Origin of the sequence: Klebsiella sp. K-3, from assembly GCF_051207495.1 — a bacterium.
Lineage (GTDB): Bacteria > Pseudomonadota > Gammaproteobacteria > Enterobacterales > Enterobacteriaceae > Klebsiella > Klebsiella aerogenes.
Window position 1 is genome coordinate 113,298 of sequence record NZ_JBPNXF010000001.1, and the last position, 57,671, is coordinate 170,968.

Genomic DNA, 57,671 nt, shown 5'->3' on the forward strand with positions numbered 1-57,671 from the left:
AACTTCCGCGATTAACACGCAAAGCCTGATGTCGATGCCGGAGAAGATTTAAGCCGTTCTCCGGCAACTAAAAATCTTACTACTTAACTCTTCTGACCTGTTTTTTAATCCTTCCTCAAGGCGTTCAGCATATTTGTTTCATTATCAACGCCAGGTTAAATTTTCTGATTATTTTCTCAAATTAAAATTCATGAATATGAATTCATACTGATCGGTTCAAACTTGAGAATGAATAATACCCGCGAGAAGTGGGCATGCAGTATTGATCTCAATCATGAAGTAAAGGAAGTTGCTTCTGTATGGAACGAATTCACTTTTTATTCATTATTTTAATCGGGGAAACTGTAACGGAGTAAGGATATGGGGTTGTGTATGTCATTGTTTACTGTGTGTCGCTAAAACATATTTCGACTTGGTTTAGCAGGCGAGATGAGAAATGATGAGCTACCAGCGTTGAAACGAATTATTACGCTCGATGCGTGGACAGGGAATGTCTCATATTTTGTATGAATTGAATCAGCTTTCTTTGTTCCAGGTAAGTATATGCATTCGGCGTAGGTGGGCGCAGAAATACATTTTTATGTATTTAAAATTAATTTGTTGAATAGAGCTGCATATAACATTTGATGAGTTTACGTGCTTTTCACAGGGATTTTGTACACATGACGCGTACTTAAAATAGTCAGAGTGAGTAACGCTGCATAAGTGCAGGTTATTCATTATGGCTGCACTCAATCAATACTATCTTAGAAAGGTTCATATGAAATACCACGAAAACAAAAAAAGGTCAGTGAAATTAAACCCGATTGCAGCGTCATTATTACTGCTGATGCCCGTAATGGCGCAAGCGGAAATTTCTATTAAAAATGGCAGCGTTACTGAAGCTTCCAATGGGGTGCCGATTGTTAATATCGCGAAACCGAATAGCAATGGCCTTTCGCATAACGTATACGACACGCTGAATGTTGGCGCTGAAGGCGTCATTTTTAATAACGCGACAAGCGCAGCACAGTCCGTACTGGCCGGACAGATTGCAGCCAACCCGAACCTTACGGACGGCAGCGCAATGGTTATTCTTAATGAGGTGACTTCAACGAATGCCAGTACCATTAATGGTATGATGGAAGTTGCCGGTGATTCCGCTCACTTGATCATTGCCAACCCTAATGGCATCACGACTCAGGGAGGCGGGTTCATCAATGCTGAAAAAGGGACATTAACCACGGGTACGCCAAAGATAGGTGACGATGGGTTATTAAATGGCTATTCGGTTAATGGCGGAACGATTACTGTAAGTGGATTTCAGAGCGAATCACCAACCGAAATCCTGGCGCGTAGTATCGTTGTGAATGGCGCGCTTTCTGCCAGTGAGCTTAAGATCGTCGCGGGGAGTAATGCGGTCAACGCCGACGGTGTAGTCACCGACTCCGTAACGCCTACCGGTAACGCAAGTACCTATGGTGTGGATGTTTCTAAGCTCGGTGGTATGTATGCGAATAAAATTAGCCTTGTTAGCACTGAAAGCGGCGTAGGCGTACGTAATCTGGGAACGATTTCTGCCGGGGATAGCGGTATTAATATTACCAGTAACGGTAAACTGCTTAACAACAATGCGGTTATTCAATCCAGCGGTGATATCACCCTGAACACCAACGGTGTTTTAGAAAATAGTGCAGGGAAAATCAACAGCGATAAAATGATCGCTATTGATACTGCGGGTAATAAAGTTAGTAATATCAACGGTGGCAATATTTTAGCAACCACTAATAACTATATTACCAGCGGTAAATTCGATAATAGTAATGGTAAACTGGCTGCCGGACAAACGCTGGCTGTCAATACCAGTGGTAATTCTTTTACCAATACCGGAAAAGCTAAAACGGCGGGTATTGAGGCGGGTGTCGTTGCAATCGAATCAGGTGATTTTAATAATAACGACGGTCAGATTCATGCTGGCTATGTTGGCCTGAAAAATACATCGTTAACCAATAATGGCGGCACTATTGATTCAACGGGCAATGTCGAAGTTGAAAGTACTGGAAACATTGAAAACGTAACTGGTTTGATCCGCTCCAGTGCTGGTGCTGTAAAATTAACGACAACTAAAGCAGTTAAAAACAACGACAACAAATCGGCCGATACCACGGGCGGTGAATCCTTGGGCATCGTCTCAGGTAACGGCATCGAGATTGCTGCTGACTACTTATTCAACTGGGCTGGCGAAATTGCCTCAGATGGTGATGTGAGCATCCAAACCACCAGTGATATTGATAACTATATGGGTAAAATTGAAAGCAGTAAGACTGTTTCAATTACTGGTCGCGACATAAATACCAGCCAATCCGGTATTAACGGCGGAGATGGTGTAAATATCGATCTCGATAATTACTACAGCCGATTGGGAGTGATAACTTCAGTAAACGGTGATGTTACTATCAAAGCCAACACCGTGAGCACAGATAGTTCAGTCATTAAAGCAAAAAATATCAGTATTGAGTCCGGAGCTGATATCGATGCTAAGTATACTATGATGGTTGCTGATCAAAAACTAGCGCTTAATGCGGCAGGCAAAATCACCAGCACCGATAGCGACAAGTTTGGCTTCTATGTCGGCCAATACTTCGGTTATGGAAACCAACAAGGTGGTTTAATTGGCGGCGAGGGTGTTGATATTACGGCGAAAAGCCTGAATAACGAATCAGGTCGTATCATTGCGCAAACCGGTGATGTAAATATTAATCTGACTGGCGTTCTCGCAAGTAACAAAGGGCAGATTGTTGCTAATTCAGGGAAGATGACGATTGCTGCGAAGAAAGTGGCTGCTGATTACGCAACAATTTATAGTTCAGGAAATATGCAGATTGACGCAACTGCGATATCATCAAAAGCAAGTGGTTCTGTTGCTAAAAATACCGCTACCGGCATCATCTCTTCAGATAGTGATATTTTAATTAATATTACTGGTGACTATAATAACACTGGATGGGTGAATGCTGCAGGCAATCTGACAGTAAATACTTCCGGTTACCTGACAAATAATCACGCCTTTAATGCAGGTGGTGATTTAAATCTGACTGGCAAAACTATTACTAATAACAGCGACATTGCAGCGGGTAATACGCTTAATATCACCACTGCTAATGACTTGACTAATAATCTCGGCGCGAATATTACAGCTAAGACTACTAATGTCACCGCTAAAAATATCTCAAACTGGTCAAACCTAGTTGCTGATAGCCAGTTGAATGTCACTGCAAGTAATAACATCTACAACTATGGCAATCTTTATACAGCGGGTAAGGCGGTAATCAATGCTAAGAAAATCGTCAACACCGGTTTCTGGGCTGTATTAGGTGGGGCTCAAGGGTTTGAGACTACAGCCAATGTTGTAAACGTATTTGGTACCGTTGTCGGTAAATAAATTAGGTAGTGGGTGAAAGCAGTAAGGGATTACTGCTTTCACATTATCAGGATATGAAATGGATATTCGATACACCTTTATCATTGCTTCTCTTTTTTTAGCCACGCTACCCGTGACCGCCGCTGATGTTCAGTTAGGGCGACTTATAAAAGAACAGCAAAGTAACGATAATGCGTCCTTACAAGACAGAAAAATAGAGCAGAAAGATGTGTATTCTGATGCCACGACAAAGAAGCACACTGATAGCACATTCCCGCAAGAAACACCTTGTTTTCAGATCAATGAATTGATTCTTAATAATGACTTTTTAGATAACAATGGATTAAAGGAAATAAAAAATAAGGTGATTGGTAAATGCCTGGGAATGAATGGGCTCAAAAAGGCTGCTGTGCTGTTCCAGGATTATTATATAAATGCCGGGTATATAACCACGAGAGTTGAAATTCCCTCACAGGATTTGTCAACGAAAAAATTAAATCTGACGGTAGTTCCAGGAAGAATTTCCGAGATTGTTGTGGCTGATAATGATGTAAGCAGCTGGATTTTACCGTTTTCAGATGGCGATATACTAAACATCAGAGATTTAGAGCAAGGGCTGGAAAATATCCAGAGAACCCCTGAAGTGGATGTCAAGATAAACATCCTACCAGGCGCTGAAAATGGTACAAGCAAAGTGCTAATAAATCCCCAGCGTAAAAAAAAGTGGAGCTTAAGGGCTTCTTATAATAATTTCGGGGATAAGAGTACTGGTAGTGAACTTATAGGTGGGACAAGTTATTTATATAATGTTACAGGCTTGAGTGATCTTTTTTATCTGGCAGGAACAGGTAGCCACACTGGTGGTTATAAGAACGTGAGTACTTATTATAGTGTGCCATTCGGATATTCTGAATTCAGTCTTTATTATAGTAAAAGTAAATCCCATCAAGGTATAGATATCGGTGCATATACTTTTGATTATGTTGGAGAGACGGAATACTTCAGTCTCAAGGGCAATAGAATGCTATACCGCAATGTGAACTCAAAATTGTCTACCAGTGCTGAACTGATCAGACGTAAATATGACTACACATTGGGCGGGACAGAACTGGTACTGCAAAAACGTGATATGGGTAATGTACGGTTAGGTTTAAATTATAAGAGAAACTTTACCGGAGCTGCGCTGGACTCAACGCTGAGCTGGCAGCGGTTTACCAAAGCTTTTGGCGGTACCGACACGCCTGATATGCGCACTGGCACTGTTAGTAAGAAAAGTCAGATTGTGAACCTTAATGTGAATTACGTGAAATGGTTAACAATGCTGCCAACTAACGCCTATTATGAACTTAATTTTGGCGCCCAATACTCACCAGATAATTTGACGTTACAAGATCAATTCACGATAGGCGATCGTTGGAGTGTACGTGGCTTTCAAAACAGTGATGGTATCTATGGCAATAAAGGCTTCTTTTTACAAAACACGCTAAATGTTGTTACAGGATATAAAGGTCTCATACCTTATATCGGTGCTGATTACGGTCAAATAATTGGTGAGTTACCTTCACAAAATCTTAGCGGCAAGAAATTAATGGGTGGTATTTTAGGTGTCAAAGGGAGTGTCAGAGCTTTGGAGTATGATGGTTCGATATCAGCGCCCTTTATCTATCCCCATGATTTGGATGTCGATAAATATAAAATTAATTTCAATCTTGCGTACCAGATTTAATTCATCGGGAACTCTGCAATGCGTATTGGTACAGATATTGTTGAAGTGGCAAGAATAGAAAAAGCTATTGCTAATGATAAGTCAGGATTTCTTCATCGAGTATTTACGGATAATGAAATAAAAGATATTGGTATTACTGCCATTAATTACGAACGAGTATCAGGCTTTTGGGCTGCTAAGGAGTCGCTGGTAAAAGCTATTGGGTATGGATTTAGTCACGGAATTCGGTTCCATGACATCGAGGTTGTCCATGACGAAAATGGAAAACCTGAGTTTCTATTGTCAGGGAGGGTAAAGTACATACTTAACGAACAAAAGATTATGAATATATCATTAAGTATTTCTCACTGCCGGACATATGCGATAGCCGCAACCATAATCTATTAATTAAAGGCATTTATGTAAAATGTATAGGTATAGCGATCTTGTAAGTAAAAAAGTGCTGATTACTGGTGCCAGCGGCGATATAGGTCTTGCAATTTGTAGGAAATTTCTTGAGCAAAAATGCACGGTTTATGCGTTATATAAATCAAATGTCGAGCCCTTGCTTTCTCTGAAAGAACATCATGCTAATGGTGATTTACTTAATATTTTTCCGTGTGATCTCACAAGCCAGGAAGAAGTCATTGCGTTGTGTAAGCAGTTGGCCATCGAAGCCGGAAGACTGGACGTGCTGGTGAATAACACGGGCATTGTCAAGGATAGCCTTTTTGCATCAATGACCTTTGATGATTTTTATTCGGTTATCAACATTAATTTACTTAGCCTGTTCCGGTTAACGAAAGAAGCATTAATGTTATTACGTTCCGCAGAAAGCCCTGTGGTTATCAATGTCGCATCTGTGGCTGCTCTTGTACCAAGCGTTGGTCAGGCAAACTATAGCGCATCAAAAGGTGCAATATTAAGTTTCACCAGGACTCTTGCAGCTGAGCTGGCGCCTCGGGGCGTACGCGTTAATGCGGTTGCGCCGGGGATGATTGAATCCAAAATGGCGAAGAAGGTTCCACGTACAGTTGTTCGTGAAGTGACTAATTCAATTCCCTTAAAACGACTCGGGAAATGTGACGAAGTAGCCAACGTTATTGTTTATTTAAGCTCTACGGCATCCAGCTACATCATAGGGCAAACCATCGTGGTCGATGGTGGCATGGTAATGCGGTGATTTATGTCTAAGTATTCGATACCGCCAAAAATTTTTCTTGCCATGGGCGGCTGGCGTCAACCTCTACTCATGGTAGATAAAATAGTCGATTATAAATATGGAGAGAATGGCTTCATCAAAGTTATAAAACATGTAACTTATAATGATCCTTATCTGCTTGGGCATTTTCCAGAAGACCCCATTATGCCGGGGGCTATCATTTCTGAAATATTTGGCCAGGCAAGCGAGTATTATTCTTTCCTCACTGATATCTGTGACATTTATCAACATCACACGGGAGAAGAGCTCAGGACATTGCGTGACATCCATACTTATATCAAGCATCCGGATATGTTGAACATAATACATACAAGGCGTGCTGAGGTACGGGGTGTATTAGCCTCACAGAACCTGAAGTTTAAAGAAGCGGCTTACCCGGGAGATACGATTGAAGTGGTAAGTAAACTCTCATTTTCTGATGAACGCGGGTTTAAACATTATTTAGTTACAGCCAACGTTGGCAAAAGAGTCATTAGTCAGGGCGTCATTATTAACTTTAGAGAAACCATTTAGTTTTCCAAGGAGATTCGGTGTGACAAACATCCATGATGAAATCAATGAAAGAAAAAAATAATCGTTACGATTAAAAGCGAAATTATTCAACGTCTAAATGTTCAGCGTGAGGCTCATCAAATAGATGATGACACGCCATTGTTTGGTAACGGATTGAAACTTGACTCTGTAGATGCAACGGAAATTATCGTTATGCTTGATAAAACCTTCAACATCCAGGTATCGGAAGGCGATGATCCCGCTTATATGCGAAGTATAAATAATCTGGCATCTTTCATACTAAAGAAAAAAGCATCCTGAATTGAAACAGTTACATTGAAGGGCATTCTATGAAGTTACTTTCTGACCTCCATTTTAAAAACAATGCGGTTATGGGCATCTATAATCATCAATGCGTACCATCTTCATATCATGATGTTTTTGAAGAATATAAAGCCGTTCGTGAAAATGTCTTGTTGGTAGATTATTCTCATATGTCCATTACCAGCGTGATGGGTGAAGATGCATGGGCGCTTGTGAACTATATGGTCTCTGCTGATGTATCAATCATTCGTGATGAACAGGGTATTTATTCTTTGCTGCTCAACGCAGATGGAACCATCCGCGGTGATGCTTATATTCTGTGTGCCGCTGAAGGTTATTATATTTTATCCGAGAATCTCATCGCGAAAGAAGTTGTAGATATCCTGAATGAAACCCTTATAAAGGCCGATGATTTAGATATCCAGGAAATTCCTGAGATAAAATCGATGGAAGAAGATGACTGGGGCGTCATTATGCTGGAAGGGCCGTATGCCTGGGAGGTAATGGCTGAGGTTTATGGTTTTGATATCATTGGCTTGCCTTATTATGAATATATGAACACCGATGATGGGCTAATGATTTTTCGTTGTGGAAAACATGGCGAATTCGCATATCAATTGATTGGCGCACAAGCAACGCTTGTCACGATGTGGATGAAATTACAAGAAATAGGCGCCAGATATTCGCTGAAAACCGGTGGCTTAGATTTTCAACGTTTGGTGAGGATTGAAAATACAGGATGGGATGAAAGTATTTATCCTCGCTATTCCTGTAATCCTGTTGAACTACAAATGCAGTGGGCTATCCAGTATGACAAAGAGGACTTCATTGGTAAGAATGCAGTAGTGGAGTTATCGCGAAATGGCGCAAAACGTAAGCTTGTTGGGATCTCCCCCTGCGATGAATGTAGCCGGATCGACTCAGATGATCTGGTGATAGTTAATGGATGTCAGGTTGGAGTTATTGTCAATGCAGCATATTCTCCGGCAAGGCAAGCATGGATTGCGCTTGCCCTTATTGATGAGGGTTATGCGTTAGCTGATATTGCAGGTTTTAGCCTTAAAACCGCAAATGGCGAAATCACCGCAAAAACACAAAATTTACCATTTATTTATAATTTGAGCTTATTGGTTAACCCAACAACACATAGCTATGTTGATGCGTCGAAAGCAAAGAGCGCGCTTGTCACGGTATAACATTTAGCGACGACAATATTGTATCCAGCATCGGTCGGTAGAGAATAAAAATCGGGATAGAAAATAAAATTATGGAAACGAGCAGAAAAAGAGTGGTTATTACCGGCATGGGGATTTTGTCGTCTCTGGCTGACAATATAACAGACTTCAGGCAAGCACTGCTGGAGAAAAAAAATGGCATCGCTGATAGTGCGCGTTTCTCTAAATGGTTTGCGAACGCTCGTGCGGCTGAAATGCTGCATCAAATTCATTGCCCCGAATTATCAAAAGAGGTTATCTCATCGCTAGATAATGCTGCGCTTTGGGCCTACAAAGTTGGCAAGGAAGCGCTCGAGCAGGCAGGACTGGCGACCAATCGACCGTGCCTGGAACAGATGGGGCTGATTGTTGGCGTTTCTTCGGCGGGTACTGAAGCTTTCCTTCCGCTATTTGAGCAGCGTATTCAGGACTTTTCGTTACGTAAGGCTCTTTTTTCAGGCAGCTTTTCATCGTGTTGTTCCAGCGCCTCTACCTTATTGGGTTTGAAGGGGGGAGTGGAACTCGTCGCAACAGCTTGTACGGCGAGCCCGAACGCCGTCGGCATGGCTTTTGATTACATTCAAAATGGCAAAAGCAAGGCTATGCTGGCTATTGGAACGGAACCCATTTATTTACCAACCTTTGCTGGTTTTTATGCTCTGAATGTTATGCACCCGCAATCGTGTTCGCCATTTTCGGGACATTCAGGGATGTCTATTGGCGAAGGAGCAGGGGCAATAGTACTGGAAGAGTATGAGCATGCCGTCGCACGCGGCGCGACGATTCTCGGAGAAATTCTCTCTTACGCCACCTCGTGTGATGCATATCATGAAACGGGACCCGATCCGCGCGCCAGCGGCGCAGTGCAGGTTATGCAAAAAGCTATGGCGAATGCAGGTCTCAAACCGGAGCAAATTGATTACGTTAATGCGCATGGTACGGGGACGCAAGCTAATGACCAAATAGAAACTCTGGCGATGAAGAAAGTTTTCTCTGGCGCCGAACATATATTGATCAGCTCAACTAAATCCTATTTTGGTCACAATATTGGCGCCGCCGGTATTGTCGAGCTCATTGCATGCTTAGTCACCCTTCCGCAGAAGCATGTTCTGCCAACGTTGAATTTTTCGCAGCCGCGCCCTAACTGCGATCTGGACTACGTTGCGAATGAATTTCGACACAAAGATATCAACATCTTTATGAAGAATAACTACGCATTCGGCGGTAATAATTGCTGCATGATTGTCAGTACGAAACCATGTTCAGTTCCTCTTACCACCTATGATGCTAAACGTGTTGCCATAACTGGGATAGGTGCCGTATCGGCTATTGGACATACTCTTAATGAAATTCTTCGCTATATCCATGAAGGCGACAAAACGGTGGAGTTGAGCGGCGTAGTCTTTCCTGATGACACTCTCGATGAGGCTAAAGCGCTGTTGGACGTTGTGGCAAAAACCCATCAATTTGCGGAAATATTTGGCGCAGAATATCAAGACGCGGCCTATCAACAACCGGAGTCAGAAAAGCACTTTAAAACTTATCAGGTGAAAGACCTCGAACCACGTAAACATCTACGCCGCTATGACCCGCGCAAAGCAACACGCGGCGGTACGTTTGCGCTGATGGCACTTTCAGAAGCGCTGAATTTGGCGAAACGTAAGATTAAACGCGATGGCGATGATCTGGGAATGGTTCTGGGGATGGCCCGTGGACCGCAAGAAACTACCTATAAGTACTTACAAAGTTTAAAACCTGACCCGCGCAAAGTACGCACATCAGAGTTCCCTGGTTCACTGATGAACTCGATGACGACGTTTTGTGGGATTTCAGAAGGTATAAAAGGATATACGACAACGTTAGCGACCGGTGAAAATGCGGCACTTGGCGCATTGACCTATGGCTACGAAATTGTTCGTCAGCAACTACAGCCGCAGGTCATTGTTGGTGGGGCTGATGAACACTTTCCGTCGATGTCTCTGTATATGGATGCGGTGACCAATAAGATTCATATGACGTCGAATGCCGCTGACTATCAGATATATGCCAAAGAAGCGCATGGATATGTTCCGGGTGAGGGTGCTTGTATGCTGTTATTGGAAGACGCGCTTGCCGCTGCTTCCCGTGGCGCTGAAGTACTGGGGGAAATTGCGGGTTACGGTAAGTCATGCAGTAATACCTACTTTGATGCAACGCAAATTGAAGAAAAATCTATCGCGATGTCTCTGGCGATCGCGCGCGCGCTTGCAGACGCGGGTATTACCGCAAAGGAAATTGATCTAGTCTGTGGAACCAGTAATGGTAGCGAAGTGAGCTCAATAATAGAAATTAATGCGATTTATAATTCTTTCCATTGCCATAATCCACATGTGCCAGTAGTGAATTATAACGCATTCTTTGGCTTTGTTGCTTCATCTGCAGGGCTTTTAAATCTTGCGGTGATTCTTGATTGTATTCAAAGACAATCCGTTCCTGCTATTCCCTATACACAAACTTTTGCCGATAAAAGAATTAATTTTGTCAATGAAACGCGAGAAATAACTATCAAATATGTTCTTTTGATTGGCGCTACCGAAGGTGGGAATTATTACGCTATCGTCATTAAAGGATAATAAGGTGAGTGGGAGAACTATTATTTCTGGCTTCAGTGTATGCTTGCCTTATGCTGAGAATAGTTCGCTGTTAATTCGGCATCTGCAGCAAGGCAAACGGGTGCATTTGTCGCCATGGTTTATATCAGATAACCAAGCTAGAGAATGTGGATTTGCGGGGAATATATTCATTGCGAAACTACAACGAGAAAACGATAGCGCTTTTGAACTGGTATACAAACTTATCGATGACGCCTTGCTTCAGGCTGGTCTTAGTAATGACAGTCTGAAAGGTAATAGGGTTAGAGTATACATTACCGGAATAGGTCCTCGTGTTGATGTCATGGATTACAGGAACTTCTATAATTACAATGACATGGAAGATGTTTCGGTAACATCCTCCATTAAAAACCTTTCTGTGAAAAATATGTCGCAGGATAATGTTTCCTATACGATTGGACAGAGGTATGGACTGCACTATTTGCCACCAAATATGAATTGTACAAGTAACTCGTCACTGACGGCGATTCATTTGGTTACCAGGGCAATAGAGAGTGGGGGAATCGATCTAGGGCTTATCATTAATATCTCAAAAATCAAATATCAGGATCTCGGATTTCTGGCAAGTCAGGGGATGTTAGATAGTGAAATTGTCCAACCCTTCGGCGTAAACAGCAATGGTGTGCATTTTGCTGAAGGCTATAGCGTTATGTTACTGGAAAGTCATCAGCACCGAATGGCGCGCGGAAAAAGTCCGGGCGTGTGTATTACTTCGGCATACAAGCAAATCAATGCTGGTCGCAGTAATGACTCTTCCTGGCAAAGTACCAGTATTTTCAAGTTGATTAATTCACTATTAAATGATGTCGGGGTGAGAAAAGAAGACCTTTGTGGGTTTATCCCCCATGGTAATGGAACCTCATCCAGTGATAAAGTTGAAGCAAAAGCGATCGCTATGTTTGCTGGTGAAACCCCGCTTCCCATATTGGCCTATAAGGGGCAGATTGGTTATACCGCAACCGGGTCTGGACTAATAGACTTGATTATTGGCTATCATTTACTCATCACGAGTGAGTTAATTTTTCCTGTTATTAATGATGAAATCATAGATGACGTCGCTCACCATATCTCTGTAGATGGAGGGGTGAGAAAACATGAGAAAAAACATCTTCTGAAGACCGGACTAGGCGTCGATGGCTCAGTTGTCGCTTTATTAATGACTAACTTGAATAAGCACTGTGGCTGATATGAATAGTAAAATGTATTTGTCTTCATATTCATTTATTGAACCTGAAGAACCGTTTTATTTATATTACCCAAACTGGTTAAATGTTTGGGAATCACATTCATTCAATACAGCGTTGAAGGCCACGGGAGCAAATGGTTGGCGATTTAAACGCTTTGGCACACGAGCCGAAATATATAATCGTGAAATCACAAGGCGGCCAGATCATATACCTTATATTAATGCTATGGAAAGGGTGTCGGATGATGCATTACATAGCTTGTCAGCAAAAGAGCGAATGTTGCTTTTGAAATCACGCACCGCCTTTATCTATATTGATTCATGGGGCGAATCAGGCGTTTTTGAATACAATATAAGTAGCCTTAATTTATCAACTATTGATACTTTACCTAAGAATATAATTAAGAAGTTCTCTATTAATAATGTGACTTGTAAAATACGAGGTGAAAACTATTCTCTATTCCAGGCAATGGCATTAGCTCAAGATTATCTTGCTTGGGATGTATTTGATTTTGTAGTGATCTGCGGAGGTTACCGTGCGGTGCCCTTGTTGGCGTTTACGGCAGAAAGCCTTCGCCATTGTGAAACAAAAAAACCGCATAAGTATGTTCCAGGTGTAAATTTTTCTATTGAAAGAGTGGGGTGCTTTATATTTAGTAGAAGGGAAAGTCATTTGCGAGTGAATTGTGGCCCATATATACCTAATGGGCCAGGTAGCTTGTTTGTATCGCAATCAGAAAACAATAATGATATTGACTTTATTGCCTATGCCGGTGGTATCAATAAATCAAAGCCACCCTCTAACAACGGAATCGATCTCATTACTCGTTATGGTTGTAGTGGCTGCATGACCCCCGCCTTGAGCTGGCAATACATTACACAACATGCTTTGCATAATGGTTGTCTTCGAACCGTTATCCCCGGAGTCGCCGGTGGCTATGCTTACTTTGACACCTGGTACTAATAGAAGGCTATATGCGCAGTAATATAACAGAACTACCCGATATATCTCTGTACGGCATACATAAATATTATGGATCTCAGGATAATATGACTCCTGCACTGAAGGATATCAATCTTGATGTTGTAAAAGGTGAGTTCCTGGCATTATGTGGCCCTTCAGGTAGCGGTAAAAGTACCCTGCTTAATATACTTTCAGGTATTGATAAACCTACGACGGGCCATGTTTTTTTTCTTGGGAAAAATCTAAATGCGTTGTCTGAAAAGAATTTGGCGTCCCTACGCAGTCGTCATTTAGGGTTTATTTTTCAGTTTTTCAATTTAATTCCGGTGCTGAGTGTATTTGATAATGTTTTTTATCCTCTAATGCTGAATGGACATTTCAGTGCAAAAGAGGCGAGAGCGCGGAGTTTACATTTTCTCGATAGTGTTGATTTAGCCCATTTAGTGGAGAGAAAACCAGGCCAATTATCAGGTGGCCAACAGCAACGTGTCGCGATTGCAAGAGCGTTAGCACATAGCCCTGAAATCATTGTTGCGGATGAACCTACCGGAAATTTGGATCTGGCTACTGGCGATGCGATTCTCGACCTCCTGTTAGATATTAATCGGCGAACGGAAACGACGTTTATTATCTCCACACATTCGACTCAGCTACAAGAACGAGCGCGTCGGAGAGTGGAAATTAAAGATGGAGCAATAATATATGATTCAGCGAAGCAATCTTTGTAGAGTTTTGCTTCTGTGTTTAACCGCGGTTACATTTTCAGCATTCGCTGAATCGGTAGCCACACCTGTGGCCAATCGTGTGTTACAGGATGGGTTTCCACATGAGCCAGCGTCATTAGCATCGATCACTACACATTTGTTTAAAGAATATGAACGCACTAATAACGTTGGTGTGCTGATTTTTTATTCATGGGGGATGCTACGGCAAGCCGCTCATTATCAGAATGTTAATGATTTGATTCACGCTTCTGAATATGCAAAGACGGGATTTTTCTATCTGGATGAGTCGGTCGATACCCATGAAGATAATTTTCTGATCAGATACTTACGTGCGCGTGTTGATGCGTGGCTTCCGGCTAATTTGGGGCGCTGCGTGATTACGATTGAAGATACCGACTCGCTGATGAGGAATAAAGATAAATTCAGCGCCGAGATTGTTAGAAAGATAAACGAGATGCGTTTACGAGCGCTCCACCAGTGCCATAACAAACAACAAGAAGAACAACTCCTTCAGCAGCTGAGAAGCGTGGGCCAAAACCTTAAAATCGATTATGAAAATAACAATCCACCCCCCTGGGAAATGGCTGAAGTTTTGCAGGTTATTGTTCCGGTTATTAAAGGTGATTAAATGTCAAGGGATGTGATATTCATTAATGGTATTGTAGTGTTGCTATTGCTTTTTGTGATTTATAATATCATTTTCAACTATGGTGATGCTAAATTTTCATTCTTGAATTTACTACGACATCAGCGTAGAACGCTGTCTACGGTTTTTGCAATTATTTTAGGCGGTGGTGCGATATTTTTATATGGCGGTTTTATCAAATACTCTTTTTGGATACTCAAAGAGCAGACGATACGAACGAATATTGGCCATGTGCAAATTTATAATAAATCCTACTTTGAAACAGCCAATAAGAATAAGAGCCTTATTGCTGACTATGGTGCACTAAAACATAAGATATTGCAAAATACCTATTTTTCTAATGCTATTTCGACAATTTCCGGTCAGCTTGAGTTTAGCGGGATTATCTCTCACTATGAAAGCGAAACATCAAATTATTTTTCAGCACAAGGCGTTGAGCCATTACCAGCCCTAAAGTTAGGAGCATTTGATAAGATAGTTTATGGAAGCGATCTATCTCGCGTAAAACATAATGAAATTACGATCGGAAGCGGTCTGGCGAAAACACTTGATAGCCATTATGGTGACTGGCTTGATATCCTGGCGGTTAATGTATCAGGAGGACAGGGCGCTATTTCAGTAAAGCTTCGTGGTATTTTTGAGTCGGGGATTAAGGATTATGATGATGTTGTATTAAAGATACCTCTTGATACTGCGCAGCGAATCATGGGAACCAATGGCGTGAGTAAAATAGTTATTTTATTAAAACATGATGATGTCGCGCCATTTATTATTCAAATGCGAGAGTTTATCGCTCAACAGGATTTACCTCTTATTGTTAAGGACTGGAAGGAAAGTTCTATTTTTTACCAGCAAGTTGAAGGCATGCTATCTGGTATCTATTTTTTTATCAAAGTTATCGTGGCACTTATCGTGGTATTCATGATCGGTAATTCAATGACCATGAATATCGTTGAACGGACTAAAGAGATCACCACACTACGAGCCATCGGCTTACAGTCCAGCCGTGTGACGCTTTTATTTTGGTTGGAAGGTGTATATATAGGTATTTTAGGTGCATTAGGTAGTCTTGCTTTTGGCTATGCCATTGCATCAATTATTAATATTTCCGGTATTGCGATGCCGCCTTCACCTGGCCAGTCTGTTGGATATACTGCATTTATTATAACCAATGATGCAGAGTTAATTTGGTTTACCTTAACGTTGCCAATTTTAACATCAGCCGTGGCTTCCATCATTCCTGCATATCGTGCATCGCGGCTTAATATTACTGATGCATTTAAATCTTCATAGAGGCTAGTATGAAAATTGGTGTGTGGTATTTATGCTCTTTGGCAGTATTACTGTATTCATCTGCGGCGCAAGCGACGAAAGTTGACCAGCAGGCTTTGGAAATAATTCGCAAGGCTGATGAGGTTCGTTCTCCAAATGAACCTTTCCGCTATGAAGTAACCGTGTTGGAAATCAAAGAGGGAATGCAGGAACCCGAAAATAAGCAATCTCTCGATATTTCGATGCGTTTTATTAAGCCCGAAAGCGGTAAGAAAGCTGACGCTCGTTCACTTATACGCTTTACCTATCCTCCGCGAGATAAAGGTAAAGTTATGTTATCTGATTGGTATGACTTATGGTTTTATACACCGGAACTTCGCAGGCCAGTTCCCATTTCGCGTTCACAACGATTAATAGGCCAGATCTCTAATGGCGATGTTATCGTAACGAACTTCGAATATGCCTATGATTCTACGCTCGAGGGCGAGGAACCTTGTGGTGATAAAGTCTGCTATCGCTTATCTCTTACCCGTAAATCTGAGGCCATTACTTATCCAAAAGTGATTTACCTGGTAGAAAAAATGCAGAGTACCGACCATTTAAGGCATCGTATTACTCACTTGATAATCAATTACTCAAGAATGTTTTGTATAAAAACTATCAAATGGTATTAGGAAAGAACCGGCCAACAGAAATTATTGTGCAGAATACTCGCAACGAAAAGGGATATTCTGTCATGAAGTATAGCAACGTTCGCCTCGAATCCTTACCGGAATTTCACTTCACGAAGGAGTATATTCAGAGGGAAGCAAAGTGAAATTGCTTCTGGCTGCATTACTATTAATTCTAACGTTCATACCATTGTTGGGAATGGCTGACTGTCTTTCCGCGGATGAGATACAGCGTAATGGCCAGTTAGTTTTGACGGAGCAAATATCCTTTACGCATAGAAATGAGTCTTTATGGCGTATCAGTGGATCTAATCCTTATACGACTGATAATGCCTACAATAATATTTCAATCAATGCTTCTAGCACTTGCGACATTATTGATGATATGTTGGTTCTGGATCTTTCATTGTATGGCTTAGGATATCAACCAATGAAAGGTGTCGGGCTATTCGAAGAAGACGATAGTCGCTCTAAAAGCTTAATCGATAGGTTAAAGCTGAACGCAACGTTATCCGAAAGCGTCAGTCTTGAAGGCGGAAAGCTTAGACCGGATCCCGGCGCTTTTCATTTGAGGTCGCCTGCCGCATTGCTGACAACTTATTATGCCGGATTTAAACCTACCCGAATTTACGACCCGGCGTTTAACTCTTCCTATCATGAGCCGTTTTGGGGAGGGCGAGTTTCAGCAGAGTTTCGTGATTATGCATTCTCGCTTACCATCATGCCCAAATTAGTGAGTATTGATAAATATTATGAGTCATCCAGTAACTGGACGGCCAATCAACGGGGCAACAGTAGTGAGTATTATTTATTAACTTACACCGATTATCGTCTTGTTAATCATCGACTGGCAGCAGATATGATGCTTGGCGATTCTCCTTCATTGGCTCTGGCAGATAGCTACAATCTAACTCCGCAGTTTGTTGTCAACGTCGAGGCGGCTTTACACAAAACGCAACAATGGCGTCATTTTTCCCGTGAAAAACGAGATGAGATATTATCTGGGAAATATCCTTCATCGCTTTATTCCCAGAATGATAAAACAAACTATGAATTAGCCGTTGGCGGCCAGTATACCACTGACCTTTTTAGCGTATTGGGTATCGAATACTATTATCAGAGTGAAGGGTACTCGAAATCGGCATGGCGGGAGCAAACTGATTTTATTAGGCTGTTAAGTAAGAAAACCGGTATTACCGGATTAGATAAAGTATTTGATGATTATAAGTATCTAATGGGGTCAGAAATAAGTAATACAGGAAACAAAGGAATGTTACAAGGGCGACATTATATTAATTCATGGTTAAGTTTACAGAATGCAGATCATTCAACCCTTCAACCCTATCTGGTGATGAACGTAGTCGATGGTAGTTCCTTAATTGGAACCCATTACATTAAGCCGCTAAAAGGGTTGGGCGAAAGGGTAGAAGTCTATACGGGGTTTTATAGCGCATTAGGTCGTCGTGATTCAGAGTTCGCCCTTTTTGGCGAGACCCTCGGAGTCTATGTCGGATTTAAATACTATTTATAAGGACATATTGTCTATGACAACGTTATCAAAGCAACCGACGGTACTTCTTTTCGCCGGTCAGGGAAACCCTACGGTAGGAATGGGGGCAGATTTATGGGATCTAAACGCAACCACCAGGCGAATCTGGGACTGCGCCAGCGATGTAACAGGGCTGGATCTTCGGCGGTTATGTCAGAAAGGGCCGATGAATCGTCTGGTGAAAACGACGACGCAACAGGCAGCGGTGACGGCTATTAATGTCACGCTCTATAGTCTGTATGCTGAGCAATTCTGTGACGCTAACATTATTGGCTCGTGTGGGCATAGCGTGGGTGAATATAGCGCGCTTTATGCAGCCGGCGCTTTAACGCTGGAGAATGTGTTCAAGTTAATCCTGGCGCGCTCAACTATCATGGATAATTTAAGCAAAATTCGTAAAGGTACAATGCTGGCCGTGAGAGGCGCCGATTTTAAAACGGTAAGCCAGTTAATTAACGACTCCGGGAGTCCGGTTGTCGTGAGTTGTGATAACAGCCTCTATCAGCAGGTGGTTGGCGGTACGCTGCCAGATTTAAGTGAATTCACCGGGGTACTGATGGGAGCAGGCCTGGAGACGGTAAAGTTGAGCGTAAGCGGAGCCTGGCATACGCCTCTGATGGCTGAGGGAGTTCAACCCATGCGGGATGCGCTGAAGATGGTGGAAATTGTACGGCCAAATTATCCTGTACTGATGAATGTCACCGGACGGGAAGAATCTAACCCGCAGCAAATTAGAGAGAACCTTTCTTTGCATTTGACCCACCGGGTACAGTGGACTGCCTCTATGACTGCCTTTCTACAACATATCCCCCTCGTCAGGTTCGTTGAAATCAGTAATAAAGCTTATCTTGGACAATTGCTAAATGACTTCGACGACTTCTCTGCAGAGAATTATATTCATTGTCGAAAAATGTTGTTGGCGTAACGAGGCTATCATGATACCGGATTATCTAACTTTTATTCGACGTCAGGATCGGTCGCTTCTGCCCTATTTGTACTTTATTTGTACACTGCTGATTGCATTCTACGTTAAAAACAGAGGGTATCTGTTGACCGTGGAAGATGCATTTCCCGTAAGCGCCATTTTTTCGTTAACTATGTTTAGCTTTGTTTATGAGCTTAAAGGTTATTGGTCATACAAATATGCGATAAAAAATATTAACTTTTCATGGTTTCAAGGGAAAAAGTACTCGCAATTTGAGGTAATACTATGGCATCCGCTCGTTGCTACAGCTTGCTGTTTACTGGGGTGCTACCTGGTTGTTAGAGGATTTCTACTCTTTTTTTCAAGCATTGCCGCGATGGCCTGTATTGTCATCTTTGTGCCGATAATGGTCTATATGATGTGCTGGTTCGCCAGGAATTGTTACGTCAAGCAGTTACAGCAGGCAACTGTGCATACGCTTAAATACCGTAATCTCCACCACTATGCTTGTTTGAACGTTACCGTCACGTTTCTAACCAGTTTTTGGGTTGTCAGTCCGTTGGTAGAGGATGAGGATTTTTCCTTATCAAATGGTTTTTTTTCAGCAAAGTTGATAGTCGCTATGTTGATTCTGTGTTCAGCGATACTGGTGGTCAATTTAATTTTTGCTCATCCCTCCAGACGCTATACTTTTTTAGGACGGCTTTTTCAGAAAGAGTTTGATGTGAATCTGGCGAAAACTATTCCACTTACCCTGATTTATAGGAAACCGCTGTGGTTACGGTTAGTTATTCTCTTTATTCTTCAACTGTTATGGATCCTCACTTTAAGCCTGTTACTGAAATTATTAGGGTGGGAAATGTATTTTTATGCATATTTCATATTATGTATGATACCTGCGATAGGTTATTTTTATTTACATGTTTACTGGCGATGGCATGATGATTACATGACGGCATGTGATATGTATCTCAGATGTGGTGAAAATAATAATTAACATCAAAAAATATGGCCAGTCAGAAACTGACTGGCCATATGCTATTTAGCTCTGCAGGGCATCAACAACACCACCCCAGTCAGTAGCAGCATTATAAACAAAGTTTGACCAAACCCCTGATTCAGCATACAGCAGGGAGTTGATATGGTCGGTTATAATGCTTCCCAGGCTAGATGGCGAACCGCCAAGAATATTGGAAACCAAATCAATAGTGGTTTCCAGTGCGGAGGAGGCCAGAATCATACCAGCATTAATACCTGCTGCTACCAGGCCCAGCGCTGATTGAATGGTGAAATCAACCAAAGCGCAAGGCAGGTCGATAATGCCTGCACCAGAGACATATTCCATTTCGTTTGCGGTTAATTCTTTCATTTTTAATTCCATCCTAGATTAATGAATTGTTAATGATGTGCCTATGCACACCGGGCAATATACTAATCAGAGGGTTTTTTATATAATAGTGAATATTTAAATGATCTATTAGTTTTAATGTGAATTAAACTTCACAAAACAGAATTAGAAAAGTGCGGGGGCTTATTACGTCAATTCATATTTGATAACAGAAGATACCCGAAGGTATCTTCTGTGTGGCCGCGCGTTCAACTTATTGTTTAGAGCGTAGAAATGGGGGGCGATTACGAAGTTGCGATAATAGCCTGTTCAACCTCAAAGCGGTTGGTTACTTTGCTGTCAATTTTTATGTAGGCTGAACGTTCTTCAGCGACAATCATGACCTGCTCAACGCCAGGTTTCGACAACAGACGGCGCTGTAGTTCATCATTAATGATGACATCGTCCGGGATCTCAACTCGGAGACTGCTCACGTAAGGTGGTTCGCTCATGGTACTGGCAACCAGCAGCCATAACATTGCGAGCAGGGCCCCAAGCAGGAACACCGTTTGTGAATCAAAGAAACCATCGACCCAGCCGCCGAGGGCGCCACCGATGGCCACGCCGATAAACTGGCTGGTAGAGTAAATACCCATTGCCGTGCCTTTATACCCTGCTGGCGATTCCTTGCTAATTAATGAAGGCAATAATGCTTCCAGGAGGTTAAAGGCGAGAAAGAACAGCTGCACCCCTGCGACTAACTCCCAGAAATAGCCACCTGCGCCCCAGAGTACGATTTCAGCGATGAGGAGTAGGGCGACGCAGAACAGGAACACTCGTTTCATCTTGCGCTTCACTTCCGCATAGATGATGAATGGCACCACGGCGACAAAGGAAATGACCATGGTCACCAGGTAAATTTTCCAGTGCTCGGCGGCCGGGAAACCAGCGGCCTCCAGTTGTCCTGGCAGCGCAACAAAAGTCGACATTAGCATGATGTGCAGACACATAATGCCGAAGTTCAGCTTGAGGAGTTTAGGTTCAGCAAGCACTTTGCTAAAGCAGCCCTTTACCATGCCAGATTCACGGTTCAGTACATGATTGTGGCTATTTGGTACTACCCATAGAGTCAGCAAAATACCGAGGCTGGCCAGAATAGCGATCATCCAGAATAGCGCATGCAATCCTAACTGGTGAGTGACAATAGGGCCGAGCACCATGGCGATCGCAAAGGTTACGCCAAAACTGACGCCAATGAAGGCCATGGCTTTGGTACGGTTCTGTTCGCGGGTTAAATCAGAAAGTAGTGCCATGACGGCGGCGGCGATAGCGCCAGAGCCCTGCAGCGCGCGGCCAAGAATAATGCCCCAGATGGAATCGGTCAGCGCGGCGATGATGCTGCCGATAACAAATATCAGCAAACCGCCAATAATTAACGGTTTACGGCCAATGCGGTCAGACAGGAGGCCGAACGGGATCTGGAAGACGGCCTGGGCGAGCCCGTAAATACCAATAGCCAAACCAATCAGCGCTTCGCTAGCCCCCTGCAGCGCCATGCCATATGTGGTCAAAACGGGCAGGACCATAAACATGCCGAGCATGCGCAGTGAAAACACGGTCCCTAAACCCCAGGTTGCGCGCAGTTCTCCTGGCGTCATTTTGTTATCGTTCATTACCACCTCAATATAAAAACTGTGACTAGTGTAGTGGGGGGATAAGGACGCGTAAATAAATGTTTGTTTAGCAGATATTACGACTGTGTTGCGTAATAGAAGAAGGGATGAGAACCAGAGGCTAAAATGGTGAAGCGCTAAATAAAAGCGTTAAAACAACAGAAAGGGCAGAAATGAAACCTGCCCTTATCATTATACCGATTAGGACGCAGCCTGATCCAGGAAGCTGTTCCAGTCGGTTGCGGCGTTATTCACGAAAGTATTCCAGCTGTTTCCAGCAGTGGAAACGAAGTTTGCCCAGTTTTCCTGACCGGTGCTGACTACGCTTTCCCAGTTTGCTTGTCCAAGGAGGAATTTACCAAATTCAATTGCGCTATCGCCAACGAAAGAGGCGAAAGCCAGACCGGAGGTCAGCGCAAATGAGGTAAATCCTGCTGCAGAATTAGCGACAAAGCTGGCGAAGCCAGTTGCAGCGCTCACCAGGTTGAAACCACCTGAGACAGATTCCATTTCGTTGAATGTTAATTCTTTCATTGTTATTCCTTGCTATTAAAAATCCATATTTTTTGTAGACGTTTGCCTACCGTGCAAGGCTAGCACCATCTCCGCTAATGGCGCGAGATGGGCGGCGGTTAGCGATGCTCAATTTTTTCCTCAATTTTTAGCTGCGTGATGAGTGAAGAAAATGAAGTAGAAAAGTGAGGGGAGGGCGGTATTAATGAAGTAATCCGATGTTGGCGCATAAAAAAGCCCCCGACTAGCGGAGGCTCTTTTCATTTCACATTAGCGTAATCTTATCTGACGTAAGCCAGCAGATTATGTGAATCCGGCACCATGAAATCGACAGACATCATGACTGACAGCGCGGTGATGGCGACGATGGAAAAGACGAACAGCTTACGTGCCCAGACTTTATCATCCGCCACTTTATACCCGCGCAGCGCCATGCCAAGCCACCAGACGCTTACGGCGGCAGCGACGACCAGATATTTGTATCCGGCATAACCACCAAGGGAAAGCATCAGCGTTGCCACGGCAAAGGCCACGATGTACAGCGTGATATGGTTTTTCGCGACGGAGATACCTTTCACTACCGGCAGAACCGGAATATTCGCCGCCTGATAATCCTTGAAACGGAAGATCGCGATGGCGTAAGAGTGAGGCATCTGCCACAGGCTAAAGATCGCCAGCAGAATCGCCGCGCCGCTGTCAAAATCACCGGTTACCGCGCAGTAGCCAATCACCGGCGGCGCAGCGCCGGAGAGTGAGCCAATCAGCGTGCCGTAGACGGAGTGGCGTTTCATGTACAGGCTGTAGATGCCGACATAAACCACAAACCCCATCACGCCAAGCCAGCAGGCCAGCGGGTTGGCGCCGAACCACAACAGCATGAAGCCAGCAATACCCAGCAAGGTGGCGTATACCAGCGATGATTCTGGCGAGATCAGCCCTTTGACCAGCACCCGGTTTTTCGTCCGTTCCATCTTACGATCGATATCACGGTCGATGTAGTTGTTGAAAACACAACCCGAGGCGACCACCAGGGATACTCCGAGGAGCGTCCAGACGAACAGCGGATAGTCGATGTGGCCTTTGGAGGCCAGCAGGAAACCGCCGATCACGGAGATCAGGTTGCCAAAAATGATGCCTGGTTTCGTTACTTGCAGGTATTGCTTAAACATACTCGCCGCTCTTAGTGCATCATCATGTTGTAGTTGAGGTTCCACATAATCCAGATGGAGCCGACAACTACGATAGCAATGATGATTACGGTGAAGATAAACGCGGTCAGGTTCCAACCTTCGTCTGATTTACTGTTCATGTGCAGGAAGTACACCAGGTGTACCAGAATCTGCACCACAGCCGTGACCAGGATGGTTCCCAGAATCGCTGCATGCGAGGCAGAGCCACTCATAACCATTGCAAACGGGATAGCCGTCAGAATGATCGACAGGATGAACCCTGTCATGTAGCTCTTCACGCTGCCGTGAGAAGCGCCGCTATGATCGGTAGAATGACTCATTACATCGCCCCCATCAGATAAACAACAGAGAACACGCAGATCCACACCACATCCAGGAAGTGCCAGAACAGGCTCAGGCACATAATACGGGTACGGTTAGTGTTGGTCAGGCCGCGACGCGATACCTGAACCATCAGCACCGCCATCCACAGCAGACCGGAGGTGACGTGCAGACCGTGGGTACCAACCAGCGCGAAGAACGCTGACAGGAAGCCGCTACGATCCGGACCCATACCTTCAACAATCAGGTGATGGAATTCATAGATTTCCATACCAACGAACCCTGCACCGAAGAGGAAGGTCAGGGCGAGCCAGGAAACGACCTGGCTCTTGTTGTTTTTGTACATGGCGATAGCCGCCATGCCATAGGTGATGGAGCTGAATAACAGCAGTGCGGTTTCAACCAGAACGAACGGCAGTTCAAAGATATCTTTACCCGCCGGGCCGCCAGCCGTGCCGTTCACCAGAACGGCATAGGTTGCGAACAGCGTAGCGAAGATAATGCAGTCGCTCATCAGGTAGATCCAGAAACCGAAGACTTTCATCGGTCCTGTATCATGGTGCCCGTGTTCATGCGCGTGGGCATTGTGCGCAAGAGTATCAGTTGCCATTTTTCAGCCCTGCTTTGTTAATCTCATCGAAATGCTGATTTTCCAGTTTTTCGACTTCCGCAACCGGTACGTAGTAATCCACGTCCTCGTCAAAGCTCTTGATAATCCAGGTCACTACGATGCCGGCGAAACCAACAATCGCCATCCACCAGATATGCCAGATCATCGCGAAGCCAAACACCGTTGCGAATGCAGCAATGATGATGCCCGCGCCGCTGTTTTTCGGCATATGAATTTCTTCATAATGCGCAGGTTGCTTGTACGCTTCGCCTTTTTCTTTCATTTCCCAGAACGCGTCACGTTCGTGAACGTTAGGAACGACTGCGAAGTTATAGAACGGCGGTGGAGAAGAGGTTGCCCACTCCAGAGTACGGCCGCCCCATGGGTCGCCGGTCAGGTCACGGTTCTGATCGCGATCGCGGATAGAAACGTAGAACTGAATCAGCTGGCACAGGATACCGCAAGCGATCAGCGCCGCGCCGCATGCTGCAACTACCAGCATGGAGTGGAACTGCGGATCGATGTCCTGGCTCAGGCGACGGGTCATCCCCATGAAGCCCAGCACGTACAGTGGCATAAATGCTACGAAGAAGCCGATGATCCAGAACCAGAATGCGCGTTTACCCCAGGTTTCGTTCAGGGTGAAACCAAAGGCTTTCGGCCACCAGTAGGTCAGACCTGCGAAGCAACCGAATACCACGCCGCCGATGATGACGTTATGGAAGTGCGCAATCAGGAACAGACTGTTGTGCAGTACGAAGTCTGCGCCCGGTACCGCCAGCAGAACGCCGGTCATCCCACCAACGGAGAAGGTAACGATGAAGCCGATAGTCCACATCATCGCCGAGTTGAAGACGATGCGGCCCTGGTACATGGTGAACAGCCAGTTGAAGATCTTAACCCCGGTCGGGATCGCGATAATCATAGTGGTAATACCGAAGAAGGCGTTTACGTTCGCGCCGGCACCCATGGTGAAGAAGTGGTGCAGCCAAACGATGAACGACAGAACGGTAATACAGACGGTTGCCCACACCAGCGAGGTGTAACCAAACAGACGTTTACGCGAGAAGGTTGCTGCGACTTCGGAGAAGACCCCGAATACCGGCAGAACCAGAATGTACACTTCCGGGTGACCCCAGGCCCAAATCAGGTTGATGTACATCATCATGTTGCCACCCATATCGTTGGTAAAGAAATGGGTGCCCAGGTAGCGGTCCAGGGTCAGCAGCGCGACGGTGACGGTCAGAATTGGGAAGGAGGCGATAATCAGGATGTTGGCGCACAGAGATGCCCAGGAGAATACCGGCATCTTGAACATGGTCATGCCAGGGGCACGCATCTTGATAATGGTCACAAAGAAGTTGATACCGGTCAGGGTAGTACCGATACCGGAGAGCTGCAGCGCCCAAATCCAGTAATCGACCCCTACGCCAGGACTGTACTCAATTCCCGAAAGCGGCGGATACGCCAGCCAACCGGTCTGTGCGAACTCACCGACGCCCAGAGACAGGTTAACCAGAATCACGCCCACAACCGTGAACCAGAAGCTCAGGTTGTTGAGGAACGGGAACGCAACGTCACGCGCGCCGAGCTGAAGCGGAACCACCAGGTTCATCAGGCCGATAACGAATGGCATTGCCACGAAGAAGATCATGATAACGCCGTGGGCGGTAAAGATCTGATCGTAGTGATGAGGCGGCAGGAATCCTGCTTCCCCGGCTGAAGCCAGTACCTGCTGGCTACGCATCATAACGGCGTCGGCAAAGCCACGCAGCAGCATGACGATTGCCACGATAACGTACATGATACCGAGACGTTTGTGGTCGACGGACGTCAGCCACTCGTTCCATAGGTAGGACCACTTACCGAAGTAAGTGATCGCTGCCAGTATCGCCAGTCCCCCGACGATGATTGCAGCAACCGTTACCACGATAATAGGTTCGTGGTAGGGCACTGCATCCAGTGTAAGTTTTCCGAACATCGTTTTCTTCCTCGGCCCCTTAGTGAGCGGTTTCCGCGTGGCTCATGTCCATGCCTTCCATCCCTTCGTGCGCAGCGTGCTCGCCTTCAGGTTTAGACATGTTCATGCTCTCGTGAGACATGAATTTGTTAACAACGTCTTTGAACAAATCCGGTTTCACGTTAGAGAAGTATTCCACTTTGTTGTTTTCGCTAGGCACAGCCACTTTGTCGAATGCAGCCATGGAGTCCATGGAGTTCGGGGACTGTTTCGCTTTTGCTACCCACTGATCGAAGGTTGCACGATCCGGGGTGGCGATAGCCTTGAACTTCATACCAGAGAAGCCCGGGCCACTATAGCTTGCGGAGATACCGTCATAAGTGCCTGCTTCATCAGCGATGAGGTGCAGCTGAGTCTGCATCCCGGCCATCGCATAAATCTGGCTACCTAAGCGCGGAATAAAGAACGAGTTCATCACGGAGTTGGAAGTGACTTTAAAGTGCACCGGTACGTTCGCCGGGAAGGCGATTTCGTTGACGGTAGCGATACCCTGTTCCGGGTAAATAAAGAACCATTTCCAGTCCATCGATACAACTTCGATGGTGATTGCTTTCTCGTCGTGGACAAGCGGTTTGCTTGGCTCCAGAGCGTGAGTGGTTTTCCAGGTCAGAACGGCCAGGAACAAGATGATCAGAATAGGAACCGTCCAGACCACAGCTTCAACTTTGTTGGAGTGTGACCAGTTCGGGCTATACTTCGCATCTTTATTGCTCGCGCGATACTTCCAGGCAAATCCTACTGCCATTAAGACGGCGGGAATAACGACAATCATCATCAGGCCGAATGCCGTCAGAATCAAAGAGCGTTGCTCCAGTCCAATCTGTCCTTTTGGGTCAAGGAGCGCAGAATCACAACCACTGAGTAATACAGTACCTGCGATTAATGACATCCATCCCAAACTTTTATTGTATTTCCTGAGTCTCATTGAACGACCTCAATTCCACGGGATCTGGTGGCGTTTAAAGTGTATGGGCATTTTACGGTAAGGTTGCATTACTGTAAACACGATTGGATCTGTGTCAGTTCTGTGTTAGCGGGTTCTGCTTGGATTGTCACATATGTTACGGAATGTGACGTAATTGCTTGCAAAGCCTGATTTACGCTGGATCTATAACGAAAGGGATAAGAAAGGGAATGCTTATGGAGTTACGAGTATAAACATCGTAAAAATAACACAAATAATTAACAATTAATTATCAAATAAAAGACATAAAGAAAACGTTAAAATAAAGTAACGCTGCTGAATCGGTTAAATTAATTAAAGAATCGCGTAAAAATTGTCAATAATTTCCAGAAATCTAAAACGCACAAAACAACAAATCAGCTCCCTGGGAAAATAAAATCGCTAATAAGCCGTTATAATTACCTCGGGTAATTAAAACGGCTATTAACGGTTTGGCGAAAATTAAATCAGCTGCGTTTTGCGTAGCGCCATATAGTCCAGAACAGCGCCGAGCAAAATACCACCGATAGCGGTCAGTGCGGCGACTTCCAGTAGGCCTGGCAGGAAGGAGAAAGAGGTGTAATCCAGCGCGTTCATCGCCAACAGCAGCAGCCATATCGCCAGCATCAAACAACCTACCGCCAGGATAACCAGCGCCAGGGCGTAAGTCTGAGGGTATTGCGTGCGCGGCAAGAAGCTTTCCGTTCGTTGAGTATATTCCAGCGTACGCCGACACAGAAGCAGGAGCAAAATCCCCGGCACGGCGGCAACGACGGAGAAAAGATAAAACGTCGGCCAGCCGTTCGCTTCGACAAACCAGCCGGCAATCGGCCCAACGTAAACGCGACCTACCGCCGACAGCGCCGACAGCAGCGCAAACTGAGTGGCGGAAAACGACTTGTTACACAGCGTCATTAACAGGGCGACAAACGCCGCGGTGCCCATCCCGCCGCACAGGTTTTCAAAAAATACCGCCGCCGCCATCGAATAAAGGTGTTTATCGGTGACCGAGAGGATCCAGTATCCGGCGTTGGAGGCCCCCTGCAGCAGGCCAAAAATTAGCAGGGCGCGGAACAGCGTCAGGCGCTGCATCAGCACACCGCCGTAGAGGGCGCCGACAATGGTGGCGAACAGGCCCAACGTTTTATTCACCATCCCGACTTCACCGGCATCAAAACCAACGCCGCGAATCAGGAAGGTGGTGGTCAGGCTCATGGCGAAGGCATCACCAAGCTTATAAAGGACAATTAACAGCAGGATAAGCCAGGCGTTGTTGCGGCCGAAGAAGTCGCGCAGCGGCGCGGCAACGGCCTGCTCAAGAGATTTCGGTACCGGAATGACGTCGCTGGGCTCCGGCGCCAGCAGCGTGGCGATAATGCACGGAATAAGCAGCGCGGCCATTAGCCAGTACATCCCCTGCCAGCCCAGCCAACGGTCGGCCAACCAGAGCGCTAACCCTCCGGATACCAGCATCCCCAGGCGATAGCCGAGCACGCTTATCGCCGCACCGGCGCCGCGTTCTTCCGCCGGGAGGACGTCCGTTTTCCAGGCATCAAAGACGATATCCTGCGACGCGGAGCAAAAGGCGATAACTACAGCCAGCGCCGCCATCCAGCGCAACTGCGTTGAAGGTTCAAGAAAGCCCATCGCGGCGATGGCGACGAGTAGCGCAAGCTGAGTCGTCAGCAGCCAGCCGCGGCGGCGGCCTAAAAACGGCGGCGTGTAGCGGTCCATTAATGGCGACCACAAAAATTTAAACACGTAGGCCTGACCGACGAGAGAGAAGAAGCCGATAGTTTTTAAATCGATATTTTCAACGGTCATCCATGCTTGCAGCGTGCCGGAAGTCAGTGCGAGAGGTAAACCAGAAGCAAAGCCGAGGATCAGCAAAATAGCTGATTTGGGTTGCTGAAAAATACGCAAGTAGTGATTGGACATGGCATATAGAGCAGGCCCGGAGTGAACCGGGCCTGCTATTTTATTAACGAGCGTTTTGTTTGATGAAGTCGTGAATGCTGGTGTCCTGCGCCATGTCGGCGATGGTATCGGTCAGCACGCTATTAACCGCGTTAGCAATGTTCTCGTTGGAAGCCTGGAAAGCGCCCTCAACGGAGTAGCTGGCGCGGTAGTTCTTAGTCATCTTGTTGCCGTTAGCGGCGGTGGCGACGATGGCGATATCCGCTTTGGTGGCGATGTTGTAACGCACGTTGCCCTGTGAGACGTCAGCATACAGTTTGTTAACAATGATCTGCAGGTCGACGGCGCCGTTCGGGCCAATCATGTAGCCGCGCGACGTCATTTGCTTCTCAAGCACTTCCTGCAGCAGGAAGCGCAGGTCGCGAGAGGCGGTCAGGGTCACCAACTGGTTGTTGCGGGTGACTTTCGCCAGCGCCTGATCGGTACGCTGGTCCGCGCCGTTAATGCTGACGGTAACGCCCATCAGGCTCGGATCCTGCTGCGGCAGGGTGATTTTCGGTGATACTTCAATGGTCGTCGGTGGAGTGGCGCATCCTGCCAGTACAAACATCGCGACCAACGGGAATAGAATTTTCTTCAGCATGTTCAGGGTCTCAACGCACGGTGTTGTTATACCCGTCATAATTCAGGTTTCAGGCGCTACGGGGTTATCGTGGGCGCTTTTTTCTGCAACTCGAAGTAGTTAGGGTGTTTAAGGAAAATTCCCGCCATCATAACATCGCCAACGGTGAGGGGAAGTGGCTACGAGTGGAAAATCATCGTGTTGTGCGTTTTATGACCTCGTCCCATTTCCGGTGGCGATTTGGCCTGGAGATATCAGTAAACCTGATACTTTTGCGTGAAAATATCAGAGGAATGCTAATTTTTTGTTGTTTTCTGCCAATGGAAGCGGTAAAAGCGGCTAACATTTAAAGGGAAAGGCGGCATCTCAGCGTTGTCGGAGGAGAAAATTCATGATGATACGTGAGCAGATCGAAGCAAAACTTAGAGCAGCGTTCGACCCGATGTATCTGGAAGTCGTGGATGAAAGCTATCGGCACAACGTCCCTGCGGGCTCTGAAAGTCATTTTAAAGTGGTGTTGGTGAGCGACCGCTTCACCGGCGAACGTTTCCTTAATCGTCATCGTATGATTTACGGTACGTTGACCGAGGAGCTGTCAAGCACCGTGCACGCGCTGGCGCTGCATACCTATACGATTAAAGAGTGGGAAGGGCTACAGGATACCGTCTTTGCCTCTCCGCCCTGCCGCGGAGCGGGGAGCATCGCGTAAAAATCACATTTGCAACCGCTGGCGCTTTTCCAGTATGTTGCGTGAAGATTTAGCAAAAACGGCCTGCGGGCCGTTTTCTTTTGCCTGGAAAATGCGCAAAGTTCGCGCTTTTGCAGACAAATTTGAGCGGGAAATGTGAAAAACCCCGCAGCAGTGGGTGACAACCGTTCTCGACTCACAAAAGTGATGCCGCTATAATGCCGCGTCTTATATATGAATGTCTTCGGGATGATTCTGACGACAGGGAATGTGTTTCTGATTTGAAGAGGGCATCCCGGTTCTGCGAAGCCACCTACACGCGCTTCCAGAGTTGACCGAGCACTGTGATTTTTTTGAGGTAACAAGATGCAAGTTTCAGTTGAAACCACTCAGGGCCTTGGGCGCCGTGTAACGATTACTATCGCCGCTGACAGCATCGAGAATGCTGTCAAAAGCGAGCTGGTCAACGTAGCGAAAAAAGTTCGCATTGACGGCTTCCGTAAAGGCAAAGTGCCGATGAATGTTGTTGCTCAGCGTTATGGCGCTTCCGTTCGCCAGGACGTGCTGGGCGACCTGATGAGCCGTCATTTCGTTGACGCGATCATCAAAGAGAAAATTAATCCGGCCGGCGCGCCGAACTACGTTCCGGGCGAATACAAGCTGGGCGAAGACTTCACCTACGCGGTAGAGTTCGAAGTGTATCCGGAAGTTGAACTGAAAGGTCTGGACGCAATCGAAGTTGAAAAACCGGTTGTTGAAGTCACCGACGCTGACGTTGACGGCATGCTGGACACCCTGCGCAAGCAGCAGGCGAACTGGAAAGAAAAAGAAGGCGCCGTTGACGCTGAAGATCGCGTTACCATCGACTTCACCGGTTCCGTAGACGGCGAAGAGTTCGAAGGCGGTAAAGCGTCTGACTTCGTACTGGCGATGGGCCAGGGTCGTATGATCCCGGGCTTCGAAGACGGTATCAAAGGCCACAAAGCTGGCGAAGAGTTCACCATCGACGTGACCTTCCCGGAAGAGTACCACGCTGAAAACCTGAAAGGTAAAGCCGCTAAGTTCGTTATCAACCTGAAAAAAGTTGAAGAACGCGAGCTGCCGGAACTGACTGCTGAATTCATCAAACGTTTCGGCGTTGAAGATGGTTCCGTAGAAGGTCTGCGCGCTGAAGTGCGTAAAAACATGGAACGCGAGCTGAAAGGCGCCGTGCGTAACCGCGTTAAATCTCAGGCTATCGAAGGCCTGGTGAAAGCGAACGACATCGACGTTCCGGCTGCTCTGATCGACAGCGAAATCGACGTACTGCGTCGTCAGGCTGCTCAGCGTTTCGGCGGTAACGAGAAACAGGCTCTGGAACTGCCTCGCGAACTGTTCGAAGAGCAGGCTAAACGTCGCGTAGTTGTTGGCCTGCTGCTGGGCGAAGTGATTCGCACCAACGAGCTGAAAGCTGACGAAGAGCGCGTGAAAGGCCTGATCGAAGAGATGGCTTCCGCGTACGAAGATCCGTCAGAAGTGGTTGAGTTCTACAGCAAAAACAAAGAGCTGATGGACAACATGCGCAACGTGGCGCTGGAAGAGCAGGCTGTTGAAGCCGTGCTGGCGAAAGCTAAAGTGTCTGAAAAAGCCACTTCCTTCAACGAACTGATGAACCAGCAGGCGTAATTTCGCCCGGCTGTTTAAAGTTCGCGCAAAAACCCGTTGCCGAAAGGCTGCGGGTTTTTTTATTGCAATGATAGGCTTAGGATGAGTGCTAAAACACATTTTCAGTGATAGCGTTACTCCAAAAGGTTGTTATGCTTGAATTATGGCTGCGCCATCCCCATAACCGGGGGACGTATCTGCATCCGCAGCGTCAGAAATAATGACCAGCTCAACGTATCAGTGCCCTGCGGATAGAAACTCTGGCTGATAATCCGTCCATAAGGTTACAATCAGTGCAGCAGGTTTTTTCAAAATTAATCCAGGAGACGGAAATGTCATACAGTGGCGAACGAGATAACTTTGCACCCCATATGGCCCTGGTGCCGATGGTCATTGAACAGACCTCACGCGGTGAACGTTCTTTTGATATCTATTCCCGTCTGCTCAAGGAACGCGTTATTTTCCTGACCGGCCAGGTGGAAGACCACATGGCTAATCTGATCGTGGCGCAGATGCTGTTTCTGGAAGCGGAAAATCCAGAAAAAGATATTTACCTGTACATTAACTCTCCGGGCGGCGTGATCACCGCCGGGATGTCAATTTACGACACCATGCAGTTCATCAAGCCGGATGTCAGCACTATCTGTATGGGGCAGGCGGCTTCAATGGGCGCCTTCCTGCTGACCGCCGGGGCGAAAGGTAAGCGTTTCTGCCTGCCGAACTCCCGCGTGATGATTCACCAGCCGCTGGGCGGCTATCAGGGCCAGGCGACGGATATCGAAATCCACGCCCGTGAAATTCTGAAAGTGAAAGGGCGCATGAATGAACTGATGGCGCATCATACGGGTCAATCCCTTGAGCAGATCGAGCGCGATACCGAGCGTGACCGCTTCCTGTCGGCGTCGGAAGCGGTGGAATACGGCCTGGTCGATTCCATCTTGACCCATCGTAATTGATGCCCGTGGCGTAAGGGTGCCGCTATACTTGTTTTAACTACTGGGCGGCACAACGCGTGATCGCGACTTGCGCCTGAGAATGGCATTTGCGTCGTCATCTGCGGCACAAAGAACTTAAGAAGAGGTTTGGACTCATGACAGATAAACGCAAAGATGGTTCGGGCAAACTGTTGTACTGCTCTTTTTGCGGCAAAAGCCAGCATGAAGTGCGTAAGCTGATCGCCGGGCCATCCGTGTATATCTGCGACGAATGCGTTGACTTATGTAACGACATCATTCGCGAAGAGATTAAAGAAGTCGCTCCGCACCGCGAGCGCAGCGCGCTGCCGACGCCGCACGAAATTCGCCACCATCTGGACGATTATGTTATCGGCCAGGAACAGGCGAAAAAAGTGCTGGCCGTGGCGGTATACAACCACTACAAACGTCTGCGCAACGGCGACACCAGCAATGGCGTAGAACTGGGTAAAAGCAACATTCTGCTGATCGGGCCGACCGGCTCCGGTAAAACGCTGTTGGCTGAAACGCTGGCGCGTCTGTTGGATGTTCCGTTTACTATGGCCGATGCCACCACGCTGACCGAAGCGGGTTACGTGGGTGAAGACGTGGAAAACATCATTCAGAAGCTGCTGCAGAAATGCGATTACGATGTGCAGAAAGCGCAGCGCGGCATCGTGTACATCGATGAAATCGACAAAATTTCCCGTAAATCGGATAACCCGTCGATTACCCGCGACGTGTCCGGCGAGGGCGTTCAGCAGGCGCTGCTGAAGCTAATCGAAGGCACCGTAGCCGCTGTTCCGCCACAGGGCGGGCGTAAACATCCGCAGCAGGAGTTCTTGCAGGTCGATACCTCCAAGATTCTGTTTATCTGCGGCGGCGCGTTCGCAGGCCTGGACAAAGTGATTTCCCATCGTGTAGAAACCGGCTCCGGCATTGGTTTTGGCGCGACGGTTAAAGCGAAATCTGACAAAGCCAGCGAAGGCGAGCTGCTGGCGCAGGTCGAGCCGGAAGATCTGATCAAGTTTGGTCTGATCCCGGAATTTATCGGCCGTCTGCCGGTTGTCGCGACGCTGAATGAACTGAGTGAAGAAGCGCTGATTCAGATCCTGAAAGAGCCGAAAAACGCCCTGACTAAGCAGTATCAGGCGCTGTTTGGCCTCGAAGGCGCTGAGCTGGAATTCCGTGATGAAGCGCTGGATGCGATAGCCAAGAAAGCGATGGCGCGTAAAACCGGCGCCCGTGGTCTGCGTTCAATCGTTGAAGCCGCCCTGCTCGACACCATGTACGATCTGCCGTCCATGGAAGATGTCGAAAAAGTGGTGATTGACGAGTCGGTGATCGAAGGTCAGAGCAAGCCGCTGCTGATCTACGGCAAGCCGGAAGCGCAGCAGGCATCTGGCGAATAATTCGCCAACCGACACAAGCAGTTAAGCAAAAAGGGGGGATTTTATCCCCCCTTTTATTTTTCCTGTGTTCCCGCCGTTGAATGTATGGAATACATCCCCATATACTGGATTACATATTAACGGCGACGCGTTAATGAAGGTGTCGTCGGCTACCTGGCGGACTTTAAACTAAGAGAGAGCTCTATGAATCCTGAGCGTTCTGAACGCATTGAAATCCCCGTATTGCCGTTGCGCGATGTGGTGGTTTATCCGCACATGGTCATACCCCTGTTTGTAGGGCGGGAAAAATCTATCCGTTGTCTGGAAGCGGCCATGGACCATGATAAAAAAATCATGCTGGTCGCGCAGAAAGAAGCGTCGACGGATGAGCCGGGTGTAAACGATCTTTTCACCGTCGGGACCGTGGCGTCAATTTTGCAAATGCTGAAGCTGCCGGACGGCACTGTGAAAGTGCTGGTGGAAGGCTTGCAGCGTGCGCGTATTACTGCGCTGTCTGATAACGGAGAGCACTTCTCCGCCAAAGCAGAGTACCTTGCTTCTCCGGTCATTGAAGAGCGTGAGCAGGAAGTGCTGGTGCGTACGGCTATCAGCCAGTTTGAAGGCTACATCAAGCTGAACAAAAAAATCCCACCGGAAGTGTTGACGTCGCTCAATAGCATCGACGATCCCGCGCGTCTGGCGGATACCATCGCTGCGCATATGCCGCTTAAGCTGGCGGACAAACAGTCCGTGCTGGAGATGTCCGACGTGAATGAACGTCTGGAATATCTGATGGCGATGATGGAATCTGAAATCGATCTGCTGCAGGTTGAGAAACGCATTCGCAACCGCGTGAAAAAGCAGATGGAAAAATCTCAGCGTGAGTACTATCTGAATGAGCAAATGAAAGCCATCCAGAAAGAGCTCGGCGAGATGGATGACGCCCCGGACGAAAACGAAGCGCTGAAGCGTAAGATCGACGCGGCGAAAATGCCGAAAGAGGCGAAAGAAAAAACTGAAGCGGAACTGCAAAAGCTGAAGATGATGTCCCCGATGTCGGCGGAAGCTACCGTCGTGCGCGGCTACATCGACTGGATGGTGCAGGTGCCGTGGAATGCCCGTAGCAAGGTCAAAAAAGATCTGCGTCAGGCGCAAGAGATCCTCGATACCGACCACTATGGTCTGGAGCGAGTCAAGGACCGCATCCTTGAGTACCTTGCGGTGCAGAGCCGCGTTAACAAGCTGAAAGGGCCGATCCTGTGCCTGGTTGGGCCGCCGGGGGTGGGTAAAACCTCGCTGGGTCAATCGATTGCCAAAGCCACCGGGCGTAAATACGTACGCATGGCGCTGGGCGGCGTGCGTGATGAAGCGGAAATCCGCGGTCATCGCCGTACCTACATTGGCTCAATGCCGGGTAAACTGATCCAGAAAATGGCGAAAGTGGGGGTGAAAAACCCACTGTTCCTGCTGGATGAGATCGACAAAATGTCCTCCGACATGCGCGGTGACCCGGCTTCAGCACTGCTGGAGGTACTGGATCCGGAACAGAACGTGGCCTTTAACGACCACTATCTGGAAGTGGACTACGATCTCAGCGACGTGATGTTCGTGGCGACCTCCAACTCCATGAATATCCCTGCGCCGCTGCTGGACCGTATGGAAGTGATTCGTCTCTCCGGTTATACCGAAGATGAAAAACTGAACATTGCTAAGCGTCACCTGCTGCCGAAGCAGATCGAACGCAATGCGCTGAAAAAGGGCGAGCTGACGGTCGACGATAGCGCCATTATCGGCATTATTCGTTACTACACTCGTGAAGCGGGCGTTCGTAGCCTGGAGCGTGAAATCTCCAAGCTGTGCCGTAAAGCCGTTAAGCAGTTGTTGCTTGATAAATCGCTGAAACATATCGAGATTAACGGTGAAAACCTGCACGATTATCTCGGCGTACAGCGCTTTGACTACGGCCGTGCGGATAGCGAAAACCGCGTAGGTCAGGTCACCGGTCTGGCGTGGACGGAAGTGGGCGGCGATTTGCTGACCATCGAAACCGCCTGCGTTCCGGGTAAAGGCAAGTTGACCTATACCGGTTCACTGGGCGAAGTCATGCAGGAGTCGATTCAGGCTGCGCTGACCGTGGTTCGCGCGCGTGCTGAGAAGCTCGGTATTAACCCGGACTTCTACGAAAAACGCGATATTCACGTGCACGTACCGGAAGGGGCTACGCCGAAAGATGGCCCGAGCGCCGGTACGGCGATGTGCACCGCGTTGGTTTCTTGCCTGACCGGTAACCCGGTACGCGCCGATGTGGCGATGACAGGGGAAATCACCCTGCGCGGTCAGGTGCTGCCAATCGGCGGCCTGAAGGAAAAACTGCTGGCTGCGCATCGTGGAGGCATTAAGACTGTTCTGATTCCTTACGAAAACAAGCGTGACCTTGAAGAAATTCCGGAAAACGTTATCGCCGATTTGGATATCCACCCGGTACAGCGAATCGAGGAAGTTCTGACACTTGCTCTGCAAAATGAACCGTTTGGCATGCAGGTCGTAAGCGCAAAATAGTGATATCGCGCAAATAGCGTTAAGAAAAGTGGGGCTGGTGAGTAAATTCGTACTTGCCAGCCTTTTTTTGTGTAGCTAACTTAGATCGCTGGCAGGGGTCATCGACAACTCTGTTGTAAGGGCATGACAGTCCTGATATAACTGCTGCGCGGTCGCGCCATGAAGGATTCTGGTGCGATATAAATTATAAAGAGAGGAAGAGAACAGTGAATAAATCTCAACTGATTGACAAAATTGCTGCGGGTGCGGACATTTCTAAAGCTGCAGCTGGACGTGCGTTAGATGCTTTGATCGCTTCTGTTACTGAATCTCTGCAAGCTGGGGATGATGTTGCGCTGGTAGGGTTCGGTACTTTTGCTGTTAAAGAGCGTGCTGCCCGTACTGGTCGCAACCCGCAAACAGGTAAAGAAATTACCATTGCTGCCGCTAAAGTACCGGGCTTCCGTGCAGGTAAAGCGCTGAAAGACGCGGTAAACTAATCGGCACTCCCGTCAGGGAATGTGACGAAGTACAAGGGCGCATCGCGAGATGTGCCTTTTTTATTTGTCCAGAACGCGACTTTATGTGTGTTTATGCGCACTTGTGGGCTGACAATTGCCCCGTTTTCTTGTCAAAATACGTCCTCACGCGCGGCAGGCATCACGTGCTATGCTGCGCGAGCTAAAGTCATCTACAGCGGAGCGTTGTTACACCATGATGGACAACCTACGCACGGCCGCCAACAGCGTCGTGCTCAAGATTATTTTCGGTATCATTATTGTCTCGTTCATTTTGACCGGGGTGAGTGGTTACCTGATTGGCGGCGGCAACAACTATGCCGCAAAAGTGAATGGTCAGGAGATTGGCCGGGCGCAGTTTGAAAATGCCGTTGCCAGCGAGCGTAACCGCATGCAGCAGCAGTTAGGCGATCAGTTCTCTGAGCTGGCGGCCAACGAAAACTACATGAAGACCATGCGTCAGCAGGTGCTGAACCGCCTGATCGATGAATCGCTGCTGGACCAGTATGCTCGTGAGCTGGGCCTGAGCATCAGCGACGACCAGGTGAAACAGGCCATCTTCCAGACCCAGGCCTTCCAGTCGAACGGCAAGTTTGATAACGAACGCTTCAGCGGCATCGTGAATCAAATGGGTATGACCACCGATCAATACGCGCAAGCGCTGCGTAACCAGTTGACGACGCAACAGCTGATCAATGCGGTAGCCGGTACCGATTTCATGCTGCCGGGCGAGTCCGACCAACTGGCGGCGCTGGTCTCCCAGCAGCGTGTGGTGCGTGAAGCGACTATCGACGTTAACGCGCTGGCGGCGAAACAGACCGTTAGTGATGAAGAGATTAACGCTTTCTGGCAGCAGAACCAGGCCCGTTTTATGGCGCCGGAGCAGTTCCGCGTGAGCTACATCAAGATGGATGCCGCCAGCATGCAGGAAAACGCCTCTGACGAAGAAATCCAGTCATGGTACGACCAGCATAAAGATCAGTTCACTCAGCCGCAGCGTAATCGCTACAGCGTGATTCAGACTAAAACTGAAGCTGATGCGAAAGCGGTACTGGCCGAACTGCAAAAAGGCGCCGATTTCGCCACGCTGGCAAAAGAGAAATCCACCGACATCATCTCTGCGCGTAACGGCGGTGATATGGGCTGGATGGAAGAAGCTTCCACCGTACCTGAGCTCAAAGATGCCGGCCTGAAAGACAAAGGTCAGCTTTCCGGGGTGATCAAATCTTCCGTAGGCTTCCTGGTGGCGCGTCTTGACGATGTTCAGCCGGCACAGGTAAAACCGCTGGCCGACGTGCGTAACGACATCGCGGCAAAAGTGAAACAGGAAAAAGCGCTGGATGCATACTACGCGCTACAGCAGAAGGTCAGCGACGCGGCCAGCAATGATAACGAATCCCTGGCGGGGGCGGCGCAGGTCGCCGGCCTGAAAGTGGTTGAGACCGGCTGGTTTGGTCGTGACAGCCTGCCGGAAGAGCTGAACTTCAAGCCGGTTGCCGATGCTATCTTTAATGGTGGTCTGGTGGGTGAAAACGGCGCGCCGGGCAATAACTCCGACATCATTACCGTTGACGGCGATCGGGCTTTCGTTCTGCGTATCAGCGAGCACAAAGCGGAAAGCGTTAAGCCGCTGGCGGAAGTGAAAGCGCAGGTGACCGATATCGTTAAGCGCAATAAAGCGGAACAGCAGGCGAAACTGGATGCCGATAAGCTGTTGGCCGACCTGAAAGCGGGCAAGGGCGATGACGCGATGAAAGCCGCAGGGCTGAGCTTCGGCGCCGCGCAGACCCTGTCCCGTACCGGCCAGGATCCGCTGAGCCAGGCGGCCTTCTCTCTGCCGCTGCCGCAGAAAGATAAAGCGAGCTACGGCGTGGGCAGCGATGCCAAAGGCAACGTAGTATTGCTGGCGCTGGATGAAGTGAAAGCGGGTTCTATGCCAGAAGAGCAGAAGAAAGCGATGGTGCAGGGTATTACCCAGAATAATGCGCAAATCGCATTCGAAGCGCTGATGAGCAATCTGCGTAAAGAAGCCAAAATCAAGCTCGGCGACCTCGTCGACCAGCAGCAATAATTTCGCGCTGCCTCGCAAAACGAGGTAACGTGATGCAACACTCAAAGGCCGCTTTCGCGGCCTTTTCCATTTCCGCAATCTGCCTTTTGTACTCCTTTTTCGCAGCCGCTATCGTGACCTTGCTGTCAACAAACAAGGAGATAACAGCATGAACAGAGGAATGAAAATGGTTATTGTCGCCGTATTGCTGGCTTGTACGGCGGGTTTTCAGGGGGCGCTGGCGGCACCGGCGAGCGGTAAGGCGGTATCGGCAAAAGAGACTATTCAGACTCCGCAAACGAAAATGCCGGCGGAAGCGAAAACGACGGATAACGTCGGCGCGCGGGCCAGCATTAATACAGCCAGCGCGGAGGAGCTAGCACAGGCCATGAATGGCGTTGGGCTCAAGAAAGCGCAGGCAATCGTCAGCTACCGCGAAGAGTACGGACCGTTTAAGACTCTCGACGATCTTAAACAGGTTCCGGGGATGGGGAGTTCACTGGTAGAGAGAAATCTGTCACATCTGACGCTCTAATTTCACCCGCTGCTTTGCACAGTGGCAAATCTTTGCCATGCTAAAGAGGTTACATCATCTGGTGTGACCTCTTACCTGATTAACAACAATAATAGTAAGGCATGTGCGCTATGCAGACTCAAATTAAAGTTCGCGGTTATCACCTGGATGTTTACCAGCACGTTAACAATGCTCGTTATCTGGAGTTTCTTGAAGAGGCGCGCTGGGATGGGCTGGAGAGTAGTCCGGCGTTTCACTGGATGACCAGCCATAACATCGCTTTTGTGGTGGTCAACATCAATATCAATTATCGTCGCCCGGCGGTACTCGGGGATGTGCTTACCGTCACCAGTAAACTTGAGCAGTTGAACGGTAAAAGCGGCACCCTAAGTCAGGTGGTGACCCTTAATCCTAACGGTGAAGTGGTGGCCGATGCGTTGATTACCTTTGTCTGCATTGATCTGAAAACGCAGAAGGCGCAGCCGCTGGAAGGGGAGTTGCGCGAAAAGCTCGACCAGATGAATTTACGCTAACAACAGTCGGACCGAGGAGAGCTGTGAACCCGTCGGGGAGGTTGAGCTCAGGCTTCGTGCCAATTGTTTCCCGGAGGCGGCGCCTGACGGGCCTTTTCCGGGCTACCGGCTGGTGGGATGCTGTGAACCCGTAGCCCCGGTAAGCGAAGCGCCACCGGGGACGTTGAACTGAAGCTTCGTGCTAATCGATTCCCGGAGGCGGCGCCTGACGGGCCTTTTCCGGGCTACCGGCTGGTGGGATGCGGTGCATCCGTAGCCCCGGTAAGCGAAGCGCCACCGGGGAGGTTGAACTTAAGCTTCGTGCCCTTGGCCCAGGCCGGTTTTTTGCTTCATGACCGCCATCACGCCGGCCTTATCGCCCAGATACTGATTCAGGCCGTTGGCGCGTAGGTTGCAGGCCGCACACTGGCCACAGCCGTCGCCCTTGATGCCGTTATAGCAGGTGAGTGTTTCGCGGCGAACCAGATCCAACTGGCCCCAATAATCGGCCAGCGCCCAGGTCTCAGCTTTGTTGAGCCACATCAGCGGCGTTTCAAAGCGAATGTCTTTCGCCATGCCAAGGCTAACCGCATGGTGCAGCGCTTTAACAAATTCGTCGCGGCAGTCCGGGTAACCAGAGAAGTCGGTCTCGCAAACGCCGGTAATAATTGCTTCGGCCTTAACCTGATAGGCGTAGATCGCCGTCAGGGTTAAAAACAGAATATTGCGACCTGGAACGAAGGTATTCGGAATACCATCGGCATCCGGCTCGTAATCCGGTACCGGGATGCTATCGCGCGTCAGGCTGCTCACCGCCAGTTCGTTAAGCAGGGTAACGTCCAGCACTTTATGCGCCACCGCGCCCAGTTTTAGCGCCAGCTCGCGAGCCACGTCAATCTCGGCGCGGTGGCGTTGGCCATAATCAAAAGTGACGCAATGCACTTCATCATACTGTTCCAGTGCCTGCACCAGGCAGGTTGTTGAGTCTTGTCCTCCGCTGAAGACAACTACGGCGCGTTTCATGGCAATTCCTGACTAAATAAGTGAGAACCATATGGTACCGTCAGACGCTCGCGGCGACCAGCTCTCTCACGCCGATGATGCCGGTAGCCAGGCGCTGGTAAAGTCGAACCAACCTCTGGCATTAAGGCGTAGGCCGTTAACCCCCGGCGGCGCGCTGATGCGGTAATTGTATTTGAATAACGGCGTCATGATGGCGTCATCCATCAGCGTATTGAAGACGTTGCGCAGGGCATCGTTGCGGCTACGCGCTTCGGACTGCGCCTGCACGGCATCTAACGTAGCCTGCAGGTGCGCATATTGCGCCCCGCTCAGCAAATGGGGCCACAGCGTGTCGCAGCGCAGCCACTGTTCAAGGGTATATTCCGGCGCTTCGCCAATCAGCCGGTCGCCCATCATCATATCGGCCTGCGCCAGATATCGGCAGCCGTCCCAATTTTTGGCGTCATGAAAAATGAGCGTCAGTTCGCAGCCGAGAGTGGCGAGGCGTAGTTTCAGTTGCTCAGCCATCGTGTGTAATTCGACCGGCAAATGATAGAGCAGGGTGAGTTGGGGCGGCAACGGCACCTCATGGTTTTCCGGGCCCTGGGGAATGGACCAGCCCGGTAGCACTTCATGGCTCGGCGTAATCAGATCTTCATCCAGCGGTAGCGTTTCCAGCAACGACGAGCGGTGGATAATCGAAATTATCCGCTGGGCCTGCGCTTTACTGAGACGTGGACTCTGACGCAGGGTCAAATAGCAGAAGCCGAGGCTGATGCTGTTGCTCACCTGGCGCAAATTATTGAGCTCTTCGGGATCGCCGATGGTGATCTGTACTGGATGGCGACAGCTGGTGCCGAGATCGCTTTCGAATAGCTGCGGCGTGATCCAATATTCTACCGCCTGGATCAGCGGATGCTGTAAATGGTAGCGGGGATGGTTCTCCAGCCGAACCAGATCCGGGCCAAAAAGCTTTATTCGGAACGGACCGCTACCGAGCGCCGGATCGTCAGGATGCGCCAGCACGCTGCAGTAGCTGGCTAAACGGAACGGTAGCCAGTAGTCCGGGCGATGCAGCGTAATCGTCAAACATTGGGCGTGGGTGACATCGATGCGGCTAATGCTGGCAAAAAGGGTGCGGAGAGCCGGCAGTTCCAGTAGCAACAGTAGTCTTTGCCGCAGCTGTGAGGTTTCCACGGTATCGCCGTTATGCCAGCACAGGGTAGAGCGGATATAAAAGTGCCAGCGCAGTCCATCGGGTGATACCTGCCAGTGGTGCGCCAGATCGCCCACCGGCGTACTGTCGCTATCGTCAAAACGCGTCAGGCCGGAATAGATCTGCCCGGCCAAATGTTGTTCCGCACGCCCGGGGAGAAAACCGGGGCGCAGCGGTTCCAGTGGACGATAGTAGGGAATACGCAGCGTCGGGGTATTGTTTTGCCACTGTCCGCCGAGGAAGGGGTGCAACAACGCTTTCAGCTCAACCGGCGCCAGCTGCGCCAGCTCCAGCGCGTTTTGCTGCTGACCCTTATTCAGCGCCTGTTCCATCATTTCGTTACGCAGGCTTTCCGGGGTCTTGTGGAAACTGAGTTGCCCGCGCTTACCGCGCCCGGAGCTGGCCTGCCAGCTTAACCAACCGGCCTCCTGAGCCTGACGCAGCAGCGTACGGATATGACGCTCGCTGCAAAAGCAGCGTTCAGCCAACTCGCCCACGGTCACCTGCTGCGGTGCGCCGGACGACGGCAGCCATAGCCGCTGGTATTGATTTAATCGGTTTAATAATCTCATTTGCCGAAAACCCGGAACAATAAAAAATATCTATTCACTATTACTTCCGTATATCTCAGGCGATACTGCAACACAAGCGAAACCCATCACACATCGGGGAAAATACCATGGCAAAATTAGCGGCATTTGATATGGACGGCACCCTGCTGATGCCGGACCATCGTCTCGGAGAACAGACTCTGACGGCGCTGAGACGGCTGCGTGAACGCGATATCGCCCTGACCTTTGCCACCGGTCGCCATGCTCTGGAAATGCACCATGTGATCGGCGAGTTTTCCCTTGATGCTTTTCTGATTACCGGTAACGGCACGCGCATCCATTCACTGGAAGGTGAAGAGCTGTATCGCCAGGATCTAAATCCGGAAGTGGCGGAAGAGGTGCTGCACAGCGTGTGGGATACTCAGGCGAGTATGCACGTTTTCAATGATGGCGGCTGGTTTACCGGCCAGGCAAGGCCGGAACTGCTCCGAGCTCACGCCTTCAGCGGCTTTCATTATCAACTGCGCGATCCGAAACGGATGCCGGCGCATCACGTCACCAAGATCTGTTTCTGCGGCGATCATGACGATCTGCGCCGTCTGCGGATCCAGCTAAATGAAGCGCTAGGCGATCGCGCGTTTCTTTGTTTCTCGGCGATGGATTGTCTGGAGGTGCTGCCGGTCGGCTGTAATAAAGGGGCCGCGCTGGCGGTGCTGAGCCAGCACTTAGGTTTTACGTTGCAGGATTGCATGGCATTTGGTGATGCAATGAACGATCGCGAGATGCTCGGTAGCGTAGGGCGAGGGTTCATTATGGGCAACGCGATGCCGCAGCTCAAAGCTGAACTGCCGCATCTACCGATCATCGGAGACTGCCGTCATCAGGCTGTTTCCCATTTTTTAACACATTGGCTGGATAATCCTGATCTTCCTTATTCCCCCGAATAGAGAGACCCTACCAGCAAGCCGGATAGCGTTCTATCCGGCTTTTTTTATTGTGCGCCGCTCAGTTGCATAATCTGCGTCTGCCACGGGGTAATATCGCCGATATTCGCCGCGACCCACTGCGGGTTGTAATAGCTTTCGAGATAACGTTCGCCGCTGTCGCACAACAGGGTGACGATGGAACCCTGGCGTCCTTCATCGCGCATGCGCGTGGCCAGTTGCAGCACGCCCCACATATTGGTACCGGTGGAGGCGCCGACTTTTCTTCCAAGCTGCTTTTCTAGCCACAGGGCGGTAGCGACGCTGGCGGCATCCGGAACGCGCAGCATCTCATCGACGACGTCGGGAATAAACGATGGCTCGACGCGCGGACGGCCAATCCCTTCGATCTTGCTGCCGACCGGGCTGCGCAGGCTGGCGTCGCGGCTTTGCCAGTAATCAAGGAATACCGAATTCTGCGGGTCGACGACCATCAGTTGCGTCTCGTAACCCTGGCAGCGAATATAGCGGCCGATGGTTGCAGAAGTACCGCCGGTACCGGCGCTCATGACGATCCACGACGGCTGCGGATACGGCTCATGGGTCATCTGGCGGAAAATGCTGTCGGCGATATTGTTATTGCCGCGCCAGTCGGTGGCGCGCTCGGCGAAGGTGAACTGATCCATATAGTGGCCATTCAACTCGCGCGCCAGCATTTCAGAAGCGGCGTAGATTTCGCAGGCGTTGTCGACGAAATGACAGCGTCCGCCATAAAATTCAATCTGTTCGATTTTACGCTTCGCCGTGCAGGAAGGCATCACGGCGATAAACGGCAGGCCCAGCAGGCGAGCAAAATAGGCTTCTGAGACCGCCGTCGAACCCGAAGACGATTCGATAATCGTGGTGCCTTCTTTGATCCATCCGTTGCACAGGCCATAGAGAAACAGCGAGCGCGCCAGACGGTGCTTAAGGCTACCGGTTGGATGCGTACTTTCATCCTTCAGATAAATAGGGATCCCCGGAAAACCAGGCAGCGCCAGGCGGATCAGGTGTGTATCGGCGGAACGCTGATAGTCGGCGTTAATTTCACTAATGGCATGTTTTACCCAGGCGCTGTTCATCTCGGATTCCTGTTTGTCATTTTGTGCCCAGCTTAGCGGATTGTGCGGGAAAAATTGTTGCTATTTGGCCTTTCAATTACAATTACGGGAGTAAATTATTCTCTCTGGTGGCCTTATGCTAGATAAAATTGACCGTAAGCTGCTCTCATTGCTGCAAACTGACTGCACCCTCTCTTTGCAGGCGCTGGCGGATGCCGTTAATCTGACCACCACGCCCTGCTGGAAACGGCTCAAGCGTCTTGAGGACGAAGGCATCCTGCGCGAGCGCGTGGCCATCCTGGATGCGGAAAAGCTGGGGCTCGGGTTAACCGCCTTTGTGTTGATAAAAACCCAGCACCACAGCAGTGACTGGTACTGCCGTTTTGTCAGCGAAGTGTCGCAAATGGCGGAAGTGCTGGGTTTATGGCGTATGGCTGGAGAGTACGACTACCTGCTAAGGGTGCAGGTCGCGGATATGAAGCGCTATGACGACTTTTATAAACGTCTGGTGAACAGCGTGCCGGGGCTGTCGGATGTCACTTCGAGTTTTGCCATGGAACAGATAAAATACACCACGGCCTTGCCTATTGATTAACGGCTTTTTGCCGCCACGAATTATACATTCAGGATTTTACCGTTTGCGATTATTTGCTCAACTTAGCTGGTACTTTCGCCGGGAGTGGCGCCGCTATCTCGGCGCCGTCGCTCTGCTTGCCGTTATTGCCGTACTCCAGCTAATCCCGCCGAAAGTGGTGGGGATTGTGGTCGATGGCGTGACTAAAGAACATTACACCGCAGAGCAGGTGTGGATGTGGATCGGCGCGCTGGTGGTTATCGCGGTGATGATTTATCTACTGCGCTATGTCTGGCGCGTGCTGCTCTTCGGCGCCTCTTATCAATTGGCCGTTGAACTGCGTGAAGACTTCTACCGCCAGCTCAGCCGCCAACATCCGGCCTTTTATCTGCGTCACCGTACCGGCGATCTCATTGCCCGCGCGACTAACGATGTTGACCGCGTCGTCTTCGCCGCCGGCGAGGGCGTCCTGACGCTTGTGGATTCACTGGTGATGGGCTGTGCGGTACTGATTGTGATGTCGACGCAAATCAGCTGGCAGTTAACGCTGCTGGCGCTGGTGCCGATGCCGTTTATGGCGCTGGCGATCAAACGCAATGGCGATGCCCTGCATGAGCGTTTCCGCGTGGCGCAGGCGGCTTTTTCCAGCCTCAACGATCGCACGCAGGAAAGCCTGACCAGCATACGGATGATTAAAGCGTTCGGCCTTGAGGACCGCCAGTCGGCGCAGTTTGCCGCCGATGCGGCGGATACCGGAGCGAAGAACATGCGGGTCGCGCGTATTGATGCCCGTTTCGACCCGACAATCTATATTGCCATTGGCGCGGCCAACCTGCTGGCAATCGGCGGCGGCAGCTGGCTGGTGTTGCAGGGCGAGCTGACCCTTGGTCAGTTAACCAGTTTTGTCATGTATCTTGGCCTGATGATTTGGCCAATGCTGGCGCTGGCGTGGATGTTTAACATCGTTGAGCGCGGTAGCGCCGCCTATGGACGTATTCGTTCGATGCTGGAAGAAGCGCCGGTGGTCAACGATGGCACCGAAACGGTGCCGGAGGGGCGCGGTTCGCTTAACGTGGCGGTGCGTGAATTTATCTATCCGCAGGCGACGAAAGCGTCGCTGGAGAAGGTTAACTTCACCCTGCAGCCGGGGCAAATGCTCGGTATCTGCGGCCCGACGGGAGCCGGGAAAAGTACCATTCTATCCCTTATTCAGCGCCATTTTGATGTTACCGAGGGTGAGATCCGTTTCCATGATATTCCGCTGTCTCGCCTGCAGCTTGATAGCTGGCGCGGGCGGCTGGCGGTGGTCAATCAAACCCCATTCCTGTTCTCCGATACCGTGGCCAATAACATTGCCTTGGGTAAACCGGACGCGACGCGGGAACAAATCGAGCACGTCGCGCGGCTGGCCAGCGTTCATGATGATATTCTGCGCCTGCCGCAGGGCTATGAAACGGAAGTCGGCGAGCGCGGCGTCATGCTATCTGGCGGTCAGAAACAACGTATTTCTATTGCCCGAGCGCTGCTGCTGGAGGCGGAAATCCTGATCCTTGATGACGCGCTGTCGGCGGTTGATGGGCGGACGGAGCATGATATTTTGCATAACCTGCGGCAGTGGGGGGAAGGGCGGACGGTGATTATCAGCGCCCACCGCCTTTCAGCATTAACCGAAGCCAGTGAAATTTTGGTTCTGCAACACGGCCATATTGCCCAGCGCGGACGCCATGAGCAGCTTGCCGCCCAGTCGGGATGGTATCGCGACATGTACCGCTATCAGCAACTGGAAGCGGCGCTCGACGATGCGCCGCAGGATGAGGAGGCGACAGATGCGTAATTTCGCCGATCTCTGGCCGACCCTGAAACGTCTGCTGGCCTACGGTTCGCCGTGGCGTAAGCCGCTTATCATTGCGGTTATCATGATGTGGATAGCGGCGGCGGCGGAAGTCAGCGGCCCGCTGCTGATAAGCTATTTCATTGATAACATGGTGGCGAAACAGTCGCTACCGGTGAAGCTGGTCAGCGGCCTGGCGGCGGCCTATATCTGTCTGCAGATCCTTGCCGCTACGCTGCACTATAACCAGGCGCTGCTGTTTAACCGGGCGGCGGTCGGCGTGGTGCAGCAGTTGCGCAGCGATGTGATGGATGCCGCGCTGCGTCAGCCGTTAAGCGAGTTTGATACGCAACCCGTCGGCCAGTTGATATCACGCGTTACCAACGATACCGAAGTGATCCGCGACCTGTACGTGACGGTCGTGGCGACGGTGCTGCGTAGCGCGGCGCTGATTGGCGCGATGCTGGTGGCGATGTTTAGTCTCGACTGGCGAATGGCGCTGGTGGCGGTGGCTATCTTCCCGGCGGTGCTGATCGTGATGGCTATCTATCAGCGTTACAGCACGCCGATCGTGCGTCGCATGCGCGCCTGGCTTGCCGATATCAATGATGGCTTCAACGAAGTGATCAACGGTATGGGCGTTATTCAGCAATTCCGCCAGCAGGCGCGATTCGGCGAGCGAATGCGTGAAGCCAGTTACGGCCACTATCTGGCGCGCATGCAAACGCTGCGTCTGGATGGTTTCCTGCTGCGCCCGCTGTTAAGTCTGTTTTCATCGCTGATCCTCTGCGGCCTGCTGATGCTGTTTGGTTTTAGCGCTTCCGGAAGTATCGAAGTCGGCGTGTTATATGCCTTTATTAGCTACCTCGGGCGGCTTAACGAACCGCTGATCGAACTCACCACCCAGCAGTCGATGCTGCAGCAAGCGGTGGTGGCGGGCGAACGCGTGTTTGAGCTGATGGACCGTCCACGCCAGAGCTGGGGTAACGATAGCGCGCCGTTACGCAGCGGCGCGGTGGCGATTGATAACGTCTCTTTTGCCTATCGCGACGATCGGCTGGTGCTGCAGGATATCAATCTGGATATTCCTTCGCGCGGTTTTGTGGCGCTGGTTGGCCATACCGGTAGCGGCAAGAGCACGCTGGCCAGCCTGATGATGGGGTACTACCCGTTGACTAAAGGCGAAATTCGCCTCGATGGTCGCCCGCTATCGTCGTTAAGCCACAGCGCTTTACGTCGGGGCGTCGCGATGGTGCAACAGGATCCGGTGGTATTAGCCGATACCTTCTATGCCAACGTGACGCTGGGCCGCGATATCAGCGAGCAGCAGGTCTGGGAAGCGCTGGAAGCGGTGCAGCTCGCTGACCTTGCCCGTGAAATGAGCGACGGGATTTATACCCAACTGGGCGAGCAGGGCAATAACCTATCGGTGGGACAGAAACAGCTGTTGGCGCTGGCCCGTGTGCTGGTCGAGACGCCGCAGGTGCTGATCCTCGATGAAGCGACAGCGAACATCGACTCCGGTACCGAGCAGGCTATCCAGCAGGCGCTGGCGAAAGTGCGCGAGCACACCACGCTGGTGGTCATCGCCCACCGTCTGTCGACTATCGTCGAGGCTGATACAATCCTGGTGTTGCATCGTGGCCAGGCCGTCGAACGCGGGAACCATCAGCAATTGCTGGCGGCGAAGGGCCGCTACTGGCAGATGTACCAGCTACAGCTGGCTGGCGAAGAGCTAGCCGCCAGCGTTGAGGAGGAGTCACTGAGCGCCTGATGCACCATCAGCAGGCATGGGGGCAGGGGTGACGTGAAGTGGTGCAACTTGCTCACTGAGTGTGCACCGTATTGGTGCATTTTTGCGCATTAGCGGCCATTTGCCGTCTTGCCAGTAACATCCTCGCGTTTTTTTCTCCATAAACGGGCCGATTCACGGCCCGTTTTCATTTTTGGCATATCCCTTGCTTAATCTCCTGTGTTAGCTGCGGCCACTATCAAATACTGACTGGAGGGGATTTATGAAGCTGGTTACCGTGGTAATCAAACCATTCAAACTGGAAGACGTTCGCGAAGCGTTGTCCTCCATCGGCATTCAGGGCCTGACGGTCACGGAAGTGAAAGGCTTCGGCCGCCAGAAAGGCCACGCCGAGCTCTATCGCGGCGCCGAATACAGCGTCAATTTCCTGCCAAAAGTAAAAATTGATATTGCGATTGCCGACGATCAGCTGGATGAGGTTGTCGAGGTGATAGGCAAGGCCGCCTGGACCGGAAAAATTGGCGACGGCAAAATTTTTGTCGCCGAACTGCAGCGCGTGATTCGTATTCGTACCGGCGAATCCGACGAAGCGGCACTGTAATTGCCTGACCACACAGCGATGGGGATGAAGAGATGATGAGAACGACGATGAAAACGGCTCTGGGAGCGCTGGCGCTGCTTCCGGGACTGGCGCTGGCGGCCGAACCGGCGGTGGCGGATAAAGCCGACAACGCTTTTATGATGATTTGCACCGCGCTGGTGCTGTTTATGACAATCCCCGGCATTGCGTTGTTCTACGGCGGCCTGATTCGCGGTAAAAACGTGCTCTCAATGCTCACTCAGGTCATTGTGACTTTTGGCCTGGTTTGCGTGCTGTGGGTTATCTATGGCTATACGCTTGCCTTCGGTAGCGGCGGTAGCTTCTTCGGCAGTTTCGACTGGGTGATGCTGAAGAATATTGAACTGAAAGCGCTGATGGGCTCGTTCTATCAATATATTCACGTCGCTTTCCAGGGCTCTTTCGCCTGTATCACCGTAGGCCTGATCGTCGGCGCGCTGGCGGAACGTATTCGTTTCTCCGCGGTACTGATTTTCGTGGTGGTATGGTTAACGCTTTCCTACGTACCGATTGCGCATATGGTGTGGGGCGGCGGTTTGCTGGCGACCCATGGCGCGCTGGACTTCGCCGGTGGTACCGTCGTACACATCAACGCCGCGGTGGCGGGGCTGGTGGGCGCGTATATGATGGGCAAACGCGTGGGCTTTGGCAAAGAAGCGTTTAAACCGCATAACCTGCCGATGGTCTTTACCGGTACGGCGATTCTGTATGTCGGCTGGTTCGGCTTTAACGCCGGTTCCGCAAGCGCGGCCAACGAAATTGCCGCCCTGGCCTTCGTTAATACCGTCGTGGCGACCGCTGGCGCGATTCTGGCCTGGACCTTCGGCGAATGGGCCACCCGCGGCAAACCCTCGCTGCTGGGCGCCTGCTCCGGCGCGATTGCCGGTCTGGTCGGCATTACTCCGGCGTGCGGTTATGTTGGCGTTGGCGGCTCGCTGATTATCGGTATCATCGCCGGACTGGCCGGGCTGTGGGGCGTCACGGTGCTGAAGCGCTGGCTGCGCGTCGATGACCCATGCGATGTGTTTGGCGTTCACGGCGTGTGCGGTATCATCGGTTGTATCCTGACCGGCATCTTCGCCTCTACCACCCTTGGCGGCGTCGGCTATGCGGAAGGCGTAACGATGGGGCATCAGTTGCTGGTACAGCTGGAAAGTATCGGTATTACCGTGGTGTGGTCCGCCGTCGTCGCCTGGATCGGCTTCAAAGTGGCGGCGATGACCGTCGGCCTGCGGGTACCGGAAGAGCAGGAGCGCGAAGGGCTGGACGTCAACAGCCACGGCGAAAACGCCTACAACGCCTGATGTATTGAGCAATCTCCATAAGCGTCAAAGCCTCCCGCATGGGAGGCTTTTTCTTTGCGTGGAATTTATTTCTTACTGAAGCCAGGGATAAAGCGGTCAACATCCACTTCCATAAACTGGCTGCGCTGGAAGTGGGCTTTCATATTCCACGGGACGGTGCAGTCGAAAATGGTTTTACAGGCAATACCGTTATCGCGAATCGATGGGCTGAAGGCCGGGTCGGATGACGGATCCAGCGGATGACAGCGCACGCCGGGGATAAACACGGTGCTGACATCGCCCTGATAGCGGGTGGTCATCGCCCACATCACGTCGTTGATGTCGAAAACGTCGACGTCTTCATCGACCAGCATCACGTGCTTCAGCTCCGAGAAAGCGGAAAACGCCAATAGCGCGGCCTGGCGCTGACGGCCCTCATCGCTGGGGGTGCGTTTCTTCACCTGCAGCACGGCGAGATATTTACCGGTGCCCGGAGAGGGGCAGTGGACGTTTTGCACAAAGCCTGGAAGTGCGCGCTCTACCATTTGCAGAATGCTGGCTTCGGTCGGGATCCCGGCAAGATTGGTATGCTCATCGCTCGGCCCGATACAGGTTTGCAGAATCGGGTGGCGGCGGTGGGTAATCGCTTTGACTTTAATCACCGGCACTTCCGCCTGAGCGCTACCGGTGTAGCCTGGGAACTCCGGCATCGCTTTCCCGCTGTTGGTATTCTGATCTTCGCGTACCCGCACGCCCGGCAGTAGTTCACCTTCAATAACGATTTCGGCATTGGCGATGGCGCGGGCGTTGACGCTCACGCATTCGCTGAGCTCGACGGCCTGATTACGCAGAGCGCCGGCGATGGAGAGCTCATCAAACCCGAGAGGAGTGGTCGGCGGCTCAAAGCAGGCGCCAATTTCAATCGCCGGATCCACGCCGATGCTAATCGAGATAGGCAACGCTTTCCCGGCCGCCTCGGCTTTTTGCCGGAAAGTATCGAGATGACGTCCAGGTACGAAATACATCGAGATTTCGTCTTTGCTCTGTACGCACAGGCGGTGGATGGTGACGTCATGATCGCCGGTTTCCGGATCCGCGGCGTAGCACATGCCGAGGGTAAAGTAGGGGCCGGCGTCTTCCGGGGTGTTGGTCGGCGCCGGCAAAATTTTGAGAATATCGAAATCAGGATCGCTTGCCAGGTGTACCACCTCCTGGCAGGCCGCCTGGTCGCGAGGGATGGTGATTGGGGCGATAGGATTCGCCACGGAGTCTTTGAGCATAAACGCCAGATTTTCCGGCGTGGTGCCAAACAGACGAGCGACGCGCTGGCGTGAACACAGCAGGCCAATAAGCACTCTGACATCATCGTAGCCTTTGACCTTATTAAAGATCATCGCCGGGCCAACGCGGGTCGGGCGCTGTACGGTTCCGTGGGCGCCGACATAGCGGTACACCCCGGAGAGCTCGGCAATGGGGTCAACGGGTTCGTCGGTGTAGATAAGTTCATCATCGTACTGGCTTAGTAGCGCCAAAGCAGAACGCAGATCGGTTACTTTTTGTTGTTCAGACATCATACTTCCTTCAGGTTTCTGGCAATGGCTATTCATTCTCACCAGATACCGATAAGAGTCCAATCACATTTCCCCTTATTTTAATAAGAGATTATTATCAGTGTTTTCGGGAGGACGTGATGGATTATCGACAACTACAGGCATTTACGGTGCTGGCGGAAGAGTTGCACTTTGGCCGGGCGGCGCAGCGTCTGCATATCACGCAACCGGCGCTGACGCAGCAGATTAAAAGTTTTGAGAACGCGCTGGAATTGCGGCTATTTACCCGCGATCGACGCAACGTCGCGCTGACCGCCGAAGGGCAATTTTTGCTGGCCGAGGCGCGGATGATCCTCGGCCACTGCGATAAATTTCGCGAGAATGCGCGCAGTTTGCGGCAGGGGCGCAAAGGGCAGTTGAAAATTGGCTACGTTGGCTCTGCTATTTTCGACCCGGCGTTGAGCGTGTTAATTGGAAATTATCGTCAACGTAAACCCGAAGCCGATCTGCTGATTGAAGAGCATAACGTTAACGACCTGATAACCGGGCTCTTAAGCGATACGGTCGATCTGGCGTTTATCCGCTCGCCAGGCGCGCAATATGATGAACTGGAGTCGCTGGATATTGCGACCCGGCCGCTGGTAGCGGTGGTGCCTCGCCATCATGCGCTCGCCAGCCGGCGCGCTATTCCACTTGCGGCGCTGGCGGAAGAGACGTTTTTCATTCAGCAGGATCCCAGCGGCGTCGGATTGGGGTGGTCAGCCATCAGCGCCTGTCGGCAGGCGGGTTTTACGCCCCGTAAGATTCAGTACACGCGCGATGTCTCCACGGCGATTGGCCAGGTATCGATGGGGATGGGGGTGACGTTGGTGCCCGAGACGCAAAGCGCCATGCTGGTGTCGGAAGTCAGTTATTGCCTGCTGGAAGAGACCTTTGCCGTAACGACGCTCACGTTGTGCTGGCGGCGGCAGAGTCGCAACGGACTTTTGGGGGATTTTATTGCCGATGTTCGCGAACTGCTTGGCCGTTAGGGGGCGAGCGGGCCCGCCGTGGGCCCGTTGCGAATTAGTTATTGCGGTTACGCATGACACCTTCCTGCACCGTCGAGGCGACCAGAATACCGTCCTGGGTATAGAATTCGCCGCGAACAAAGCCACGGGCGCTGGAGGCGGAAGTGCTTTCGACGCTGTACAGCAGCCATTCGTTGATGTTAAACGGGCGGTGGAACCACATTGAGTGGTCGATGGTGGCGACCTGCATACCAGGCTCAAGGAAGCCGACGCCGTGTGGCTGCAGCGCCACCGGCAGGAAATTAAAATCAGACGCGTAGCCCAGCAGCGACTGATGGACGCGAATATCATCCGGTACTACGCCGTTGGCGCGGATCCACACCTGGCGGGTGGGTTCGGCAACGTGGCCTTTTAGCGGGTTATGGAACTCAACCGGGCGAATTTCCAGCGGTTTGTCGCTGAGAAACTTCTCTTTCGCCTGTGGCGGCAGCAGATGCGCCAGCTTACGAGCGATATCGGTTTCAGAGGGCAGGCCTTCCGGTGAAGGCGCTGACGGCATTGCTTTTTGATGTTCGTAGCCCGGTTCCGGCGCCTGGAACGAGGCGGTCATGTAAAAGATGGGTTTACCGTGCTGGATAGCCGCCACCCGGCGAGCGCTGAAGCTGTTGCCGTCTCGTAGTACTTCAACATCATAAACGATAGGTTTCTGGCTATCGCCAGGACGCAGGAAGTAACTATGAAAGGAATGAATAAGGCGGCCCTCAGGCACGGTTTCTTTAGCGGCATACAGCGCCTGACCGACCACCTGGCCGCCGAAGACCTGACGTAAGCCGAGATCTTCGCTCTGCCCGCGAAACAGCCCTTCTTCAATTTTTTCCAGATTTAATAATGCCAGCAGATTGGTTAGAGCCTGACTCATAGATACCCTCAATTATTGATAGCGGCGCTGACGCAGCGCATATTGAGGGCAAGTATAACCTGGAATCTCAAGTGGTCCGATGGGTGTAATAATCTGAATAAATGCCCCTTTCCGGGAATTATTCTGAGATCTGTGCCACACTTATTCACGATACTAATGTCTTAGCCATCGTGATGGCAGGACGTACTCCTGTGACTAAAGGGATGAAAAGGAGAACATAATGAAATTTGCCTATATGTTAAGTGCTATCGCCGTTGCTGCGGCCTTATCCGCCTGTGCGAATAACCCGAACAGCAACGCCGCTCATCAGACGACGGCACCCGATCCTTACGGCATTGCCTCACTGAGCTCCTCGCAGCAACAGCCTAATGTTTCCGGGACTATCAATATTCGCCAACGCGTAGCGTTACCGCCGGATGCGGTACTGACCGTGACGTTGTCCGATGCGTCGCTCGCCGATGCGCCAGCCCGCGTATTGTCGCAAAAAGCGGTCCGCACAGAAGGTAAGCAGGCGCCGTTCAACTTTGTTCTGCCGTATAACCAGGCGGATATCAAACCGAACGCGCGGATCCTGCTGAGTTCGGCGATCACAGTAAATGGCCAACTGATGTTTATTACCGATACCGTACAGACCGTGATTACCCAGGGCGGTAATCGCGCCGATCTGGTGCTGGTGCCGGTGCAGCATGCGCCAGTGCCGGTGGCTAACGATATGGCGCCGATGGCGCAATAAACGTCTTCATGCCCCTGTTCAGGGGCATTTTTTTGCCCTTAATATACCCAGCGATAGCGTTGCAGGTCGATATGACCGCTGCCGGAGACCTGGACGCCTTCCGCCAGCAGCGCCTGGCGTTGGCGCTGAAGGTCGGGGCCGGTCAGAGAAATATCGCCGTGGCGATTCACCACCCGGTGCCATGGCAGGGTTGAGCCTTCCGGTAGGCGCTTTAACACGCCGCCCACCTGACGCGCCGCGCGCGGTGAACCCGCCAGCAGAGCGACATCGCCATAGGTGGTGACATACCCCTCTGGAATTGAGGCGACTATCTGCCAGACCCGCTGGGGAAAGCTGTCGTGGGCGTCCTCCATCATCACTCCTTCGCGTGAGAAAAGCCCAGAATAAGCGCTAGCCCGCGTGCTGTACAGCCGTCAAAGGACGGTGAATTCCAGCGCCAGCCCGAGGATCTGCATACCGTGAATATTGTCATGCGGGCTGGTAGCGATCAGGCTTTCAAGAAATTTCAGCCGCTGTGATTGCGCATTGATAATCAGTTTGCCGCGCAGCGTCGGGTATTTGAGTGATGAAATGGGATAGACCACCTTGCCTTTGACCTCAACGGGCAGCTTACGCAGCTCGACGTGTTGCAACACGCCCACCGTGGAAAAGAGCAGGGCGACGGGGGTCACTGATAACAACGGCGCGGGACTGACGCTGACGAAATCCAGCAGCAGCTCGGGGCGTAGAAAATTCATGCCGTGAAAGGGTACGGTTACGCCATCAATGGCGGGCATGGGCAAGGTGGTGGTGGGGCGTGGCGATTGAGTCATGCGATTACCGTAGCGGCTACACGTTGAAAAGATACAGGACGAATAAGTATGGCGGGTTGCGGTAAAGTGTGCCGCGATGGGGCTCGCAATCTTTTTCATTGCTGGGACGTATGGCCTTGTGAAGGCACTATTTGCTGTGAAATCCAACGTTTTGCGTAATAAACCAGCAGCTGGACGCGAGTGGCTTGCAATTCAGGAGTGCTATAGGGATAATGCGCCAGCGCGTTGGTTATCAACGCTCTCAATGGGGGCTCTGTTGGTTCTCCCGCAACGCTACTCTGTTTACCAGGTCAGGTCCGGAAGGAAGCAGCCAGAGCAGACGACGTGTGTGCCGGGATGTAGCTGGCAGGGTCCCCACCCAATTCTGGCGGTCCTGATTTAATTTCCCTTCATTTGATGTGCTTTTATTCTCTGCTACCATTATAGGCAGCTTCACCTCATTTATTGTTTTACGTGATTAAAACGACTCTTTTTCATTCCTTAATTTTGCATTGTCATAAATATGAAATAATAATGACATACTAATGTCATCTTCATGTCATATATAATGGGCAAATTATTTCCTGGAATTACCAGATATTATTAAGGATAAATAATATCTCTGGATCAAGATGTTAACTTCGTGTATTAATTATGATGATTTTATTGCACGGGAAGCGTGATCATGACCACAGTAGTTCTGAATGTGAAAATTGACGCAGAGTTAAAAGATAAACTGCGTCATTATGCGGAAGTGAATAACGAGAATTTAGGCACGGCTACGGAGAAGCTGCTGCAATTGGCGCTTGCGGCCATTGATTCAGCAGACGAGGCGGGGGTTTCGCATGAGGATATTGATAACCAGCATACCGAAGAGGAAGCGTCGCCGTTAACCCCTAAAGAAATCAAAGCATTACGAAAACTTC

General features: G+C 49.9%; 51 protein-coding genes, 1 other RNA gene and 2 pseudogenes (2 of these 54 cut by a window edge). 37 read left to right on the forward strand and 17 right to left on the reverse strand.

Going from position 1 to position 57,671, the window contains the following annotated elements; genetic code table 11:
- The 18 genes and pseudogenes from ACSEMK_RS00550 to ACSEMK_RS00635 all read left to right on the forward strand — a co-directional run.
- Positions 1-15, forward strand: the 3' end of a protein-coding gene (locus tag ACSEMK_RS00550; protein ID WP_087860394.1) for a YajQ family cyclic di-GMP-binding protein. The gene continues 477 nt to the left of window position 1, outside the view; only the last 15 of its 492 coding nucleotides appear in the window; its start codon lies off the left edge, out of view; its stop codon occupies positions 13-15.
- A gap of 745 nt (positions 16-760) precedes the next feature.
- Positions 761-3,421 (forward strand): filamentous hemagglutinin N-terminal domain-containing protein, encoded by a 2,661-nt coding sequence (locus tag ACSEMK_RS00555; RefSeq protein WP_435336309.1) that lies wholly within the window; start codon positions 761-763, stop codon positions 3,419-3,421.
- Positions 3,422-3,479: 58 nt separating this feature from the next.
- On the forward strand, positions 3,480-5,126 hold the full coding sequence (locus ACSEMK_RS00560; RefSeq protein WP_430914444.1) for a ShlB/FhaC/HecB family hemolysin secretion/activation protein: 1,647 nt from the start codon (positions 3,480-3,482) through the stop codon (positions 5,124-5,126).
- Between the two features lie 18 nt (positions 5,127-5,144).
- Positions 5,145-5,513 carry a holo-ACP synthase gene (acpS, locus tag ACSEMK_RS00565; protein WP_213317097.1) on the forward strand — a complete coding sequence of 123 codons (369 nt, stop codon included), beginning with the start codon at positions 5,145-5,147 and terminating at the stop codon, positions 5,511-5,513.
- Positions 5,514-5,532: 19 nt separating this feature from the next.
- Positions 5,533-6,288, forward strand: a complete 756-nt coding sequence (locus ACSEMK_RS00570) for an SDR family oxidoreductase (RefSeq protein ID WP_213317098.1) — start codon at positions 5,533-5,535, stop codon at positions 6,286-6,288.
- 3 nt (positions 6,289-6,291) lie between these two features.
- Positions 6,292-6,840, forward strand: a complete 549-nt coding sequence (locus ACSEMK_RS00575; RefSeq protein ID WP_087860389.1) for a 3-hydroxyacyl-ACP dehydratase FabZ family protein — start codon at positions 6,292-6,294, stop codon at positions 6,838-6,840.
- A gap of 19 nt (positions 6,841-6,859) precedes the next feature.
- Positions 6,860-7,140, forward strand: a pseudogene (locus ACSEMK_RS00580) (acyl carrier protein).
- 29 nt (positions 7,141-7,169) lie between these two features.
- Complete coding sequence (locus ACSEMK_RS00585; RefSeq protein WP_430914443.1) at positions 7,170-8,339, forward strand: aminomethyltransferase family protein; 1,170 nt, start codon at positions 7,170-7,172, stop codon at positions 8,337-8,339.
- Between the two features lie 71 nt (positions 8,340-8,410).
- Entirely contained in the window at positions 8,411-10,969 is a 2,559-nt protein-coding gene (locus ACSEMK_RS00590; protein WP_113373742.1) for a beta-ketoacyl-[acyl-carrier-protein] synthase family protein, read from the forward strand.
- Between the two features lie 4 nt (positions 10,970-10,973).
- Positions 10,974-12,194: a beta-ketoacyl synthase N-terminal-like domain-containing protein gene (locus ACSEMK_RS00595; protein ID WP_435336269.1), complete on the forward strand. Its 1,221-nt coding sequence runs from the start codon at positions 10,974-10,976 to the stop codon at positions 12,192-12,194.
- Position 12,195: 1 nt separating this feature from the next.
- Positions 12,196-13,158, forward strand: coding sequence for an ATP-binding protein (locus ACSEMK_RS00600; protein ID WP_183269011.1), 963 nt, complete (start codon positions 12,196-12,198; stop codon positions 13,156-13,158).
- 11 nt (positions 13,159-13,169) lie between these two features.
- The gene (locus ACSEMK_RS00605) at positions 13,170-13,886 is read left to right on the forward strand and encodes an ABC transporter ATP-binding protein (RefSeq protein ID WP_435336270.1); all 717 of its coding nucleotides are present in this window, start codon (positions 13,170-13,172) and stop codon (positions 13,884-13,886) included.
- Positions 13,861-14,511: a hypothetical protein gene (locus tag ACSEMK_RS00610; RefSeq protein WP_430914441.1), complete on the forward strand. Its 651-nt coding sequence runs from the start codon at positions 13,861-13,863 to the stop codon at positions 14,509-14,511. The genes ACSEMK_RS00605 and ACSEMK_RS00610 overlap by 26 nt, the downstream gene beginning before the upstream one ends.
- On the forward strand, positions 14,512-15,822 hold the full coding sequence (locus ACSEMK_RS00615) for an ABC transporter permease (RefSeq protein ID WP_430914440.1): 1,311 nt from the start codon (positions 14,512-14,514) through the stop codon (positions 15,820-15,822).
- An 8-nt stretch (positions 15,823-15,830) separates the two neighbouring features.
- Positions 15,831-16,618 (forward strand): annotated as a pseudogene (locus ACSEMK_RS00620) (outer membrane lipoprotein-sorting protein).
- Positions 16,615-18,003 carry a hypothetical protein gene (locus tag ACSEMK_RS00625; RefSeq protein ID WP_430914439.1) on the forward strand — a complete coding sequence of 463 codons (1,389 nt, stop codon included), beginning with the start codon at positions 16,615-16,617 and terminating at the stop codon, positions 18,001-18,003. The pseudogene ACSEMK_RS00620 and the gene ACSEMK_RS00625 overlap by 4 nt, the downstream one beginning before the upstream one ends.
- Before the next feature lie 13 nt (positions 18,004-18,016).
- The gene (locus ACSEMK_RS00630; protein WP_430914438.1) at positions 18,017-18,946 is read left to right on the forward strand and encodes an ACP S-malonyltransferase; all 930 of its coding nucleotides are present in this window, start codon (positions 18,017-18,019) and stop codon (positions 18,944-18,946) included.
- A 10-nt stretch (positions 18,947-18,956) separates the two neighbouring features.
- Positions 18,957-19,943, forward strand: a complete 987-nt coding sequence (locus ACSEMK_RS00635; protein WP_435336271.1) for a hypothetical protein — start codon at positions 18,957-18,959, stop codon at positions 19,941-19,943.
- 45 nt (positions 19,944-19,988) lie between these two features.
- Here the strand turns inward: ACSEMK_RS00635 and ACSEMK_RS00640 are convergent, their stop codons facing one another.
- From ACSEMK_RS00640 to ACSEMK_RS00685, 10 genes are all read right to left on the reverse strand, one after another.
- A complete protein-coding gene (locus ACSEMK_RS00640; protein WP_087860380.1) occupies positions 19,989-20,315 on the reverse strand; it encodes a hypothetical protein in 327 nt (108 codons plus the stop codon).
- A gap of 263 nt (positions 20,316-20,578) precedes the next feature.
- Positions 20,579-21,946, reverse strand: coding sequence for an MFS transporter (locus ACSEMK_RS00645; protein WP_087860379.1), 1,368 nt, complete (start codon positions 21,944-21,946; stop codon positions 20,579-20,581).
- A gap of 201 nt (positions 21,947-22,147) precedes the next feature.
- Complete coding sequence (locus ACSEMK_RS00650) at positions 22,148-22,480, reverse strand: hypothetical protein (protein ID WP_047739997.1); 333 nt, start codon at positions 22,478-22,480, stop codon at positions 22,148-22,150.
- Positions 22,481-22,740: 260 nt separating this feature from the next.
- On the reverse strand, positions 22,741-23,628 hold the full coding sequence (cyoE, locus tag ACSEMK_RS00655; protein ID WP_015367961.1) for a heme o synthase: 888 nt from the start codon (positions 23,626-23,628) through the stop codon (positions 22,741-22,743).
- An 11-nt stretch (positions 23,629-23,639) separates the two neighbouring features.
- A complete protein-coding gene (locus tag ACSEMK_RS00660) occupies positions 23,640-23,969 on the reverse strand; it encodes a cytochrome o ubiquinol oxidase subunit IV (RefSeq protein ID WP_015704585.1) in 330 nt (109 codons plus the stop codon).
- A complete protein-coding gene (locus ACSEMK_RS00665) occupies positions 23,969-24,580 on the reverse strand; it encodes a cytochrome o ubiquinol oxidase subunit III (RefSeq protein ID WP_087860378.1) in 612 nt (203 codons plus the stop codon). Before ACSEMK_RS00665 ends, ACSEMK_RS00660 begins: the two co-directional genes overlap by 1 nt.
- On the reverse strand, positions 24,570-26,561 hold the full coding sequence (gene cyoB, locus ACSEMK_RS00670; protein ID WP_015704587.1) for a cytochrome o ubiquinol oxidase subunit I: 1,992 nt from the start codon (positions 26,559-26,561) through the stop codon (positions 24,570-24,572). The genes ACSEMK_RS00665 and cyoB overlap by 11 nt, the downstream gene beginning before the upstream one ends.
- 19 nt (positions 26,562-26,580) lie before the next feature.
- On the reverse strand, positions 26,581-27,525 hold the full coding sequence (gene cyoA, locus ACSEMK_RS00675; RefSeq protein ID WP_015704588.1) for a cytochrome o ubiquinol oxidase subunit II: 945 nt from the start codon (positions 27,523-27,525) through the stop codon (positions 26,581-26,583).
- Positions 27,526-28,005: 480 nt separating this feature from the next.
- A complete protein-coding gene (ampG, locus tag ACSEMK_RS00680) occupies positions 28,006-29,481 on the reverse strand; it encodes a muropeptide MFS transporter AmpG (RefSeq protein ID WP_087860377.1) in 1,476 nt (491 codons plus the stop codon).
- Between the two features lie 43 nt (positions 29,482-29,524).
- Complete coding sequence (locus ACSEMK_RS00685) at positions 29,525-30,103, reverse strand: lipoprotein (RefSeq protein ID WP_032705501.1); 579 nt, start codon at positions 30,101-30,103, stop codon at positions 29,525-29,527.
- Between the two features lie 370 nt (positions 30,104-30,473).
- On the opposite strand from ACSEMK_RS00685, the gene bolA reads away from it, so the two are divergent.
- From bolA to ACSEMK_RS00730, 9 genes are all read left to right on the forward strand, one after another.
- Positions 30,474-30,791, forward strand: a complete 318-nt coding sequence (gene bolA, locus ACSEMK_RS00690) for a transcriptional regulator BolA (protein ID WP_015367954.1) — start codon at positions 30,474-30,476, stop codon at positions 30,789-30,791.
- Positions 30,792-31,136: 345 nt separating this feature from the next.
- Entirely contained in the window at positions 31,137-32,435 is a 1,299-nt protein-coding gene (gene tig, locus ACSEMK_RS00695) for a trigger factor (RefSeq protein WP_015367952.1), read from the forward strand.
- 311 nt (positions 32,436-32,746) lie between these two features.
- Entirely contained in the window at positions 32,747-33,370 is a 624-nt protein-coding gene (gene clpP / locus ACSEMK_RS00700) for an ATP-dependent Clp endopeptidase proteolytic subunit ClpP (protein ID WP_003021624.1), read from the forward strand.
- 134 nt (positions 33,371-33,504) lie between these two features.
- Positions 33,505-34,779, forward strand: a complete 1,275-nt coding sequence (gene clpX, locus ACSEMK_RS00705; RefSeq protein ID WP_015704591.1) for an ATP-dependent protease ATP-binding subunit ClpX — start codon at positions 33,505-33,507, stop codon at positions 34,777-34,779.
- A 183-nt stretch (positions 34,780-34,962) separates the two neighbouring features.
- Positions 34,963-37,317 (forward strand): endopeptidase La, encoded by a 2,355-nt coding sequence (gene lon, locus ACSEMK_RS00710; RefSeq protein ID WP_015367948.1) that lies wholly within the window; start codon positions 34,963-34,965, stop codon positions 37,315-37,317.
- 206 nt (positions 37,318-37,523) lie between these two features.
- Positions 37,524-37,796: a nucleoid-associated protein HU-beta gene (gene hupB, locus ACSEMK_RS00715; protein ID WP_002444653.1), complete on the forward strand. Its 273-nt coding sequence runs from the start codon at positions 37,524-37,526 to the stop codon at positions 37,794-37,796.
- A gap of 214 nt (positions 37,797-38,010) precedes the next feature.
- Positions 38,011-39,885, forward strand: coding sequence for a peptidylprolyl isomerase (gene ppiD / locus ACSEMK_RS00720; protein ID WP_087860375.1), 1,875 nt, complete (start codon positions 38,011-38,013; stop codon positions 39,883-39,885).
- Between the two features lie 148 nt (positions 39,886-40,033).
- Positions 40,034-40,399 carry a helix-hairpin-helix domain-containing protein gene (locus tag ACSEMK_RS00725; protein WP_162750174.1) on the forward strand — a complete coding sequence of 122 codons (366 nt, stop codon included), beginning with the start codon at positions 40,034-40,036 and terminating at the stop codon, positions 40,397-40,399.
- Positions 40,400-40,509: 110 nt separating this feature from the next.
- Positions 40,510-40,911 carry a YbgC/FadM family acyl-CoA thioesterase gene (locus tag ACSEMK_RS00730; RefSeq protein ID WP_020079469.1) on the forward strand — a complete coding sequence of 134 codons (402 nt, stop codon included), beginning with the start codon at positions 40,510-40,512 and terminating at the stop codon, positions 40,909-40,911.
- A 291-nt stretch (positions 40,912-41,202) separates the two neighbouring features.
- Here the strand turns inward: ACSEMK_RS00730 and queC are convergent, their stop codons facing one another.
- Both queC and ACSEMK_RS00740 read right to left on the reverse strand, forming a co-directional pair.
- Positions 41,203-41,913: a 7-cyano-7-deazaguanine synthase QueC gene (queC, locus tag ACSEMK_RS00735; protein ID WP_020079468.1), complete on the reverse strand. Its 711-nt coding sequence runs from the start codon at positions 41,911-41,913 to the stop codon at positions 41,203-41,205.
- Between the two features lie 66 nt (positions 41,914-41,979).
- Positions 41,980-43,680 carry an SgrR family transcriptional regulator gene (locus tag ACSEMK_RS00740; protein ID WP_435336272.1) on the reverse strand — a complete coding sequence of 567 codons (1,701 nt, stop codon included), beginning with the start codon at positions 43,678-43,680 and terminating at the stop codon, positions 41,980-41,982.
- A gap of 107 nt (positions 43,681-43,787) precedes the next feature.
- Between ACSEMK_RS00740 and cof the strand changes: the two genes are divergently transcribed.
- The gene (gene cof / locus ACSEMK_RS00745) at positions 43,788-44,606 is read left to right on the forward strand and encodes an HMP-PP phosphatase (protein ID WP_213317109.1); all 819 of its coding nucleotides are present in this window, start codon (positions 43,788-43,790) and stop codon (positions 44,604-44,606) included.
- 44 nt (positions 44,607-44,650) lie between these two features.
- On the opposite strand, the gene ACSEMK_RS00750 is transcribed toward cof, so the two are convergent.
- Entirely contained in the window at positions 44,651-45,703 is a 1,053-nt protein-coding gene (locus ACSEMK_RS00750) for a PLP-dependent cysteine synthase family protein (RefSeq protein WP_032713993.1), read from the reverse strand.
- A gap of 115 nt (positions 45,704-45,818) precedes the next feature.
- Here ACSEMK_RS00750 and ACSEMK_RS00755 point away from each other — a divergent pair, with 115 nt between their 5' ends.
- The 5 genes from ACSEMK_RS00755 to amtB all read left to right on the forward strand — a co-directional run bounded on the left by ACSEMK_RS00755 (position 45,819) and on the right by amtB (position 51,763).
- Complete coding sequence (locus ACSEMK_RS00755) at positions 45,819-46,277, forward strand: Lrp/AsnC family transcriptional regulator (RefSeq protein WP_139396577.1); 459 nt, start codon at positions 45,819-45,821, stop codon at positions 46,275-46,277.
- Between the two features lie 43 nt (positions 46,278-46,320).
- A complete protein-coding gene (locus ACSEMK_RS00760) occupies positions 46,321-48,090 on the forward strand; it encodes a SmdA family multidrug ABC transporter permease/ATP-binding protein (protein WP_430914436.1) in 1,770 nt (589 codons plus the stop codon).
- Positions 48,083-49,861 carry a SmdB family multidrug efflux ABC transporter permease/ATP-binding protein gene (locus ACSEMK_RS00765; protein WP_047076842.1) on the forward strand — a complete coding sequence of 593 codons (1,779 nt, stop codon included), beginning with the start codon at positions 48,083-48,085 and terminating at the stop codon, positions 49,859-49,861. The genes ACSEMK_RS00760 and ACSEMK_RS00765 overlap by 8 nt, the downstream gene beginning before the upstream one ends.
- A gap of 241 nt (positions 49,862-50,102) precedes the next feature.
- Positions 50,103-50,441: a P-II family nitrogen regulator gene (gene glnK, locus ACSEMK_RS00770; protein WP_015367937.1), complete on the forward strand. Its 339-nt coding sequence runs from the start codon at positions 50,103-50,105 to the stop codon at positions 50,439-50,441.
- 32 nt (positions 50,442-50,473) lie between these two features.
- Positions 50,474-51,763 carry an ammonium transporter AmtB gene (amtB, locus tag ACSEMK_RS00775; RefSeq protein WP_020079462.1) on the forward strand — a complete coding sequence of 430 codons (1,290 nt, stop codon included), beginning with the start codon at positions 50,474-50,476 and terminating at the stop codon, positions 51,761-51,763.
- A gap of 65 nt (positions 51,764-51,828) precedes the next feature.
- On the opposite strand, the gene ACSEMK_RS00780 is transcribed toward amtB, so the two are convergent.
- Positions 51,829-53,313: a UbiD family decarboxylase gene (locus ACSEMK_RS00780; protein ID WP_087860368.1), complete on the reverse strand. Its 1,485-nt coding sequence runs from the start codon at positions 53,311-53,313 to the stop codon at positions 51,829-51,831.
- Positions 53,314-53,432: 119 nt separating this feature from the next.
- Between ACSEMK_RS00780 and ACSEMK_RS00785 the strand changes: the two genes are divergently transcribed.
- A complete protein-coding gene (locus ACSEMK_RS00785; RefSeq protein WP_213317112.1) occupies positions 53,433-54,323 on the forward strand; it encodes a LysR substrate-binding domain-containing protein in 891 nt (296 codons plus the stop codon).
- 34 nt (positions 54,324-54,357) lie between these two features.
- Here ACSEMK_RS00785 and tesB read toward each other — a convergent pair whose 3' ends face one another.
- Positions 54,358-55,221, reverse strand: coding sequence for an acyl-CoA thioesterase II (tesB, locus tag ACSEMK_RS00790; protein WP_087860366.1), 864 nt, complete (start codon positions 55,219-55,221; stop codon positions 54,358-54,360).
- 220 nt (positions 55,222-55,441) lie between these two features.
- Here tesB and ACSEMK_RS00795 point away from each other — a divergent pair, with 220 nt between their 5' ends.
- The gene (locus ACSEMK_RS00795) at positions 55,442-55,954 is read left to right on the forward strand and encodes a YbaY family lipoprotein (protein WP_020079459.1); all 513 of its coding nucleotides are present in this window, start codon (positions 55,442-55,444) and stop codon (positions 55,952-55,954) included.
- Positions 55,955-55,992: 38 nt separating this feature from the next.
- Here ACSEMK_RS00795 and ACSEMK_RS00800 read toward each other — a convergent pair whose 3' ends face one another.
- Both ACSEMK_RS00800 and ACSEMK_RS00805 read right to left on the reverse strand, forming a co-directional pair.
- Entirely contained in the window at positions 55,993-56,307 is a 315-nt protein-coding gene (locus ACSEMK_RS00800; RefSeq protein ID WP_087860365.1) for an MGMT family protein, read from the reverse strand.
- 60 nt (positions 56,308-56,367) lie between these two features.
- The gene (locus ACSEMK_RS00805) at positions 56,368-56,766 is read right to left on the reverse strand and encodes a hypothetical protein (protein ID WP_032705506.1); all 399 of its coding nucleotides are present in this window, start codon (positions 56,764-56,766) and stop codon (positions 56,368-56,370) included.
- Positions 56,767-57,020: 254 nt separating this feature from the next.
- Between ACSEMK_RS00805 and ffs the strand changes: the two genes are divergently transcribed.
- Positions 57,021-57,117, forward strand: an RNA gene (gene ffs / locus ACSEMK_RS00810) — signal recognition particle sRNA small type.
- A gap of 313 nt (positions 57,118-57,430) precedes the next feature.
- Positions 57,431-57,671: the 5' portion of a hypothetical protein gene (locus ACSEMK_RS00815; RefSeq protein ID WP_015367929.1), read on the forward strand. The gene runs 17 nt beyond the window's last position; 241 of the gene's 258 nt are visible here — the first part of the coding sequence; the start codon lies at positions 57,431-57,433; the stop codon falls past the right edge of the window.

Bases quoted from the DNA above. Each gene is read 5' to 3' on its own strand.
- ACSEMK_RS00555 (WP_435336309.1), top strand. From the start codon at position 761: ATGAAATACCACGAAAACAAAAAAAGGTCAGTGAAATTAAACCCGATT.
- ACSEMK_RS00560 (WP_430914444.1), top strand. From the start codon at position 3,480: ATGGATATTCGATACACCTTTATCATTGCTTCTCTTTTTTTAGCCACG.
- acpS (WP_213317097.1), top strand. From the start codon at position 5,145: ATGCGTATTGGTACAGATATTGTTGAAGTGGCAAGAATAGAAAAAGCT.
- ACSEMK_RS00570 (WP_213317098.1), top strand. From the start codon at position 5,533: ATGTATAGGTATAGCGATCTTGTAAGTAAAAAAGTGCTGATTACTGGT.
- ACSEMK_RS00575 (WP_087860389.1), top strand. From the start codon at position 6,292: ATGTCTAAGTATTCGATACCGCCAAAAATTTTTCTTGCCATGGGCGGC.
- ACSEMK_RS00585 (WP_430914443.1), top strand. From the start codon at position 7,170: ATGAAGTTACTTTCTGACCTCCATTTTAAAAACAATGCGGTTATGGGC.
- ACSEMK_RS00590 (WP_113373742.1), top strand. From the start codon at position 8,411: ATGGAAACGAGCAGAAAAAGAGTGGTTATTACCGGCATGGGGATTTTG.
- ACSEMK_RS00600 (WP_183269011.1), top strand. From the start codon at position 12,196: ATGAATAGTAAAATGTATTTGTCTTCATATTCATTTATTGAACCTGAA.
- ACSEMK_RS00605 (WP_435336270.1), top strand. From the start codon at position 13,170: ATGCGCAGTAATATAACAGAACTACCCGATATATCTCTGTACGGCATA.
- ACSEMK_RS00610 (WP_430914441.1), top strand. From the start codon at position 13,861: ATGATTCAGCGAAGCAATCTTTGTAGAGTTTTGCTTCTGTGTTTAACC.
- ACSEMK_RS00615 (WP_430914440.1), top strand. From the start codon at position 14,512: ATGTCAAGGGATGTGATATTCATTAATGGTATTGTAGTGTTGCTATTG.
- ACSEMK_RS00630 (WP_430914438.1), top strand. From the start codon at position 18,017: ATGACAACGTTATCAAAGCAACCGACGGTACTTCTTTTCGCCGGTCAG.
- ACSEMK_RS00635 (WP_435336271.1), top strand. From the start codon at position 18,957: ATGATACCGGATTATCTAACTTTTATTCGACGTCAGGATCGGTCGCTT.
- ACSEMK_RS00640 (WP_087860380.1), bottom strand. From the start codon at position 20,315: ATGAAAGAATTAACCGCAAACGAAATGGAATATGTCTCTGGTGCAGGC.
- ACSEMK_RS00645 (WP_087860379.1), bottom strand. From the start codon at position 21,946: ATGAACGATAACAAAATGACGCCAGGAGAACTGCGCGCAACCTGGGGT.
- ACSEMK_RS00650 (WP_047739997.1), bottom strand. From the start codon at position 22,480: ATGAAAGAATTAACATTCAACGAAATGGAATCTGTCTCAGGTGGTTTC.
- cyoE (WP_015367961.1), bottom strand. From the start codon at position 23,628: ATGTTTAAGCAATACCTGCAAGTAACGAAACCAGGCATCATTTTTGGC.
- ACSEMK_RS00660 (WP_015704585.1), bottom strand. From the start codon at position 23,969: ATGAGTCATTCTACCGATCATAGCGGCGCTTCTCACGGCAGCGTGAAG.
- ACSEMK_RS00665 (WP_087860378.1), bottom strand. From the start codon at position 24,580: ATGGCAACTGATACTCTTGCGCACAATGCCCACGCGCATGAACACGGG.
- cyoB (WP_015704587.1), bottom strand. From the start codon at position 26,561: ATGTTCGGAAAACTTACACTGGATGCAGTGCCCTACCACGAACCTATT.
- cyoA (WP_015704588.1), bottom strand. From the start codon at position 27,525: ATGAGACTCAGGAAATACAATAAAAGTTTGGGATGGATGTCATTAATC.
- ampG (WP_087860377.1), bottom strand. From the start codon at position 29,481: ATGTCCAATCACTACTTGCGTATTTTTCAGCAACCCAAATCAGCTATT.
- ACSEMK_RS00685 (WP_032705501.1), bottom strand. From the start codon at position 30,103: ATGCTGAAGAAAATTCTATTCCCGTTGGTCGCGATGTTTGTACTGGCA.
- bolA (WP_015367954.1), top strand. From the start codon at position 30,474: ATGATGATACGTGAGCAGATCGAAGCAAAACTTAGAGCAGCGTTCGAC.
- tig (WP_015367952.1), top strand. From the start codon at position 31,137: ATGCAAGTTTCAGTTGAAACCACTCAGGGCCTTGGGCGCCGTGTAACG.
- clpP (WP_003021624.1), top strand. From the start codon at position 32,747: ATGTCATACAGTGGCGAACGAGATAACTTTGCACCCCATATGGCCCTG.
- clpX (WP_015704591.1), top strand. From the start codon at position 33,505: ATGACAGATAAACGCAAAGATGGTTCGGGCAAACTGTTGTACTGCTCT.
- lon (WP_015367948.1), top strand. From the start codon at position 34,963: ATGAATCCTGAGCGTTCTGAACGCATTGAAATCCCCGTATTGCCGTTG.
- ppiD (WP_087860375.1), top strand. From the start codon at position 38,011: ATGATGGACAACCTACGCACGGCCGCCAACAGCGTCGTGCTCAAGATT.
- ACSEMK_RS00725 (WP_162750174.1), top strand. From the start codon at position 40,034: ATGAACAGAGGAATGAAAATGGTTATTGTCGCCGTATTGCTGGCTTGT.
- ACSEMK_RS00730 (WP_020079469.1), top strand. From the start codon at position 40,510: ATGCAGACTCAAATTAAAGTTCGCGGTTATCACCTGGATGTTTACCAG.
- queC (WP_020079468.1), bottom strand. From the start codon at position 41,913: ATGAAACGCGCCGTAGTTGTCTTCAGCGGAGGACAAGACTCAACAACC.
- ACSEMK_RS00740 (WP_435336272.1), bottom strand. From the start codon at position 43,680: ATGAGATTATTAAACCGATTAAATCAATACCAGCGGCTATGGCTGCCG.
- cof (WP_213317109.1), top strand. From the start codon at position 43,788: ATGGCAAAATTAGCGGCATTTGATATGGACGGCACCCTGCTGATGCCG.
- ACSEMK_RS00750 (WP_032713993.1), bottom strand. From the start codon at position 45,703: ATGAACAGCGCCTGGGTAAAACATGCCATTAGTGAAATTAACGCCGAC.
- ACSEMK_RS00755 (WP_139396577.1), top strand. From the start codon at position 45,819: ATGCTAGATAAAATTGACCGTAAGCTGCTCTCATTGCTGCAAACTGAC.
- ACSEMK_RS00765 (WP_047076842.1), top strand. From the start codon at position 48,083: ATGCGTAATTTCGCCGATCTCTGGCCGACCCTGAAACGTCTGCTGGCC.
- glnK (WP_015367937.1), top strand. From the start codon at position 50,103: ATGAAGCTGGTTACCGTGGTAATCAAACCATTCAAACTGGAAGACGTT.
- amtB (WP_020079462.1), top strand. From the start codon at position 50,474: ATGATGAGAACGACGATGAAAACGGCTCTGGGAGCGCTGGCGCTGCTT.
- ACSEMK_RS00780 (WP_087860368.1), bottom strand. From the start codon at position 53,313: ATGTCTGAACAACAAAAAGTAACCGATCTGCGTTCTGCTTTGGCGCTA.
- ACSEMK_RS00785 (WP_213317112.1), top strand. From the start codon at position 53,433: ATGGATTATCGACAACTACAGGCATTTACGGTGCTGGCGGAAGAGTTG.
- tesB (WP_087860366.1), bottom strand. From the start codon at position 55,221: ATGAGTCAGGCTCTAACCAATCTGCTGGCATTATTAAATCTGGAAAAA.
- ACSEMK_RS00795 (WP_020079459.1), top strand. From the start codon at position 55,442: ATGAAATTTGCCTATATGTTAAGTGCTATCGCCGTTGCTGCGGCCTTA.
- ACSEMK_RS00800 (WP_087860365.1), bottom strand. From the start codon at position 56,307: ATGGAGGACGCCCACGACAGCTTTCCCCAGCGGGTCTGGCAGATAGTC.
- ACSEMK_RS00805 (WP_032705506.1), bottom strand. From the start codon at position 56,766: ATGACTCAATCGCCACGCCCCACCACCACCTTGCCCATGCCCGCCATT.